Source organism: Enterobacter sp. UPMP2061, assembly GCF_053709615.1.
The window spans coordinates 1-57,671 of sequence record NZ_JBSKJP010000006.1; the positions used below are offsets into that span (position 1 = coordinate 1).

Here is a 57,671-nt window from a genome sequence, read left to right on the forward strand (position 1 = left end):
GTTTTAGCCCACCATCGACCTCGGCTCCATAAACGCCTGAATCCCCTACTCGCCATCGTCACGTCCCGCCAGGCTTACGGGCGCTGGTGGCGATAATCCGCGAGCGCGGGATTACTCCAGGTTAGCCTTGTTCAGCCCATATGCCGCATCCAGCGAGCCCGGCTCCATGCGGGAGGTAATGCCCAGGCGGTTCCAGGCGTTGATCGCTACGATGGCGAAGTTCAGCTCTGAAATCTCCACGTCCGAGAAGTGCTCCGCCACGCTGCGGTACAGCGCGTCGCTCACGCCGTGAACGCCAATCTGGGTCAGCGCTTCGGTGAAGGCCAGCGCGGCTTTCTCGCGGGCGCTGAACAGCGGGGACTCGCGCCATGCCGCCAGATGGTACAGGCGCAGCTCGCGCTCGCCAGCAATTTTGGCCTCTTTCGAATGCATATCCAGGCAGAAGGTGCAGCCGTTCAGCTGTGACACGCGAATGTCGATCAGGTGCTTCAGCGCCGGATCAAGGGAGGTTTTCGCCACTTCCATGCTCAGGGCGGAAAGCGCGTTGGCGAGTGCAGGTGTGGCTTTGTGGTGGTTTACGCGGGTGCTCATTGTCTTTCCTCTTTTTTGTGCGGTTTTTATCATGCGATGAGGCAAATCTACGCCGTTAATGACATAGTAAAAAGATACAAAAAACATGAAATGAGGTAGGACATGAAGCCGGGCTATCACGACATTTATACCCGCTATCGCGACAACATTACGCGCGGCGTACTGAAGCCCGGCGACAAAGTGCCTGCCATCCGCGTGCTGGCTGAAGAGCTGAAGGTGGCGCGCAAAACCGTCGAGACGGCGTATGCCATTCTGACGGGCGAAGGGTATCTGGTGAGCCAGGGCGCGCGCGGCACGCGGGTGAATCCGGATCTTCTGCTGCCCGCGCAAAACGCTCCGGCAGAACAAGCGACCGGCACGCTGCCGGCGTCGTTGATTAGCCAGCGCGAACGGGCCGGTTTTCTGCGCCCCGGCATTCCCGCGCTCGACAGCTTCCCCTATAAAAAATGGCTGCTGCTGGCAGGCCAGGCGACGCGCGCCATGCGACAGGATGAAATGCTCAACCCGCCGGTGCTGGGCTGGTATCCGCTGCGCGAGGCGATTGCCCGCTATCTCAATATCTCGCGCGGGTTGTCCTGCACCGCAGAACAGGTGCTGATCACCAGCGGCTACAGCGGCAGCCTGCGCCTGATCCTCGACACGCTCGCCAGCCGCAGCGATAAGGTGGTATTTGAGGATCCGGGCTACTTTATGGGCCAGCAGTTGCTCAAGCGCATTGTGCCCCGCCTGCACACCGTGCCGGTCGATCGCGCAGGGATGGATACGGACTACCTGCTGCGTAACCACCACGATGCCCGCTTCGCCATCGTTACCCCGTCGCACCAGAGTCCGCTGGCGGTGACGCTCTCCCTGCCGCGCAAGCAGCAGCTGCTCGACTGGGCGTCACAAAACGAGGCATGGATTATCGAAGATGACTATGACGGCGAATTTCACTACACCCGCAAAGTGCTGCCGTCGTTGAAAAGCCTCGACCAGCATGACAGGGTGATCTTTATGGGCACCTTCAGCAAAACCATCATGCCTTCACTGCGCATGGGCTACGTGGTGATGCCCGCCAGCACCGTCGGCGCGTTTACCGACAGCGCGGACATCCTCACCAGCGGCCAGCCGGTCCTGACGCAAAAAATCCTCACCACGTTTCTCAACGAGGGGCATTTTTTCCGTCATCTGAAAAAGATGCGCGCGCTCTATCAAACCCGCCGCGACTGGATGATTGCCGCCCTGCGTGAGGTCTATGGTGATCTGTTCTTCACCGAGCAAAACGACGGTGGAATGCATATTGTCGCGTTCCTCGCAAAGGGAAGCGCTGACCGGGAGATCGCCCGCTGCTGGCAGGAACAGCAATTGCAGGTCAATGCGCTTTCGGCGTGGTATCGCGGGTCGGGCAAACGCTACGGGCTGGTGATGGGCTATAACAACTTGCGGTCATATCAGGAGGCGGTTGAGCTGCTGGAAAGGCCGAAACGGCAGACGCTTGCGCTGTTGAGCTGAAAACCGCCAGGTGGCGGCTGCGCCTTACCCGGCCTACGGTCTCCTGTAGGCCCGGTAAGCGTAGCGCCACCGGGCAACCCTATGCTCACACATCATATCGCGATAACCCGACGTCCTTGAGCTGCTCGTCGCTCATCTGGCTCAGAATACGGCGGGTACGGTTGATGCGATACCAGTTACGCAGCGTGTTCGCTACCCAGACAAACGCGATAAACGGACGTTTTGAACGATTCTCGTAGAATTCCATGATGCTCTCCTCGCTGTGCCAGTGGAGTTATCATCATGGAAAACGGCCAGTACAATACAGATTCAAAAACTGCTTTTGTTTACCATACAGATCCGCTAAAACGGTATCTGCATGGTGGTTTACCCATCAATCTGTACTGGTTTAATGCTCTGTATGGTGAAAAAAAAGGATACAGCATGACGCGCTATCAACATCTGGCCAACCTCCTGGCGGAACGTATCGAACAAGGGCTGTATCGCAGCGGTGAACGTCTGCCGTCGGTACGCACGCTGAGCCAGGAGCACGGCGTGAGCATCAGCACCATACAGCAGGCCTACCAGATCCTCGAAAACCGCCAGCTGATTACGCCTCAGCCGCGCTCCGGCTATTTTGTCTCGAAACGCAAAGCCCAGCCGCCCGTCCCGGCGATGACGCGCCCGGTGCAGCGCCCCGTGGACGTCACCCAGTGGGACGAAGTGATGATGCTGCTGGACGCCCGCGCCGACAAAGAGATGATCTCCTTTGGCGGCGGCTCACCGGACATTAACCAACCGAGCCTGAAGCCGCTGTGGCGTGAGATGAGCCGCCTTGCGCAGCATAATCCGGGCGAAATGCTGAGCTATGACGTGCTCGACGGGCGCCTGGAGCTACGCGAGCAAATCGCCCGTCTGATGCTGGATGGCGGCTCCACCGTGGCGGCAAACGAGATTGTCATCACCAACGGCTGCCACGGCGCGCTGTCGATCGCTCTGCTCTCGGTGTGCAAGCCGGGTGACATCGTGGCGGTCGAGTCACCATCGTTTCACGGCACCATGCAGATGCTGCGCGGCTTTGACATCAAGGCCATTGAAATTCCCACCGATCCCGAGACCGGGATCAGCATCGAGGCGTTAGAGCTGGCGCTGGAGCAATGGCCGATCAAGGCGGTGATCCTGGTGCCGAACTGCAATAACCCGCTCGGGTTTATCATGCCGGAGTCTCGCAAGAAGCAGGTCTTAGCCCTGGCACAGCGGCACGATATCGTGATTGTTGAGGATGACATTTACGGCGAGCTGGCGGCGGAGTACCCGCGTCCGCGCACCATTCATTCTATGGACATAGATGGCCGCGTGCTCTTATGCAGCTCGTTTACCAAAACCGTGGCGCCGGGCCTGCGCGTCGGCTGGATCGTGCCGGGGCGCTATTACGACCGGGTGATGCACATGAAGTACGCCGCGGGCGGGTTTAACGTGCCGGGCACGCAGATGGCGGTGGCGGCGTTTATTCGCGACGGCCATTACCATCGCCACGTGCGCCGTATGCGTCAGATTTATCAGCAGAATATGGAAACCTATACCTGCTGGGTGCGGCAGTATTTTCCGGCAGAGATATGCGTCACCCGCCCGCAAGGAAGCTTCCTGCTGTGGGTTGAGCTGCCGGAGACGGTCGATATGGTGTGCGTCAGCAAGCAGCTGTGCCGTCTGAAGATCCAGGCTGCGGCCGGGTCGCTGTTTTCTGCCTCCGGGAAGTACCGCAACTGCCTGCGGATCAACGTGGCGTTGCCGCCGACGGAGAAGAACCGCGAAGCGCTGAGGAAGATGGGCGAGGCAATTGTGATTGCGATGGAGGAGTAGTGCGGCCTGTTGCCCTCACCCCAACCCTCTCCCAAAGGGAGAGGGTGGAAACCGCCACCGGGCAATGGTCAACGACTCAGAACTTCCACGAAACGCTGCCCACAATACTGCGTTCTGCACCGAAGTAGCAGTAAGAGAGCGAGTTACACGCCGCGACGTAGCTTCTGTCCGTCAGGTTATTGACGTTCAACTGCGCGCTCACGCCCGTGAGCCCCACTTTCGACAGGTCATACCCCACGGTCATATCCACCAGCGTGTACGACGGAAGCGTATGGGTGTTCTGGCGATCGCTGGCGATCCCGTTGACATAGCGCACGCCGGAGCCGACGGTCAGGCCATCCAGAGGGCCGGTTTTGACGTCGTAACTCAGCCAGGCGCTGGCCATGTTACGCGGGGCATAAACGGCGCGCTTGCCCTCCTCTTCCGGGCTGCTCTTCTTGTAGCGAATATCCGTGTAGGTGTACGCGGCCTGCATACGCAGGCTGTCGGTCAGCTGACCAATCGCCTCCAGCTCAACACCCTCGGATTCGATTTCACCGATGGAACGGTACGGATCGGTCGGCTCCTCTTTAGTGGCAATGTTCTTCTGGTTAATGCGGAACACCGAGGCGCTGAACTGGCTGTTCATCCCCTCCGGCTCATACTTCACACCCGCTTCCCACTGCTTGCCCTTCATCGGATCCAAAATGTTGCCCTGCTCGTCGGCAAAGCTGGTCGGCGTAAAGGCGGTAGAGTAGCTGACGTACGGCGCGACGCCGTTATCAAACAGATACAGCAGCGCCGCGCGGCTGCTGAAGTTATTTTTATCCAGATCGCTGCGGGTGTGGTTGAAGTTGTCGACGTTCGACACGCTCACCTGGTCGTAACGCCCGCCCAGCGTGAGGCGCCAGCGGTCAATGGACATCTGATCCTGTAGGTAGTAGCCGGTCTGGCGCAGCTTGTGTTTTTCCCTGCTGTACTGGGTGATGTAGTCCGGCTTCGCGCCGTAAACAGGATGGAAAGCGTCAATCGGCGGGAAGCCGCCGTAGTAGCCAGTGACGTTGTTGGTGCGGTCCTGGTAGTCCATGCCGATCAGCACGCGGTGGTTTACCGCCCCGGTATCGAAGCTGCCGTCGACCTGGTTATCCAGGGTGATGGCGTTCATCTTCTCGTCGGAGCCGGAATAGCCGCGGTTCAGCTCGGTGTCATTCAGCCAGCCTGCGGCATACACCTGGTTCAGCTCGACTTTGGTGTGCAGGTAGCGCAGCTTCTGGCGCACGGACCAGCCGCTGTCAAACAGGTGCTCGATGTTATAGCCGACCATGTTTTCCCGACGATCGTACTTGTCGTAATCGTCCTCGCCCTCGAAGAAGGTGTTGGAGATTTTCTTACCGCTGTGCGGTACAACGGTGCCCTCATATGGCAGGCCGGAGTGGCTGCCGCCTTCTGGATCGCGGTGCAGGTAGGCCATCAGATCCAGACGGGTGTTGTCGGTGATACGCCAGGTCAGGCTCGGCATCAGGGCGTAACGCTCTTCCTTCAGCGGATCGAACTGGGAATCGGCATAGCGGGTCATCCCGCTGAGGCGCACCGCCACGCGGTCGTTATCATCAACCGGGCCAGTGACGTCGAACATCGCCCCACGCTGGTTATTGTTACCGGCGAAGAGCTTGATCTCCCCGCCAGGATCGAACGATGGCTTACGGGAGGTGAGCGCCACAATCCCGCCCGGCGATGAGCGGCCATAGAGCACGGAGGCCGGACCGCGCACGACTTCGATACTGTCCAGGAACCACGGGTCAACCACCAGCGAGCTGTGGGAGTTGGTGTCGCCCATCATCTTCAGGCCGTCGAGGTAGACGTTGTCCAGGCTGCCGTCCGAGAAACCGCGCAGCACCATGTAGTCAAAGCGGTTTGACGCCCCGATCTGGTTGCTGTAGACCCCCGGCGTGTAGCTCACGGCCTGACGCACGCTGGTTGCGCCCTGCTCTTCGAACTGCTCGCGAGTGACGATAGAGACCGACTGCGGGGTTTCAATATCCGGTGTTTCAAGCTTGGTGGCCGCAGACTGCATCTGCGAGGTCACCACCACGGTGTCAGTTTTTTGGGCATCCTGCGCCAGTAAAGGAAAAGCAACGCTACCGGTAACCCATCCCACCAGCAGTGCCAGACGCGATTTAACAAACATAACCCTCTCCAGAGATATTTCTTATTGTTAATAAGAATTATTACCTTTTTGAGAGTGCAAACGGCTATGCGTGCCGCCAGGTTACGTATGCGCGATGCTAAACCACACGAAATGCATTCGCGCGACAGGAGAAATTACGTTAGCGGAGTTTGCGCACGTCCCCCGGTGAAATCCCGTAATGACGACGAAACGCGGTGGCAAAGTTGGTGGCATGCTGATACCCGCACATCCACGCCGCCTGCTGCACGCTGTGGCCTTCCAGCAGATAGCGGCGCGCCAGCGCAAGGCGACAGTCGCGAAGGTAATCGAAGAGCGTGCAGCCGTAGCGCTGACGGAACTTGCTGCGCAGGCTGCTTGGGCTCATTGCGGCAAGGGCTGCCAGCTGCGCGAGAGTATGATCCCGTTCAGGAGACTGTTCCAGCAGGCTCCGCACGCGTTCAAGACGCGCATGCTCAGGCCGGCGCGGGCAAGGCTGCTGGCGCTGGTTGAGGCCATGGCCGAGCAGCTGATACATCAGCCCCTCCAGCAACAGCTTGCGTGAGAGCACGCTTCCCCCCTGCCGCTGCGCATGCAGAATACCTGACATCACAAACTCGGGAACCTGCCAGACAAACGCGGGTGCATTCAGGCTTTGCCATTCCAGAAGCAATGACTCAAGCAGGGCTTCACGTCCGGCATCGTGCGGGTAGACGCCAAACGAGAGCGTTTTCAGCGTGCTGTCGGCATCGTGACGCGCGCTCATCACCTGATCTTCACTCAGACGTGAGCTGAACGCCATGCCCGGGCGGACGGGATAATTGATACCATTGAGCGTGAGCGTCACGCACCCTTCCAGCACCACCAGCATATAGAGCGGGCTGCTGTGGCGAGAGGTGGTTTCATAGGGCTGTAGTACACGTACGTCGGAGTGGGTCAGCGAAATGCCGGACGAGAGCATCATCTCTTCAACATTCCCCTGCAACACGGGGCTACAGCTGACCTGCGCCTCTTTTAACTGGGGGAAACGGTAGTCGATGCCGTAGCGCTCGCCGAATACCTGAAAATCTTCAACAAAAAATATGCGTTTCGCTGATCTATTTTCACTCTGGAGCATCATTTGGGGCCTGCATCGGGGAAAGGACAGGCAAAACAGTACCATCCATTTGTAATGGCAGCAATCACCGGGCGCAGACACTATTACGCTCCGGACGAAGCCGGAGCGAAGGCATATATTTCCTTGCGAGAAATATATTTATGCTTCCTGCCACTCAGCAAAAACCTCTTTATGGTTTTTGGTCAGGACAACTTTATTATCTTCGACCTTATCAACCCAGCCGAGAGGAATAAAGTGGTGCTTGCCGCCCGATTCCGGATCGCTCTTCGCAAGCTTGATACGCTCACCATCAAGATGGTCCACAACCCCGACGTGCGTTCCGCAGCTGGCGACAACCTGAGTGTGATCCTTAATTGCGCTTTTATCTACCATAATTATTCTCCTGTTTCGGTTATTTGCCTGTTGCACGAAATTAACTGTAGCGCATAAATTCAGGCTTAAACGTCTTATTAGCATTTTGAAACATCATTGACAGAACCGAATATTAAGTCTACTTAACGCCGAAATGAAAAAATAAGAATGAGATGAATTATTACCGACTGATTATTCCCCGTTCATAATTAAATTATCGCAACCAACGAGGAGGTATTTATGACGATTCGCAATAATCGGGCAGAAATTTCACTGGCTCTTGGTGAAGCGGTTTTAGACATCGTGCAAAAAGGCCATGAAGTATCGCGAGAAAATCTTGCCCGGGCGATGAAAATCAAAGCGGAGAAAGAGCGCGACGATGAGCGGCTTCTTAACTACTGGAAGGCCTGTAATATGCTGGTCTGAACCTGGCGGCGTTTAGCCTGACTAAACGCCGCCTGCTGTTACTCGTCGAAGAACCAGTAGCCCTGGTTAATCAAACCGGTCAGCTCTTCCACAAACGCCGGATTATTCAGCGCATCGCCCAGCTCAGCCTGGCCGAGCTCGGTGAAGCGGCACAGCGCATCCGCACCGTTCACATCCGCCGTTTCCAGCTGTTCGCTGTTGATAAAGACGCTGCCGTTGATGTTCAGCACGCGCAGCCCGCTCAGGCGGGAGAGCGTTTCGCCCCCTTGCAGCGCGTCGAGCACCTCTTCTACGGAATACGGCGGCTCGGCGGCGGCAATATCCAGCTCGTGACGCGGCGTGGAGACGAAGCTGCCAAACCATTTCGTAAAATCATCTGGCTTGCTAATCATGTCGATCATCATCTGGCGAATGCGATCGAGCTCGTACTGCTCCACGCGGCCAGGGTGTTCGCGGCAGGTCAGATCCGGATCGCTGTAATGTTCGCCGCCCAGATCGTTCTCCAGCGCGTAGTCGGCAAAGCTGCTGATCAGATCGCGACCGTTCGGCCCGCGGAAACCGACAGAGTAGTTGAGCGCGGTTTCATGGGTGAAGCCGTCATGCGGGAATCCAGGCGGAATGTAGAGGATATCGCCCGGGGCCAGATCTTCGTCGATGATCGGCTCAAACGGATCGACATGCAGCAGGGCCGGATGCGGACAGAACTGACGCATCGGCAGCTTGTCCCCCACGCGCCAGCGGCGGCTGCCCATCCCCTGGATAATAAACACATCGTACTGATCGATATGCGGCCCAACGCCGCCACCCGGGACGGAGAAGGAGATCATCAGGTCATCAAGACGCCAGTCCGGCAGGACGCGGAACGGACGCACCAGCTCTGCTGCGGGCATATGCCAGTGGTTCACCGCCTGCGCCAGCAGGGACCAGCCGGTTTCACCGAGGTTATCGAAATGCTCAAACGGGCCATTGCTCGCCTGCCACTTGCCGTTAGCATGGCTTACCAGGCGGCTATCAACTTCCGGCTCCATCGCCAGACCCGCCAGTTCATCAGGGGTAATGGGGTCGACAAAATTCGGGAAGGCATTTTTCAGCACAACGGGTTGTTTTTGCCAGTATTTTTCAAGAAATTCCGGCCAGTTCAGGTTCAGTTGATACGCCATGGGTAGCACCAGTGAGAGGGGAGACAGGCGCGATTATAGAAGAGACAGCGAGGGGGGAACTTGTCATGGGTCAATCGAGCGCGCGTAGGTCGGGTAAGGCGAAGCCGTCACCCGACGCACACGCGGGCTTAAACTTAATCCAGGTTCAGCTCGTCATAATGGGTAATCAGTTTACCCACGATGCCGTAGTCCAGCGCTTCCGCCGGTGACATCCAGAAGTTACGGTCGGTGTCTTTCTTCACTTTCTCCAGCGGCTGGCCGGTGGCGTCAGCAATCAGCTTGTTCACGCGCTCCAGCATGCGGATGATCTCGCGCGCTTCGATTTCGATATCCGTTGCCTGACCGCGCACGCCGCCCAGCGGCTGGTGGATCATAAAGCGGGTATTCGGCAGAGCGTAGCGGTGCTCTTTTTTCGCCGCCAGGAAGATGGTGATCCCGGCGCTCGCCACCCAGCCGGTGCCGATCACATGCACTTCCGGACGGATAAACTTAATGAAGTCGTGGATGGTGTCGCCCGCTTCTACGTGGCCGCCCTGACTGTTGATGTACAGCTTGATCGGATCGTTGCTGACGCTTTGCAGCAGGATCATCTGAGTGATGACCTTCTGGGCCAGCTCCTGGTTAATCTCTCCGGAGATGACAATCGAACGGGATTCCAGCAGTTTTTGCTGTAGAGCGCCCGCGCCGTTTGTTCCTTCCGCTTTTTCCTTGTCGCTTTCTTTCAGTGTGTAGTGCATTGTTGTTTCCTCAGCTTGTCGCGCTCAAAACCAGAGTGTAGCCTGTTTTACCGGTGAAAGTCCTCACAGACAAATAACGAGGGATCTTATGAATATTGCACATGTCGCACTCTGGACCCGCAGCCTGGACGCGCAGGTTCAGTTCTGGGAAACGGTGTTTGGCGGCCGCAGTAATGACCGCTACGTCAGCAAAAATCGTCCGGGGTTTAAATCTCACTTTATTACCCTGGATGACGGGCCGACCATCGAGCTGATGACGCTGCCGGGCCTGCCCAGTGCACCTTCGCACCCGGAATTTGTCGGCTGGGCGCATATCGCCATCAACGTCGGCAGCAAAGCGCAGGTGGACAGTATGGCAGCGCAGGCGCAGGCAAGCGGCTCCCTGCTCAGCGCCCCGCGTATGACCGGGGACGGTTTCTATGAAGCGGTGATTGCGGACCCGGACGGCAACCGTATTGAGCTTGTCGGTGCATAAAAACAGCGTTTCGTTCCTTCATCGCCTCCGCTCCAGCTCGCTATACTTCATATGGTTATCATATTGCTAAATGATAATGATATTTAATGTGTTAAGATGAAAGTCAGCATAAACAGTCTCTTACGTAGCCATAGTGACTGTTTATATCCTCGACATTTAAATCAACACCGGGGCGGTGAATGGAACACATTGTTTATGTGGTTGATGACGATGACACAGTCAGGCAGTCCGTTGTCAGGCTGCTGGAATCTGCGGATATACATGCCCTTGGCTTTTCCTCAGCAGAGGCCTTTCTCAGCCATCCCTTTGAGGATCTGCCCTCCTGCGTGATCCTCGATATGCAAATGCCCACGATAACCGGGTTTGATGTCGCAGATGCGCTGAAAGACAGCGGGCGGGAAATACCGATCATCTTTCTCACCGGCCACGGCACCATCCCTATGTCCGTCCGGGCGATCAAAGGCGGGGCCTACGAATTTCTCACTAAGCCCGTTGAATCCAGCGCGCTCATCGGCTCCATCGAATCCGCGCTCAGGCTGGCACAGCACAACGCCGCCCGCGTCAAAGAGCACTACGCCCTGAAACAGCGCCATCTGTCCCTCACGCCGCGCGAGCATGAGGTGCTTGAGCTGGCCGTCAGCGGCAAGCTCAACAAGCAGATCGCCGCCGAGCTGGGCGTCAGTGAGATTACGGTGAAAGTGCACCGCCGCCGGGTGATGGAGAAAATGCAGGTCCGCTCCGTGGCTGAACTGGTCAGGGCCGTCGAGCGCCTGACCAAACATCAGCCAGCGGAATAACCGTTACATCTCCTGTCCGGCAAGCGGCAACGCGAAGGTAAACACCGTGCCGTACGGCTCTCTGCGGCGCGCGCTCAGTTTCCCCCGGTGCCGTTCAATAATGCTGGCGCTGATGGTCAGCCCCATCCCCATTCCCTGCGCTTTGGTCGAATAGAACGAGTCAAAGATCCGCTCGGTGAGCTCCGGCTCAATGCCGCTGCCGGTATCGGCGATCTCAAAGATCACCTTCCCCTCAGCGCAGTTCGCGGTGGCGATCGTGATGCTGCACGGGCGATCCGTCACTTCCGCCATCGCTTCCATCGCATTCATCACCAGGTTAAGCAACACCTGCTGGATCTGCACGCTGTCGCCGATGATAAAGCTGTCGTCAGCGTTCAGAAGATAATCAACGCTTATGTGTCGCAGCTCAAGTTCGCTGCGGGAAAGCATAATGATGTGGTGGATCAGGAAGTGCAGATCGATTCGCGTAAACGTGGGGTCCTGTTTGCGCGTCAGAGACTGAATGCTGCGGATGATCTCCCCTGCCCGCTCGCCCTCGGCGGCGATCTCCTCCAGCCCCTCGCGCACTTTTTCCAGCCGCGCCGGATCGCGGTTGAGCCAGCGCAGGCTCGCGCCGGCGTTCGAGACAATCGACATCAGCGGCTGGTTGATCTCGTGCGCGATCGAGGAGGTCAGTTGCCCGACGGTAGTGGCTCGTGAGACCCGCGCCAGATCCGCCTGCGCCACCCGCATCGCATCCTCCGCCGCCCGCTGGCTGGTGATGTCGGTAATGATGCCGTAATACTCATTCACCTCGCTGCCCACCCCCACCGGATCGCCAATCCCGAGGATGTAACGAACGGAGCCGTCGGTGCGGATGATGCGAAACTCCGCGCGCATCGACAGCCCGTCACGCACGCTCTGATTAACGAGGGTGCTGATCCGGCCATAATCATCCTCATGCACGAAGGTCAAAAACTCCGCCATTGAGATCATCTTTTGCTGCTCCGGCAGGCCAAGGATACGGGCGTACTCTTCGGACATAAACATCAGATCCTGCACCAGCTCCCAGCGCCAGCTGCCGGTATGGCTGATCTGCTCGCCCAGCATCAGCGAGGTCTGGCTGGCGCGCAGCTCTTTCTCCACCCGTCGGCGCTGGATGTTTTCCGCCAGCAGCTCGGCGTAGAGCCGCGCCGTCTCCAGCGAAACCGCCGCCTGCGCGCCCAGCAGGCTGACCACGCGCGAATGTTCGGCGGTAAACACCTCCGGCATCAGGCGGTTTTCCAGATACAGAATCCCCACCAGCCGCGCCTGTTTGAACATCGGCACGCACATCACGGCGGCGCCGGACGTCACCAGATACGGATCCTGGCTGAACGGGTGGAACTCCTCCGGTTTGCCGGTGCGGATCTCCTGCCCGGTGCGGATCACCGCGGCCAGCACCGACAGCGGCATGTCCGTCGCCATCGGTGACGCTTTCAGGATGCGCACCCGCACGCCGTCGGTACTGGTCCAGGCGCTGGCTTCAATTTCCGGGATGTGATTATCGCTGACGCGCAGCAGCAGGCCACGCTGCGCCCCGGCCCGTTCAAGCAGCAGCGTCATCAGGTTTTCGATTAAACGTTCAAGGTTGATCTCTTCGGATAAGGCGCGTGAGGCTTTGATGACGCTCTGTAAATCGCGGATCACCTCGTTCTGGGCAAACGCCGCCGTGTCATACGCGCGGCTCTGCCCGGAGGCCAGCAGATGGGGGAAATCCTGCTCCAGCTGGCGCACCTTGGCCTGCGCCCCGACGCGCCCCCAGGCGGCAATCGCGCCGCGGAAATGGGCGTCGGAGGCGGTCGGGTAGCCGCAGGCCAGCGAGAAACGCCCGGCCAGCTCGTGCGCCAGGGCATTGATCGGGTTAAACCCGCCCTCCCGCGAGAGTCGCACCGCTTTTTCATACTGCTCCAGCGCGATGCTGTTCATGCCGTCCAGACGGACGATTTCGGCATAAATCAGCGCCTCTTTATCGGCAAATGTGCCCGGATTGATCCGCGCCCAGAGGGCAATTTTGTCGTAATGGTGATGAATACTGCGGCGATAATCCGCCGAAAAGGTTTCCGGCGTGAGCTGGCGGGAGAGCGCCAGCGCGCTGTAAAAATGGTAATCCAGCAGATGAATATGACCCGGCGCGGACCACGCATACCAGCCCGTCATTTCTAAATCCGCCTGTGCGTCGGCGTATTCGCCGCAGGAAAAGTGCGCCATCCCGCGATAGAGCCAGTACCAGAAGAGCATAGTCGAGGTCTGCTCGGGCGCCTGCTCCGGCGGCGCGGGCAGCAGATCGTCAGGCAGCGCCTGGGCGGCGCTCCATGGGCCCGTCACCGGCGTGCGTAAAAACTCCACGTAGCAGCGCTGAATGTGCAGAACGGTTTCAATGTCCTGGTAATCCGTTTTGCGCACAAAGGCCAGACCGCGATCGATGCTGGTCAGCACGCCATCCAGATGATCGCCCCGGAAGAGGAAGTTAATGATCTGATGACAGGCCGCGAAGCAGGCCATCGTCATGTCGCCGTGGGTCACCGCTGAGGTAAAGCAGGCCTTGGCGCACTCGATAGTGTACGACAGCGGCTGGGTCCAGACGCTGAGCTGGTCGAGCGGCAGCAGAGTTTTGGCTTCATAGGCATCATAGCCGTGGCGGTTCACCAGCTCACGAGCCAGCGTGCCGTACTCAAACCCGAGACGGTATTCGGCGTAGCGGTGGCCAATCAGCACGCCAAACCAGGCCATCGCCGTGGTGGAAGCACCGGTTATGCCGTGATCGAGCGTGAGGTGCATCATCCGGCACAGGAGTAAAAAGTGCAGGCGCGGGCAGGTAAAGCTGGCGAAAATACTGGCGCTGTAAAGCAGGTTCATCACCGCTTCGGTCTCTGCGTTCTCCATCAGCTTAAGCTGAGAAAACGGGTTCTGCGGCGCGTCGGCGGTGCGTTGACAGAACTGCTGCCAGGCCTCGTCACATTCGGTATTTTCCGGGTAGCGGCTGATCTGGATCCCGAACACGCCCAGCCAGCATAACGACGCCTCCAGCGCCAGGCGGATCTCCGACTGGCGCATATAAACTTCCGCCAGCAGGTTGGCGGCCAGCGCTTTCTCCGTCAGCCCGCCCGGTGAACCGAGGATCGCATCGCACAGCGCACGCGTGCGCTCCAGGTGTCCGAGCGCAAACTCACAGCCCGCCTCTTCAATATCCAGCATAAAGTCCGAGACCGGGCCCGCATTCCCCAGCGCTCTGGCGGTCTGGATATAGCCGAGCGCCGAAAGGTAATCTCCCGAACGCTTCGCGCGTTGAGCGGCCAGCAGGCTCAGCTCGCGGAACATCTGGCGCTGCGGCACGGGCTGGATGCTGTCCAGCGCGGCTGTGACGTGGTGAACGGCGCGGAACAGCAGCTCGTTCCCCGCCGCCTGACGCGCGGCGTCGGCCAGCAGGCTGGCGGTGGTCAGGTGAATATGGCTTTTCTCATGCTGATCCAGCAGCGCAAAGGCCGCCTCCTGCACCCGGTCGTGGGTGAAGGCATACTTTTTTTCCGTCAGCACGATGAGCTGGGCCATTACCGCCGGGTGCAGCGCATAGCGCATTTCCGCCATCGACAGGCCAACCACGCGGCAGATCATCTCCATCTCGCCCGTGCCGCCGAGGCAGGCGATGCTGCCCAGCAGGCGGCGCGTCTCGTCGGGCAGCTCTTCGAGCTGCTCCAGCACCAGAGTGACGACGTTTTCGGTGTAATGCCTGGCGCGGATCGCCTGCAGATCGTAGTGCCACTTGTCCTGATATTTGTTGTGCACCACCAGGCCGTCATCAACGATGCGGCGGAAAAACTCGTGCACAAAGAGCGGGTTGCCGCCCGTCTTCTCGTGGATCAGCGTGGCGAGGTCGGTCGTCGCCGCGCTGCGGGTGCGAAATACCGTCGCCAGCCAGCGCGCCACCGCTTTCACGGAAAGCGCCTGCGGGACAATCTCGCTCGCGTTTTGCGCCGCCTCCGGCAGGCCTGCCAGCAGCGCCTGCAGGGCGGCGTCGGACACGGAACTGATATCCCGGTGGGCCGCGACCACCAGCAGCGGAACAGCGCCACAGTTCATCAGCAGATATTTGAGCGTGTGCAGGCTGGCGGCGTCGCTCCACTGGAGATCGTCGAGCACCAGCACCAGCGGGCAGCCCTGCGAGGCAAAGGTTTTTACCAGCGCCAGCACCATATGGCTGAAGCGCGCCCGGGCATCAATGGAAAACGTATCGGCCGAGAAACGCGGCTGGCTCTCCAGCAGCAGGCCCAGCTCGGGCACCAGGCTGACGGCCAGCGCCTCGTGCCCCTCCAGGGCGCGAGACAGGCGGATTTTCCACTTCGCCACGTCCTCTGCGGGCAGCCCCAGCAGGTGCAGCGTCAGGGTGCGGAACGCGGAGCTTAATACGCCGTAGGGCAGCGACGGTGAAAACTGATCGACTTTGCCCACCGCCAGCAGCACCGTACGCTGCTGCAGCGTTTTGAGCGCCGTCGCGATGATCGACGATTTGCCGATCCCCGACGGCCCGCCGATCGTCACCAGCTCCGGCACCAGGCTCTGCCTCACCCGCTCAAACGCGGCAATGACGTCGTTCGCCTGCGGATGCGTCGCGAACAGGGAGTCCGCCAGATGGATCGCCGGGGTGCGGTCCTGCTGGCCGGGCGTAAAGGCAACGATCTCGCCCTCGCAGGTCAGCGTCGCCTGGCAGCGGCGGAGGTCGGCAATCAGCCCGTCGACCGTCTGGTAGCGATTATCAGGATTCTTTTCCAGCAGCTTCAGGATGATGGTCGACAGCATTCCCGGCACGTCCGGGCGGATCGCGTCCGGAGCCAGCGGCGCGGAGGCAATATGGTAGTGCGCCCAGTGGGTCTGCTCGTCCTCCCCCAGCTCAAACGGCAGGCGTCCGGTCAGGAGTTCATAAAGCACCATCCCGAGGCTATAGAGATCGCTGCGGCCGTCGACGGGGCGCCGGGTGCGGGTGGTGTGCTCCGGCGACATATAGGCGGGCGTGCCCCCTGAAACGGGAAGCCGGGTCTGGGTGATGGCATCTGAGAGGCTGCTGGAAAGGCCAAAGCTGCCCAGACGGCAGGTGGCATCGTGATGAACAAAAATACTGCCGGGCTTGATGTCGCCGTGGATCAGGTTTTGCAGATGCATCTGGCGCAGCGGAACGCAGATCTGGATCGCCATCTCGATAAAGCGCGCGATGCCCGAGATCGCCCGGCCCGCACGCCGCGCCAGCAGCTCAAACGCAAACGGGGCATACACCAGCGCGAAGCGCCCCCGGTACTGGGTGGAGGCGACGGCGCGGATGGCCCAGCTGTCCTGCAGCGCGTCGCGCAGCGCAAACTCGTTTTTGAGCAGCCGGGTGGCCCGCTCTTCCTCTTCGTCGCTCACCGCGGTGGCAATAATGAACGAGCCGCCGGAGTGAGGATGCCGCGCGTGCATCCAGGCGATACCGCCCTCCTGCGCCAGCACGGTAAAAATCACATCCTCTTTAAGGACAAAAACCCGCCCCTGGTGAAGATTCCCCTGGGCGGGCCAGAATGCAGGCTGCTCGTGTTCGTTCATCCGCGATCCTTATTGTCGGCGGGTCAGCTCCCGCTGAATATGATCCAGCAGAATATCGATGTTAATCGGCTTACGCAAAAATGCAGCGGCGCCCAGACTGAGTGCATACCGCTGCATATTTTCATCAGCATGACCGGAGATAAACAGTACTGGCGGTGGCGGCGTGGCCAGCAACCGCAGCTTCTCAAACAGCTCGATGCCGTTCATGCCGCGCAGCTTGATGTCGGTGATCACCAGCGACGCGCCGGACAGGGCGAGAGGGTGGCTCAAAAACACCTCTGCCGAATCGAAGGTATCGGTAGCATACCCTTCCGATTGCAGCAGGTTACTGAGCCCGCTGCGAACAGAGCGTTCGTCATCAATGATGGCAATGCGCCACGGCAGCGTCATGCTGTCTTTCCTCAAACAAATCGTTACGCGTCGCGGCTTTCCTTCGCGGGCGCTGGGGGCGCGGTACCGCTGATCTTCGGTACGCATTCATGACGAAACCAGGCCAGGGTCAACGGTTCGCGGCTCACCAGACGCCGTCCGATGGGGATCAGCTGTTCACCCACCAGCATGCCGAACAGGCCAAGCAGCGCGACGACCGGCGGCGCCGGGGAATGCACGTCGAGCAGGGCGTAAAGTACCCCAGCCGCGACCCCGCACACCAGCGAAATAATCCAGGCCTTCATGATGACGCTCCGGTCAGGTGCTGAACGTGGGGAACCGTCACCTGCACGCCCGCGGGATTATCGCGGGATAAAAGATGACGCATCGCCTGTTCCCCCGCCAGCATCCCCAGCAGGCCAATCAGCGCCAGCGCGGGCGGCGCGGGGGAACGCACCTTCAGCACGGCATACATCAGGCCAATCAACACGCCTGCCGCGAGGGATATCAACCCTGTACTCATTGTGAACTCCAGAGAAAAAGGCAGCGGCGAGCCGGATGAGGGACCAGCCCGCCAGCGGGACTTAGCGTGCCGGAACCGGCGCTAAGGTGCGGTGCTCGCTCTTCTGACGAGACGGCGCTTTGTGCACCATGGTGTAGGCGTAATCCACACCCATTCCGTAGGCACCGGAGTGCTCGCGCACGATATCCATCACCGCGGTGTAGGTCTCTTTGCGCGCCCAGTCACGCTGCCACTCCAGCATCACCTGCTGCCAGGTCACCGGGATCACGCCCGCCTGGATCATGCGCTGCATCGCGAAGTCGTGGGCTTCTTTGGAGGTGCCGCCGGAGGCGTCTGCCACCATATAAATTTCGTAGTCGCCTTCCAGCATCGCGCACAGGGCAAAGCTGTTATTGCACACTTCGGTCCACAGGCCAGCGACAACCACCTTCTTCTTGCCGTTGGCCTTCAGCGCGTCGCGCACCTTCTGGTCGTCCCAGGAGTTCATGGAGGTACGCTCCAGGATGTCCTGGCCCGGGAACACGTCCAGCAGCTCCGGATAGGTATTGCCGGAGAAGCTTTCGGTCTCAACGGTGGTGATGATGGTTGGGATGTTGAACACCTTAGCCGCTTTCGCCAGCGCCACGGTGTTGTTTTTCAGCACCTGGCGGTCAATAGACTGCACGCCGAACGCCATCTGTGGCTGGTGATCGATGAAGATGATCTGACAGTTGGCAGGGGTTAAGACTTCGAGCTTAGAAGTGGTCATAAGATTATCCAGTGAGGTTAAAGGTTAAAATCGCCGCGAACAGCACGCCGATAAAATCGCGTTCATCCTATGACCCACAGCGCTGTGGTGTAATTATCTCTTCGTATAGTTAACCTTAGGTATAGTTATACTTTGGTATACCTATCCTATTGTATAACTGGATCTTTGCCGAAACCGGTTCCCATAATCCTGACCATTCCCCTCTGAGTCTGGAGCTATTATGGTTACCCTCGGTAAAGCCGATCTCATTCTGGTTAACGGCCAGTTTCACACCGTCGATCGCGAGAATCCTGTCGCGGAAGCCGTTGCCGTGCGCGACGGAAAATTTCTGGAAGTGGGTACCGTCGCCGAGGTGATGCAACACCACTGCGACGGCACTAAGGTGGTCGACTTAAAAGGCCACACCGCCATCCCCGGCCTGAACGACTCGCACCTGCACCTGATCCGCGGCGGCCTGAACTACAACCTCGAGCTGCGCTGGGAAGGCGTGCCGTCCCTGGCCGACGCCCTGCGGATGCTAAAAGGGCAGGCCCTGCGCACGCCGTCGCCCCAGTGGGTGCGCGTGGTGGGCGGCTGGAGCGAGTTCCAGTTCGCCGAGCGCCGCATGCCGACCCTCGACGAAATTAACGACGCCGCGCCTGACACCCCGGTGTTTATCCTCCACCTGTACGACCGCGCCCTGCTCAACCGCGCCGCGCTGAAGGTGGTCGGCTACACCAAAGACACGCCAAACCCGCCGGGCGGGGAGATCCAGCGCGACGCCAACGGCAACCCGACCGGAATGCTTATTGCCCGTCCGAACGCCATGATTTTGTACGCCACGCTGGCGAAAGGGCCGAAGCTGCCGCTGGAGCAGCAGGTCAACTCCACGCGCCAGTTCATGCGCGAGCTGAACCGTCTGGGGCTGACCAGCGCCATCGACGCGGGCGGCGGCTTCCAGAACTACCCGGAAGATTACGAGGTGATTGCCGAGCTGCACGAGAAAAAGCAGATGACCATCCGCATCGCCTACAACCTGTTTACCCAGCGTCCGGGCCACGAGCTGGAAGACTTTGAAAAATGGACCGATATGCTTACGCCGGGCCAGGGCAGCGATTTCTTCCGCCACAACGGCGCGGGCGAGATGCTGGTCTTCTCCGCCGCCGATTTTGAAGACTTCCTCGAGCCGCGCCCGGATCTCGCGCCGGGCATGGAGGACGAGCTGGAGCGCGTAGTGCGCCATCTGGTGGAGCACCGCTGGCCGTTCCGCCTGCACGCCACTTACAACGAATCCATCAGCCGCATGCTGGACGTGTTCGAGAAGGTGAACCGTGACATTCCGTTCAACGGGCTGCACTGGTTCTTCGACCACGCCGAAACCGTGTCGCAGGCCAACATTGACCGCATCAAAGCACTCGGCGGCGGTATTGCCGTGCAGCACCGCATGGCCTTCCAGGGGGAATACTTTGCCGAGCGCTACGGCATCGAAGCCACCCGCCACACGCCGCCGGTGGCAAAAATGCTCGAGACCGGCGTGCCGGTGGGCCTGGGAACGGACGCCACCCGCGTGGCGAGCTATAACCCATGGACCGCGCTCTACTGGCTGGTCTCCGGCCGCACCGTTGGCGGGATGCAGATGTACGATCACAGCGCCCGTCTGGATCGCGATACCGCCCTGATGCTCTGGACCCAGGGCAGCGCGTGGTTCTCCAGCGAGCAGAACCAGAAGGGGCAGATCAAAGCGGGCCAGCTCGCGGATCTGGCGGTGCTCAGCAAAGATTACTTCCGCGTGCCGGAGGAGGAGATCAAGGGCATCGAGTCCGTCCTCACCGTGGTGAACGGCGATATCGTCTATGCCGCAGGCGCTTTTGGCCCACTCGCGCCGCCCGCCATTCCGGTCCTGCCCGAGTGGTCCCCGGTGGTGAAGGTGCCGGGCCACTACCGCAGCGCGCCGCCGCAGGCCGCACGCGTGGGTATGAGTATGGCTCACCACTGTAGCGGCCCGTGCGGGGTTCACAACCACCAGCATGACTTTGCCCGCACGTCAGAGATGCCGGTATCCGACGATAACGCTTTCTGGGGTGCGCTGGGTTGCAGCTGCTTTGCATTCTGATGAAACAAAATGACGCTTCGCCCCGGATCGATCCGGGGCTGTTCTTTCTGCGCCTGACCGGCAGTCTGCTGCTGCTTTACGTGCACGGTCTGCCGAAGGTGCTGCACTTCAGCGAAGAGCTGACGCGCATCGAAGATCCGTTTGGTTTTGGGCCGTATGCCAGTCTGATCCCGGCGATCGTCGCCGAGGTGATCTGCCCGCTGTTTATCATTGCGGGGATTTACACCCGCCTGGCGTGCCTGCCGATTATCGCCGTGCTGCTGGTGGCGATGCTGGCGGTCCACCCGAACTGGTCGATTGCCGAGGGGCAGTTTGGCTGGCTGCTGCTGATTATCTTCACCACCCTCGCCCTTACCGGGCCGGGCCAGTGGCGAGTGCAGCGTAAAACAACGGAGAGGTTCGCATGACCCAGGTAAACGACGTTCGCGACGCACACGTCGAGACGACGCCCGCCCCCGCGGTTTCACCCTGGCAGCCGCTGAGCCAGCCGGTGTTCCGCATGCTGTGGATCGCCACGGTGGTCTCTAACGTCGGCTCATGGATGAGCGACGTCGGTATCAACTGGAGCATGCTGACGCTCAGCGCCGATCCTTTAGATATCGCGCTGGTGCAGGCGGCGAGCAGCCTGCCGATGTTCCTTTTCGCCCTGCCGTCCGGGGTGATGGCGGACATCGTTGATCGACGTAAATACCTGCTCTTCTCCCAGCTGTGGGTGTTCATTGCCGCCGCCGGGCTGACGCTGCTCTCTTTTACCGGACACGTCACCCCCACCGTTCTGCTGGCGGCGACATTTCTGCTGAGCGTGGGTGCGGCCATGAGTTCGCCGCCGTTTCAGGCGATTGTCCCTGACCTGGTGAGCAAGCCCGAGCTGGGTTCCGCCGTGGCGCTTAACTCGCTCGGGGTCAATATCAGCCGGGCAATTGGCCCTGCGCTGGGCGGTTTTCTGCTGTCGCTTGCCGGGCCGTGGATGGTGTTTGCCCTGAACGCGCTGTCCGTGATGGGCGTGGCGTGGGTGCTGTGGCGCTGGCGTCCGGCACCGTCCGTGCAGCGTTTGCCACCGGAGCACTTCTTCTCTGCGGTGCGCTCCGGGATTCGCTACGTGCACGCCGCGCCGGTGCTGCGCAACGTGCTGGTGCGCACCGTGGCCTTTTTTGTTTTCGGCAGCGCGGGCTGGGCATTGCTGCCGCTGGTGGCGCGCCGCGAGCTGGGCTTAGGCCCGGCGGGCTACGGCGTGATGCTGGCGTGTATCGGCCTTGGCGCCATTGCCGGGGCCATCCTGCTGCCGCGTCTGCGCCAGCGGCTGAACGCCGATCGGCTGATGGTGGCCGCCAGCCTGACGTTTGCGATCACCATGCTGGCGCTGGCATTTGTACGTCACTTTTGGCTGCTAAACTTGTTTGAGTTCTTTACCGGCTTCGCGTGGATTGCGGTGCTCTCCACCCTCAACCTTGGCGCGCAGCGCAGCGCCGCACGCTGGGTAAAAGCCCGGGCGCTGGCGGTGTATCTGACGGTCTTTTTCGGTTCGATGACCGCAGGCAGCGCCGTCTGGGGCCAGATCGCCTCGCAGTTCGGCACTCCGGCTTCGCTGGTTGTCGCCACGCTGGGGATGGTGCTGGCGAGCATGACGGTGTTCCGCTGGAAGCTGGAGAAAGATCCGGATTTAAATCTCGACCTGAGCGGGCAGCCGCTGGACGGGGTGGAGATTGAACTCCCGAACGAGCGTGGCCCGGTGCTGGTGTCGCATGAGTACATCATCGACCCACAGAACGCGAAAGCGTTTTTGCAGGCCGTGCACGAACTACGCCGGGTGCGCCGCCGCGCCGGGGCGATGAGCTGGGCGGTGTACGAAGATATTGAACGTCCGGGTCTGTTTATCGAGACCTTCCTGATGGGTTCCTGGATTGAGCATCTGCGCCAGCAGGAGCGCCACACCATGAATGACCTCCTGTTGCAGAGCCGCGTTCTGGCTTTTCATCAGGGCACAACATCACCGGCAATTCGTTATCTGGTCGCGCCGGTCTGAACATAACAATCACCTGTAGAGGAACACACTATGGCAACGTTTAAGGCAAAAGATGGTACGCAGATTTATTACAAAGACTGCGGCGCGGGAAAACCGGTTCTTTTCAGCCACGGCTGGCCGCTGGACGGGGATATGTGGGACAGCCAGCTGAACTTCCTGGCCGAGCGCGGCTACCGCACCATCGCCTTTGACCGTCGCGGGTTTGGGCGTTCGGATCAGCCGTGGAACGGCTATGACTACGATACCTTTGCGTCCGACATTAACGACCTGATCACCACGCTGGATCTGCGCGACGTGACGCTGGTGGGCTTCTCCATGGGCGGCGGCGACGTGACGCGTTACATCAACAACTACGGCAGCGAACGCGTGGCCGGTCTTGCCCTGCTGGGCGCGGTAACGCCCATTTTCGGCAAATCCGAAAGCTACCCGGAAGGGGTCGATCAGAGCGTGTTCAGCGGGATTCGCGACGGACTGCGTAAAGATCGCGCTCAGTTCATCAGCGATTTCTCCACCCCATTCTACGGCACCAACGCCGGGCAGACCGTTTCTGCCGGTGCCCTGACGCAGACGCTGAACATCGCCCTGCTGGCGTCCCTGAAGGGCACCATCGACTGCGTAACCGCCTTCGCCGAAACCGACTTCCGCCCGGATATGGCGAAAATCGACGTGCCGACGCTGGTGATCCACGGCAGCAACGACCAGATCGTGCCGTTTGAAACGACCGGCAAGCTGGCGGCAGAGATGATCAAAAACGCCACGCTGAAAGTGTACGACAACGCGCCGCACGGCTTCGCGCTGACCCACCAGGACCAGCTCAACGAAGATCTGCTGGCGTTTGTGAAGTCGCTGTAAGTCATTACGCGAAGCCTGATGGCGCTTCGCTTATCAGGCCTACAAGGGCTGGTCCTGTAGGCCGGGTAAGGCGCAGCCGCCACCCGGCGCTTTCGCAGACGCATTCCGCTCCGCCAGCAGCCGACACACCTCCGCATGCTTCTCTTCGGTAAAGGTAAAGCGCGACATAAAGCCCATTCGAATCAGCGAGCCTATCGCCGGTAACAAGCAAATCCCGAAGAACAGCCCCGCCAGCACGCTGTCGCTCTGTGACTGTGCCTGCGGCACATAGTCGATCATCGTCAGAAACACGCCGATGAGCCCGCCGCCCACCGCCACCGACATCTTGCCGGTAAAGGTCTGCCCGGAGAAGGTGATCGCCGCGCAGCGCTTGTGGGTGTGATACTCCGCGTACTCGATGGTGTCGGCAATCATCGACGAGGTGAGAATGTTGGTCATCATCACGAACAGCGTGCTCAGGCCGAGCAGGATAAACAGCAGCGCCGTGTGCTGATAGCCCGTGAACCACATCACCACGCGCACCGCCACGTCCAGCCCGCAGAGGATCATAAACAGCTTCCGCTTCTGCATCCGGCGGGTCAGCAGCGGGGCGACCAGGCACAGCACCGCCGCCACTATTCCCATCACGCCAATTGCCATTTGCAGGCTGCCGTCACCCATATTGTTGATAAAGAAGTAGATATAGAGACCGCCCGCCACGTTATGGAACACGCAGAAAAAGAACGACAGCAGGACGATAAACAGCGGCTTGTTCTGGCGCAGGTTGTGGAAGGTGTCGCGCATCGTCACCTTTTCCGGGCTCGGCGGCACGCGCTCTTTGATCTGCATAAAGCCGTTGAGCATCAGCGGCAGGCCCACCAGCATCATCACCAGCGCCGCCATAAAGTAGCCTTTATCGTTGCTGTACTGGGCAAAGAACGCCGCCAGCTTCGGGAAGAAGATGTTGGCGCAGGCAATCCCGGCGTTTACCCCGAGCATTGCTGCCGTTACCGCGCGGGTGCGCTGCCCGGAGTCGTTGGTCATCACCGACGACATCGACCAGAACGGGATATCGGAGATGGCGTACAGCGTCCCCCACAGGATATACGTCACCCCGGCGTAGAGGATTTTGGTGGTCATATCCGCTTCGATTTTATAGAACGCCAGCAGGGTGACGCCGGTGATCAGCAGCGGCGCAATCAGTAAAAAGTGGCGAAACTTGCCGAACCGGCTGTTAATGGTGTCCATAATGCTGGCAAACAGCGGATCGTGAACCGCATCCCACGCACGGGCAATCAGGAAGATGGTGCTTGCCGCCAGCGCCGAGATCCCCAGCACGTCGGTGTAAAAATAGTTAATAAACGAACCCACTAAACCAAAGCTAAAACACTGACCTAAACCATAGCCAAAGTAAGACCACAACTCGCGAGACGGTATTTTCATTGTCATTGCCATAGTGCGTACCTGGTTGCCCGGCGACAGCGCGCCGGGTCATTATTATTAGCCCTGCGGATTCGGGGCGATTTTGCGCAGCTTCTTCATCAGCGCGATTTCAGCGCGTGAGAACGGGATACCGTTCTCCTCAAACACGTCGTGGAACCACAGGCGGCAGTAGTCCGTGGACTCCTTCATCACCACCGGCCATGGCAGCCAGGTCTGGGTTTTACCGCGCACCAGCCCCCACTGATACGGCGCGACCTTCGCCATGTACATCAGCGGGAGCTGCTCTTCGATGGTGCCGCCCACGTGACGCGCCAGCCATTCGGTGCAGAAGATTGGGCGGCCCAGCGCCTGAAGCTGCTGGATAATCGCCGTCATGCGCCCGGTATTGGTATAGGCGTGGTAGCTCACCACATCTGACAGCGCCAGTGCGGTCTGGTCCAGCGGGTGCTGGTAAAACGTCTCGCCCTCTTCTTCCGCCGGCAGACGCCACGCGCAGATGGTGAGCGGCTGGGTCGGGTCTTCCTCACGCACCCAGCGGAACGCCTGCTTCATCAACTCGTGCGCGCAGGTTTCCAGCTTCTCGTCGTACAACACCTCCTCCGTGCCGGTCGCGAAAATGCCGCGGTTGCCCGGCTCGTTATACAGATCCCAGAGCAATACGCGCTTATCCTCGCGGAACTGGCGCACAACGTCGCGGATATAGCGCTCAATCTGTGGCCAACAGTCGCGATCGCACACCTTGTCGCGTCCCGGGCTCGCCGCCGCCTGGCTGTTGTGCTTGCCCGGTACGGGCGGCTTTTGCGGGCCGAGGTACGGCTCGTCGCCGGAGAAGCCGCAGTCGTCCATCAGGGTCAGCATGGTGCTGAACCCGTGGCCGTCGGCAATCGTCAAAAAGCGGTCGATGCGCGTCATCAGCCCGTCGCGGTCGTGCTCCCAGACGATGAACGGCAGGTTGATGCGCAGGGTGTTATAGCCCGCGTCCGCCGCCCAGCCCAGCTCGCGGTCGATGGTGTCGGCATCGAACGTTTCCTCCTGCCAGATATCGGTCCAGTTCACCGCCGTCGACGGCAGATAGTTAAACCCGCACAGCCAGCCTTTTTGCTGATACCACGCCTGTGCCTGCTCCCTGCTCCACTGCTCTTTCATTACGCATCCTCTTACTGATAATATTTAGCTAATAAATATTAGTTGCAGGATAAATGCGCAAATCGCGGCGCTCAGAAAAGCGACGCCTCTCACAAAGTTCACGCTTCGATGGATGAGAAACGTGATCGACGGCGCTAAAGCGTGCGGTTAGGGTATGATGCGAAATCGCGAAAGGGAGAGGACGGATGAAGCGAAAAACAAAAGTGACGATGAACGATATTGCGCGGGCGGCGGGGGTGTCGCAGGCGACGGTATCGCTGGTGCTCAACCAGTCCCGCAACATCAAGCTCAGCGACGACACCCGCCAGCGGGTGATTGGCGTCGCCACCGAGCTCGGCTACGACCGCCTCCCCGCCGTTCACGCCCCGCGCAACCAGGAGGAGATCGCCCTGCTGGTCAGCTCCATGCAGAGCTTCGACCCGTTTATCGACGCCATCAGCCAGGCGCGGGAAGCGGCGTGGCGCAACGAGACCCTGCTCACCGTCTACGACTACGGCGACGACGTGGAGCTGGCCCTGAACATCATCCGCCAGCTGGACAAGCGCAACTGCATCGGGATTATCCTTGCCTCTCCGGTCACGAACGTCGTCGATATGACGGCATTCCAGGACTGCACCCGCATCCCGCTGGTGCTGCTCAACCAGCGCGACCCCGGCTCGCCGCTGCTGCCGTCGTTTATTCCGGACGACTACGCCAACGCTTTCCAGGTTACCAGACACCTCATCGCCTGCGGCGCCACGCGCATCGCCCACATCACCGGCGAGAGCTGGATGGAGGCCTCGCGCCAGCGTCTGGCGGGCTACCAGGCAGCATTACAGCAGGCCGGACTCGCGTGCGACGACGGCCTGGTGCGCCAGACCAACTGGCAGTTCAGCGAGTCCTTTACCGCGACAGCTTCGCTGCTGGAACTGGCCGAGCGCCCGGACGCCATCTTCTGCGCCAGCGACTGGCTGGCGATTGGCTGCTATCAGGCGCTGGCGGTGAACGGCGTGCGCATCCCGCAGGACATGCTGCTGGCGGGCTACGACGACCAGAAGATTTCCGAGCAGCTCACCCCGCCGCTGACCAGCATCCAGTTGCCTTACAGCGAGCTGGGACGGCTGGCGGTGGAGTACCTGTGCAATCAGGAAGATGCCGCCACGCACGTGACGCTGGCGGGCAGGCTGAAGGTGCGCGCCTCAAGCCTCGTCTGAGGTAAACACCATGCCCGCGTAGGGCTTCTCGCGACACGCCGCCAGCCGCGCGGCGAGGCTGCCGACGTGCAGCTCCAGCTTGTGCCCGTCCGGGTCGAGAAAATAGAACGATGCCCCCTCGCTTTTGTTCTGCTTCCAGACGGTGACGCCCGCCTGCTTGAGCCTTTGCGAGAACGGTTCAAAATCTTCTTCCGCCACGGTAAACGCGTAGTGGGTGTAGTCGCTCTCCTGCGGCGGCACGTACTGGCGCGCCTCGTCGTACGACAGGCAGACCCACAGATCGCCGCAGGTGAGATAGGCCCCGGTATTCCAGCGGGCGTGCAGCGTCAGCCCCAGCAGCTCGTGCCAGAAGTTGATGCTTTTTTGCAGGTCGCTGACCGCGAGGGTCAGGTGGTTGAGTGATTGCAGCATGACGTGCCCTTTTGTTTTTCGCGCCGGACATGGTACGGTAAAGAGATGAACATAAACCACGCCGTCCTCACCGTAAACCGCTGGTGGCTGCCTTCTTAAAGGCGGCACGGAGTTGTTTTCCTCATTTTCAGATAGCCGCCGAAAGGCGGCTTTCTCACATCTTAGACCCCTTTCGGCATTACAACGTTAAGGAGTCTTTATGAACGCACCAACTATTCTCACCGGCGATCGCCCAACCGGCCCGCTGCACCTCGGTCATTTCGTCGGATCGCTGCGCCAGCGCGTGGCGCTTCAGCAGACGCACAACCAGTTTGTGCTGATTGCTGACCTTCAGGGGCTAACCGACAACGGCAGCAACCCGCAAAAAATTCGCGACAACATCCCCGAAGTGCTGGCCGACTACCTCGCCGCGGGCATTGACCCGAACCAGACCACGATCTGCCTGCAATCCGCCCTGCCCGCCCTTGCAGAGCTGACGATGCTGTATATGAACATCGTCACCGTCGCCCGCGTGGAGCGTAACCCGACGGTGAAAAACGAGATTGTGCAGAAAGGCTTCGCCCGCTCGCTGCCGGTCGGGTTTATGGCCTACCCCATCAGCCAGGCGGCGGACATCACCGCGTTCAAGGCCGAGTGCGTGCCCGTCGGCGACGACCAGCTGCCGATGATTGAGCAGACCAACGAGATTGTGCACAAGATGAACAGCCTGCTGCCCGCCCCGGTGCTGCGCCACTGCAAGGCGATGCTGAGCGACACCAGCCGCCTGCCCGGCATCGACGGCGGTGCCAAGATGTCGAAATCGCTGGGCAACACGCTGCACCTTTCGGCCAGCGAAGAGACCATTCACCGTGCGGTCAGCGCCATGTACACCGACCCGAACCATCTGAAGGTGAGCGACCCGGGGCAGATTGAGGGGAATGTGGTGTTTACGTACCTCGACGCGTTTCATCCGGACAAGGAGAAAGTGGCGGCGATGAAGGCGCATTATCAGACGGGCGGGCTGGGCGACAGGGTGTGTAAGAACGAGCTGGAGGCGTGTTTGCAGGAACTGATTGCGCCAATGCGGGAGCGGAGGGCGATGTACATGCAGGATAAAGGGGAGCTGATGGCGATGCTGAAGCGCGGGACCGAATGGGCGCAGGGGGTGACGCAGGAGACGTTGAGGGAGGTGAAGGTTGGGTTGGGGGTGCCGGTGTTTTGATTAGGTGAGTTGATTGAGGTTGGGCGGTGGAGTGTGATTGACACGTAGCCGCTTTGCCTCTCGATTTAAAATATCGTTTGTTATAAAAATACTTAATTTTCCTTTTAGATAATTTAAATTGCTTTAATTACTTTAATATTACATTGATAAATCTTTTATGACACGCTTAAAGGATTAACATGGCAGATGTAGATAATATATCCTTGAGATTATTCAACATAATCGATTCTCCAGATACAGTCACAGCATTTATAAATGGAGGCTTATCCGTTCCGCTAGATTATGGATATCTGATCTATGGTATCTTTGACACGGAAACAAGGTATGAACGCGAAACGGAAAGAATTAGAATAGCTGCCGCAATCATAAAAGACATTTTGAATTACGATAATATCATCAATGCAGCTAAGCAAATATTTAAACTATTCAACAGATATTTAACCGAGGCTGAGCAAGATAAGGTCTATAGACCAGCAGCTTCTTCAATACTGGGTAGAGTATCAACAAATATTATAGCAGCCACCATTGCGAAACGTGTTATTGAAAGAACGTCTTTTACATTTGTGGTTTTCAAAGGCAAATTAAATCCAATAACAGGACTGAGTACACTCCTTTTGTTTGGAGGAATGGCAGAACGCTCAATCAGAACATCTGCCAGGCTTAAAGCAGAAGCACCGGAGATATACGAACTTCTCAGACCCCGAGACTACGACCTACTCTACTTTCTCTTTGCTGATGCCGTCCAACCTTTCGTAGATGCTATCCATGCATGTTACTCAGAAGGAAAACCTGTCTTTAATCAGATCATAAACAAACTTAATGAAAAACTTAATGCCAAACGTACGGTAGGCTCGTATGAGTAAATTCATTATTCCTATTATAAACCTACTTCTTTGTTCATATTTAGTCTTATTATATATCCTTAGCTGGGTAGAATTTGACAACTGGCATGATAAAACAATCGCCTTTTGCATCATTACCCTAAGCGCCTACATTATTTCATTAGTAATGAATAAATTACTACCAGGCAAGATACATATTTTTGGTGGGATCCTGGATGTGTTATCAGGCCCCTTACTGATCATCGGTGCATTTGCTTGTATAGCTGTCCTTGAACCATGGCCGCTGAAAATTATTGGCTTGTTTATATGGGTCGTGGCGATGTTGCACCTACCTTCTTTTGTAAAAATAGATGAGGAATAATCATGTCAAATCCAGCGTATCTTTGGTTAACCGATGCTAATGGCTCACCCGTCGTAGGAGGTTCCATGGTGTCCGGCCGGTTTGGTGCTATTGAATTAAAGGCAGTCGCTCATCACCTCACCATTCCTGTGAGTGAAAATACAGGCCGACTAACAGGTACCCGCGTACATACACCGATTGCCGTTCAGAAAGAGTTTGATAAAACGACACCGGTTCTCATCAGGGCACTGTGTGAAAACCAAACACTGAAATCGGCTACGATAAAAATGTACCAAATTGATGATGCAGGAATCGAGAGAGAATATTTCAACATTATCCTGGAGAATGTAAAAATCACGGGTATCACGCCAAATCTGTTCCCGGGTTCTGGAACAGGAACGCATACAGAGACGATCGAGCTAAGATATGAGGCAATCACCTGGAAACACTGTGACGGGAATATCGTTTACAGAGATGCCTGGAATCATATGGCGATAGCCTGAACCGACTTTAACATTTCTCGGGCCGAGGTAACGTTGTGCTTGTCGGTCCGACCAAGCGGAGCGCCGCCGGGAAGCGCTGGCGATTATTTCTACCGCCTTAAAGGAGAGCATCATTATGGAACCCACACTCTCTCAAGTCATTGAGGTTGTTCGAAACTCCTCAGGTGAGCATCGTAAACCTATCGATAGCAATACGTTGATTGAGGCCGATTTGCATATTTGCGGTATCGACGGCGAAGACCTACTGGAAGACTGCGAAGAAGCGTTTGGCGTTAAACTTGCCACGGAAGAAGATGGCTACAGGAAAACGTTCTCTCTCGCAGAGAATGAATATCTGTTTACGGGTGAAGGCATAGACTTTTTTGGCATCTGTCGGTTTATCCGCTGGATACGTGGCATACCCGAACCTGTTATATGTGATTTAACCGTCGGCAAACTTCACGCTGCGCTGGTTAACGCGGTGAAAGAGCAGGTTAAGCACGATTGATTTTTACTTTCAACGGGCATGGGATGACATGCCCGTTTTATTGCTTCAAGGGTTACATTAGATGGGAAGCAGGTTACTCAGACATCGCCTGCCCTGTTCCACGCTTAACAACCGGTATATCGCCGGTATCATTCAACGCTCCCGGAAACGTCTTCAACCACTGCGCCACTTTCTTTTTATTTATATTCACCATGCTCATACCTTCCAGGCATCCCCATAATTCTCTTGTATGCTGCGGCGTAATCACAATGCAATCTTTCATGGCGCGGATTTTCACGGGCATGCCGTTGATAAAGCCTGCACGGGTTAACCAGTCCCCGCCGAGGAGAAGGTATTTCATGTCTATGCGTGCATACAGTTCGCAGCAGGCGGCACTGTCCTGCGGCGTTTCCGCTCGGGGATGGACGGGGGCCGCGTTGGGCGGGTTACCGTGCAGACGGCGGGCGCTGTTTTTGCGTACCAGCTCGCGGTTTTCAATCATGCCGGTAAAAGCATCTGATTCTGTTTTGCAAACAGTAAACTCTGGCTTAAAATTCGTCGCAGCCATTTTCAACTCCTCGATAGTTGGTTGTGGTTAGCGGTATGGGGGTGTTGCAGCACCTTCATATCGCGAATTCTCTCTTTAAATATTCTTTGATACTTCCTTTGCCGTTCGGCGTAATTTCTGGTGCCTATTATACAGGGCTGAATATAAATACAGCGGTTTGGCGTGGGGTAAATTTGGAATTTGCGAGGGGGATGCAGGAAATAGGGTTTTAATTCGAGAAATGACAACGCTTCGGCTGGAAAGCTGTTCAACTCACCTCTTCCAGATATCTGTTCGTTCGCAAACCTGGCGCAAATGCCGCATCGGTTGCCTCCACACCTTTCTCACCTATCTCTCAAAAATTCATCAAACCTATAGATTAACGATTTACATCACCCTGATTTTGTTATGTGATCCTGTTACAGGCTTTAGTAACGCCCTGCCCAGCCAACCGTAACAGGACTTGATCGATGGAATTTTATCAGGCCGATCCAACGCTTGAGAACTACTGGCGTGGTGTGATCCTCTTTGGAAGGAACGTCGCATCTTACAAATTTGCGCTGGCGTCGGCATTGTATGAAGTGGATAAGACGGGCAGCGATTTGATAACGCTCGACCAGCTTGCCGTGCCGTTCAGCCGCTATCTTTGCGAGCACCTGAAGCACGCGCCAAAACAGATCACCTCGCGCAGCAGCCAATTTCTGGAAACCTGCCTGAAGTTCAACAGAGGTGAAATCACCCATGCCCAACTCATTGAAGCGACGGTGCGCCTTGGCTTTAACAACGTGATTGATGCCTTTCATTACGTGAACCAGGGCGAGATCGATAAACGTTTTTTCCTTGATGAGCGCAAAACCAACAACGGGATCCGCCTGACGGATAACTTCTATTTACTGGGCGAACGCCTACAGTATAAAAACCTCGCCTTTGAAACTAATGCCCGCTGGAACCTGGTAGAGCAGGCCTGGTCGATGGGGATTTCACGTAATCTTGTGGGCGTGGAGTTCGACGAAGATAATCAGCTGCTGTTCACGAGGGTGAACGCGCGTCGCGTAGACATCACCAGCTGTCGCGACAGCCTGAATGGTTACCAGAAAGGACGATGCTTTTACTGCTTCAAACCCATCAGTCTGGTAACGGGAGACGCAGAACTGGCGGACGTCGATCACTTTATTCCCTGGGCTGCCCGCCATGAAGTGAGCAATATTAACGGCGTATGGAACTTAGTGCTGGCCTGTCGGTGCTGTAACCGTGGCGTCGAAGGAAAGTCGGCACGCATTCCCGACCTCAGGCTCCTGCAGCGGTTACACACCCGCAATGAGTATTTTATTCAGAGCAAACTGCCGTTACATGAGACGATTGTTCAACAGACAGGGCAGCGTCCTCAAGCACGGAAAAGCTTCCTTCAGCGTAACTGGCAGGCCGCGCTGGATAAACTTATCCATACCTGGAAACCCAACGCGGAAGGCGTGGCAACGTTTTAATGACACTTCACTACTATCAAAACCACGCGAAGGATTTCTTCGATGGCACAGTCAATGTCGATATGACCTCGCTCTACGAGGCCTTCACCCAACATCTGCCTCACGGTGCCCGGGTTCTGGATGCGGGCTGCGGTTCTGGTCGGGACGCAAAAGCCTTTCATGAGATGGGTTATCTGGTGGATGCGTTTGATGCCTCTTCCGCCATGGTGGAACTGGCAAAGCAACATACCGGGCTACCCGTGCAGCTGATGACATTTTCAGAGAACGACGGTAAAGCGCAGTACGATGGGATCTGGTGCTGTGCCTCTTTGTTGCATGTCCCCTCTTTTGAGTTGCCCGCAGTGATGCAGAAGCTTGCGGATGCGCTTAAACCTGGCGGTGTCTGGTATGTGTCCTTTAAGTATGGCAACGGTGAGCGCGTGCAGGGTGAAAGACGGTTTACGGACCTGGATGAAAAGGGGTTGCGGGAGTTGCTGAAGGCAGTTCCGGGGATGGAAATAGCTTCGCTGTGGGCGACTCAGGATAACCGCCCGGACAGGGATGAGACATGGCTGAATGGGATATTACAAAAAACCGTCGCTTGATCATCAGGCGGTGCTAATCGAAAAGGGAGTAGGTTAACTCAGTAATTCATCACTTTAGTCAGCTCAACTTCACCCGTGGCGGCATTAAAGTACAGATAGAAAATATCCCCTTTTACCTGTTCGGGTTTTGACCAGATCTCTTTCTCCCCCAGGCGACGCTTTTCCTTCGTGTATCCCAGCGTTTCGAGATACGTACGCAACGGTGCTACACCAGTGGCCCCTTTAAAGAAGATGTTATTTGAAGGGGCATAACCATCACCGGGATGCGCCTCGAAATAGTAGTCGTCCGTGATACGCGGGGCGTTTTCAATATCCTTGTCAGTCAGCGTGTAGTAGTGGAAAAATTGAACTGTCCAGAGCATCATAGCTCTGGACATACGATGGGGATAAATTATCGTAGCTTTTGATAAAAATTCTTGCGAACAGTGCGACTAATGTAACTGTTAAGCCCCTGACCAGACCTTGCAAGCATTTTCATGTGGTCAACCATAACTTGACCTGGGCGAATTGAGTTGTATAAGTACAAAGAGCTATCACGAAATTGTACCGTGATTGAATCATCCCCTATCTCAAAACTCATTACCCCTGAATCACCCCCACGATTTTGATACCTTTCCATTTCATGTCCTTGTCAAAAAAAAGCTTATCGCTCTTCAACAATAACCGCTCAGCTTAAATGGTTATGTGACAGGTATCTCTAAAAGTAGTATGGCGTTAGAAATTTAGTTGTACTCCTTTAGGACCCAAATAATGGGTTAGAGCAAAAAAATTTTTTAATTTCAACCTGAAGGTCTTTTATTGCTACAAACAAGAATTCGATTAACTCACAGTACACCAACAACGCTGGGTACTTAAGTCTGAAATCTGGCTACAACTTGATACCAGATAAAACTTGGTTAAAATCCTTCACGTAGCCTAAATGACAAGCAATGTCACAGCAAAGGAAAAGTCACGATGACTCTTGTAGATAATGTCGAAGCAGGAAAGCTGACGATCGGTGAATTGATTGATACCCTGTCGAAAGATAAAAATTATGCAGCTTCCAGATGGGATCAGCGATACCGTGAATTTACGACCTTGCTACAACAAACCTCAACTTTTGCTGAGCCTGAAACGGATGATTTAGTTAAGAGGCTCTGGTATGAACGTGATAACGGTATTGCCAGTATTCGTCAGGGCGTTCCATCTTTAGCGGAATATCAGCAAAACCTCCCATTACTTAGAGAACTTACCGAACGTGTTCGTCAGCAACCTGATGAGACAACCTACCAATACGTAGACAGTGCGCTGCAGCAGGCCAAAAAGACCGGGCAGCTTAAGCGCATGTATTGGAGTTTAAGAAATCGTGTCTTTGCCGCGTTCTCGCCAGAAAACTACACCAGTACTGTGGATGAGAATGCTTTCAATAAAGCAGCAGAATTCCTAAATCAGCACTTCCACCTCGGTTTGGTACTGACCGGAAATTGGTTACAGAAAAACTATGAATTGAAAAAAGCCATACACGCCCAATCTCCTAACACAGATCCTTATTACGTGAATATGGCCATCTGGCATCTCTATGAATTGCTCCGTGAACGCGATCATGAACAAAAGCAGGAGAAAGTAGCTAGCACTACATCCACAACCAGCAGTGAGCCCATCGAGAACAAGAGCATTCCACATTCACCAACTAACTTGATCTTCTTTGGCCCCCCTGGCACTGGCAAGACCTTCAAGTTGCAGCAAAAAATGAAAGAGTACACTTCTCATGCTGTAGCAACCGATCGTGATGCCTGGCTGGATTCTCGCCTTGAATCGTTGAATTGGATGCAGGTTATAACGCTGGTGCTGCTCGATCTTGGTAAACGAGCTAAAGTTCGCCAAATGACGGAACACGAGTGGTTCCAACGCAAAGCGCTGCTGAATGGCTGTAGTAGCAACTTTTCGCAAACTGCCTGGGCGACGTTGCAATCCTTCACCATTCCGGGATCAACTACCGTTGCTTACAAAGGTCGTCGTGAACCTGCGGTCTTCGACAAAACTGCCGATAGTGAATGGTTCCTGGTTGAATCCCAGTTAGAGCAAGTGGATGAGCTGCTTTCTCTTTACGCCGAGTTAAAGCAAGGACCTAAATCTGCCGAAGCCATCCAGCGTTTTGCAGTGGTTACCTTCCACCAATCTTACGGCTATGAAGAATTTATTGAGGGTATCCGCGCTCGCTCCGATGAAAGTGGCAATATCTCTTACCCTATTGAGCCGGGTATCTTTATGCGGCTGTGCCAGCGTGCCAATGCCGATCCAGCCCATCGCTACGCCATTTTCATCGACGAAATCAATCGCGGCAATATCTCCAAGATTTTTGGCGAATTGATCTCACTCATTGAAGTAGACAAGCGTGCCGGTATGTCCAATGCAATGAGCCTGCAGCTGTCTTATAGCGGTGATCACTTCAGCGTACCCGCCAATGTCGACATCATCGGAGCAATGAATACAGCGGACCGTTCTTTAGCTCTTATGGACACTGCTTTGCGCCGTCGCTTTGACTTTGTCGAAATGATGCCTGACCTCTCTTTACTGAGTGGAACCAAGGTGAAAGGCATAGAACTCGAGCCGTTGTTAGAGAAACTCAATAGCCGCATCGAAGCACTTTACAATCGTGAACATACGCTGGGGCATGCGTTCTTTATGCCAGTAAAAAATGCACTCGATGCTGGTGATGAAGAAGCTGCGTTTAAACAATTGAAGATCGCATTCCAGAAAAAGATCATTCCGCTTTTACAGGAATACTTTTTCGACGACTGGAACAAGATCAGGTTGGTGCTGGCAGACAACCAGAAACAAGACGACAGCCTGCAATTCGTGATTGAGAAAACAGACGATCTCGATACGCTTTTTGGTAACAACCATGATCTACGACACCATGATCAGCAATCGACAGCTTACGAGCTCGAAGCATTCGATCAAGAGATCTGGAACAGGCCACCGGCTTACCGTGCTATTTACCAACCCCAACAGACCGCTCTTGATGAGCAGGCTGTAAACCATGGGTGAAGTGATCTCTGTTTTTGAATATGACCTGCTGGGGAGTGGAAAAGCGGCTTCAGTTGGCGCAAAGTTGGTGCCTCAACAGATCTTTAATTATTTAGAAGCACTTAGCCTGGCAAGTATTCAAGGGAGCCAGTTTCTCAAACTCACTTCTCGCTCAGGCTTCAAATTACTTCAGGTGCAAAACTACGCGGGGATGCTTTCAACACCTCATGGTTTCCAGCTTGAGATACTGCCCAAGGTTGGTAAAAACCTCACAGCAGCTAATGCTCGTGAAACATTGCTGACGATGCTAAGCCATCTGCCTGGGTTTCGACATATTCAAACCCAACAGGCAACTCTGCAGGCTCAGCGCATGCCTTTGCTTGAGATTTTTATCAGTCAGTTTTTGCTTAGCGTCAGCCAATTGCTTAGACAAGGTTTACGCTCCGACTATGTGAGCGAGCACGGTAATCTGGCCTTTATGAAGGGCAAGCTGATGCTTTCTGCACAGCTGCGACATAACGCGGTAAATCGCCATAAGTTTTGTGTAGATTATGATGAGTATATGCCTGATTGTGCTGCCAATCGGCTCTTACACTCCGCACTGGATAAGTTACTTAGTCTGCAGCTGTCATCAGAGAATCAACGCTGGCTTTACGAACTGCGCTTTGCGTTTGACGGGATTCCACTTAGCCGGGATATTGAAAGTGATATAAACAGCTTACGCATTGAGCGTGGTATGACTCATTACAGCGAGCCAATGGCTTGGGCGCAGTTGATCCTGAGAGGAATGAGCCCAAGTGCATTGCAAGGAAACACCAAAGCGATATCACTTTTGTTTCCTATGGAAGCGGTATTTGAATCCTTTGTGGCACAGACCCTACCCTACGAATTACCTTCCCACCTAAAAGTTTTTCCTCAAGCAGCAACTTATTCTTTGGTAAAGCATGGACTTAAAGATTGCTTTAAGCTTCGCCCAGACTTGGTGATTCAATCTCGGCAACCGATTCAAACCAAAATGGTGATGGATACAAAATGGAAGCAGGTGAATAGCAGCTACCAAAAAAAATCACTTTATGGACTAGCGCAATCCGACTTCTATCAAATGTTTGCTTACGGCCAAAAATACCTTGGCGGAACAGGCGAAATGTACCTGATTTACCCTGCGCATGATGACTTTAGCCAACCGATACCGCAGCACTTTGCTTTTTCAGAGACTTTAAAATTATGGGTTGTGCCATACCGGATAATGGCAAAACGCGGTGAGAGGATGATGTGGGCAAGTGATGTGTTAACAACATAGTGACTAAGCCATTAGGAATGGGCCAGTCCAAAACATCGACGCTGTCTCAGACAAAGTGTTTGTGTTGATAGGAATGGAGACAGTAGTCCCTCATTAGCCCTGACTCTAAGGCCCTACCGCTAGCAAGAAGCTCTTATCAAAAGTACAATCAAAACCCTAAAACAGCCCTTTTCGAATTAGAATTGCTTTTAACAGGATTTATAGTGAATAAACAACAGCTTGCTGCAAAAATCTGGGAATCTGCCAACCAGATGCGGTCTAAAATTGAAGCCAACGAATATAAAGACTACATACTCGGCTTTATCTTCTACAAGTACCTAAGCGACCAGTTGGTGCAGTTTGTCAGCAGACAAGGGATGACACCCGAAGACATCAAAGCCCTGAATGAAGAAGACGCCGACACCGTTGAATACGTGCAAAGCAACTTGGGCTACTTTATTGCCTACGATAATCTGTTTTCTACATGGATTGATCCAACGTCCGAATTTAACGAATCTAACGTACGTGATGCGCTTTCGGCCTTTAGCCGCTTGATTTCGCCAACTTACAAAAAACTGTTTGACGGTATCTTTACCACCTTAGAAACAGGTTTAAGCAAACTGGGTGAAAGTGCGGGTAAACGTACCAAAGCTATCAGCGACTTACTACACCTGATTAAAAGCATCCCCATGAATGGCAATCTAGGGTATGACGTACTGGGCTATATTTACGAGTACCTGATTGAAAAATTTGCCGCCAATGCCGGGAAAAAAGCTGGTGAGTTTTACACGCCACATGAAGTTTCTGTACTCATGTCGAACATCATCGCACATGAGTTGAAGCACAAAGATACCATTAAAATTTACGACCCTACTTCTGGCTCAGGTTCATTGCTAATCACTATCGGTGAGGCATTCGAGAAATACGCGAAAAATAAAGACTGCATCACCTATTACGCACAAGAGTTAAAAGCCAACACGTACAACCTGACCCGTATGAACCTCATCATGCGTGGTATTAAAGCCAGCAACATTAAAACCCGTAATGGTGACACCCTGGAAGACGATTGGCCATATTTCGATGACAGCGATCCTCAAGGCTCATACTACGCCTTGCATGTCGATGCCGTGGTGTCCAACCCGCCATACTCACAAAACTGGGACCCCAGCTTTAAAGACAGCGATCCGCGCTATTCACGTTTTGGCCTGGCACCTAAAACCAAAGCGGATTTTGCTTTTTTACTGCACGACCTCTATCACCTAAAACCCGATGGCATTATGGCTATCGTGCTGCCTCATGGTGTCTTGTTCCGTGGCGGTGAAGAAGGTGAAATTCGCAAGCAACTCATTGAGCAGAATCACATTGATACCGTTATCGGTTTACCGGCCAATATCTTTTTTGGCACCGGCATTCCCACAGTGATTTTGGTACTCAAGCAAAAACGTCAAAACACCGATGTATTGGTGGTCGATGCCTCCAAACACTTTATGAAAGAAGGCAAAAACAACAAACTGCAAGCCAGTGATATCAAGCGCATTACTGATGCGGTGATTAACCGAGAAAGTATTGACAAGTTTTCGCAACTGGTGAGCAAACAAACCCTGCGCGACAACGGTTACAACCTCAACATACCGCGCTACGTGGATTCCTCTGCGGCGGCAGAAAGCTGGGATTTACACGCCACGATGCTCGGCGGTATTCCCAATAGCGAAATTGCCGAGTTAGACAACTTTTGGCAAGCCTTCCCACAATTGCGCAGTAATTTATTTACGCCAAAATCTGCCGCTTACAGTGAGCTAGCCATTGATAAACAGGACGTCAACGCCAGCGTTAGCGGGCACCCGCAAGTGCTAGAGTTTATCAGCGCCTACAACCAGGCTTTTAATGGCTTTGATGACCAGCTAAACGCCCAATTAATACAAAACTGGCAAAGCGTAAAGCGTAACCAACAAGAAGCGGTACTAAGTGCCGAGTTATTTGCTCGTTTAGCGCCCATAGCCTTAATCGACAAATACCAGGCTTATCAATGTCTGAACAACCAATGGCAACTCATCAGCGCTGATTTAGAAATGATGCAAACCGAAGGCTTTGCCGCCACTAAACAAGTTGATCCTAACATTGTTATAAAGAAAAAAAACGGCCAGGACACTGAAGTACAAGACGGCTGGAAAGGCCACATATTGCCCTTTGATCTAGTGCAACAAACTTACTTAAATGATGACTTACAGGCTTTGGCAGCTAAAGAAACCCGCCTGACAGAAATCGCCAGCACGCTGGAAGAAATTTTAGAATCCCTGACCGAAGAAGAAAAAGAACAAGATACTGTAAAAGACAACAAAGACGGCTTTGCCAATGCCGAATTAAGCAAGGCCGCCAAAGTCTTCCTGAAAGAACAAAAAGACAGCAAAGTTAAATTTGTAGAAGAAAGCTATGAAGCCAAAATCATTCACGCAAACAAATTAATCGATGAAGAAAAAAGTCTGAAAAAAGCGGTCAAAGATGCCGCTACTGCTCTGCACCTAAAAACCAAAACGACCATCGAAGCCTTAACCGATGAACAAGTAAACAACCTGCTGCACCTAAAATGGATTACGCCATTAGGTATGGAGCTGGCTGACATGCCAAACGCAATTATTAGCAAACTAACCAACCGAGTGCAAAACCTTGCTGATAAATATGCCATCACTTACTCACAAGTGGCCAGTGATATAAAAAACACCGAGCTAGAACTAGCGGAAATGATGGGTGAACTCACAGGTAATGAGTTTGATATGCAGGGCTTGGAAGAACTCACTAACTTATTGAAGGGTGAATAAGATGAGTATAGTAAAGAAGGTGCCTGAGATTCGTTTTAAAAGGTTTGGCAGGGAGTGGGAAAACCTAACGTTGGGTGATCTTGGTTCTGTCGCCATGAATAAAAGAATTTTTAAGCATCAAACGACTATAACCGGTGATGTTCCATTCTTTAAAATAGGCACTTTTGGAAAGCAACCTGATGCTTTTATTAGTAAAGCTCTATTTGATGAATATAAAGAAAAATACCCATATCCAGTTGAGGGAGATCTTCTACTGTCAGCTTCTGGAAGTATTGGTCGCGTTGTTGAATACAAAGGGGAAGATCACTACTTCCAGGACTCAAATATTGTTTGGCTAAAACATGATGGAAAGATAGACAATTCTTTCTTAAAGGTTTTTTATTCTACAGTAAAATGGAGTGGGCTAGAAGGCAGCACTATCCAACGACTGTACAACAAAAACATCCTTGACACCGAGATTAGTACACCTGAAAGACAAGAACAAATTGCCATCGGCAACTACTTCCAAAAGCTAGACGCGCTGATCAACCAACACCAACAAAAGCATGACAAGCTCAACAGCATTAAAAAAGCCATGCTAGAAAAGATGTTCCCCAAACCTGGCGAAACCATTCCAGAAATCCGCTTTAAAGGGTATAGCAATGAATGGTTTGAAGTAAAATTAGGAGAAGTTGCCAGAATTAAAGGTCGTTTAGGTTGGAAATCTCTCAAGCAAAATGAATATCTCAGTGATGGTCCAGCAATGATTGCTGGTAAACATATAGAAAATGGTCATATAAACTGGAGTACGGTCGATCATATTCCTGAATGGCGCTACATAGAGTCGCCGGAGATTATGTTGAAAAACGATGATGTAATCTTTTCAAAGGATGGTTCTTTGGGTAACCCAGCTGTTGTAAGTAATTTACAATGCAAGGCTACTATAAACTCTACAATGATGCTTGTAAGGCCTAGTAATAATCTAGACTCTAACTTTTTTTATCAAATTTTGAATACGAAACTATTTAAAGAGTTAATAAAAGAAAAGGTCTCTGGGAGCAGCATCCCACATCTGTTCCAAGCAGATATGAAGCTGTTTAAGTTTTATAATACTAGTTTAGAAGAGCAATATCAGATAGGTGTCTACTTCAAAAAGCTTGATACTCTAATCAACCAACACCAAAAACAAATCACCAAGCTCAACAACATCAAGCAGGCTTGCTTAAACAAAATGTTTGTCTAACAGGGAGCGCCATCATGACCACCTTTACAACCGAAGCGCAATTTGAGCAGGCCTTTATAGAGGTACTCGCCAACAAAGGTTGGGAACCAGAGATACTCAAAAATAAAACCGAAGCCGAATTACTGCAAAATTGGGCGTCCATTTTGTTTGAAAATAATCGCCAGCGAGATCGCTTAAACGATGTTCCGCTTACTGCGACTGAAATGCAGCAAATTATTGAGCAAATCAAAGAACTTAAAACCCCACTCAAGCTCAACGGTTTAATTAATGGTAAAACCGTTGCGATTAAGCGCGATAACCCATCCGATACCTTGCATATGGGCAAAGAAGTCAGCTTAAAAATATACGACCGCCAGGAAATCGCCGCAGGACAAAGCCGTTACCAAATTGTGCAACAGCCAAAATTTGAACGCGGGAGCCCTTTACGTAACGACAGGCGCGGTGATGTGCTGCTACTGATTAACGGAATGCCAGTTATCCATGTAGAGCTAAAGCGCAGCGGTATTCCGGTTAGCCAGGCCGTAAACCAAATTGAAAAGTACAGTAAAGAGGGCTTATTTAACGGTCTATTTTCGCTCATCCAGGTGTTTGTGGCCATGGAGCCAAACGAGACCAAATACTTTGCCAACCCCGGACTAGACGGAAAGTTTAACCCCGACTATCAGTTTAGCTGGGCCGATTTTAATAACGAACCCATAAACCACTGGAAAGACATCGCGTCTACCTTGCTTTCTATTCCTATGGCACACCAGTTAATTGGTTTTTATACCGTCGCCGACGATACCGACGGCGTGCTTAAGGTAATGCGCAGTTATCAGTATTACGCCGCCAATGCGATATCTGACAAAGTGGCCAAAACCAACTGGCAACAGCTGGGTAGCGCTAATAACCCTGATCGTCTCGGGGGGTATGTGTGGCATACTACCGGTTCGGGAAAAACCATGACCAGTTTTAAATCGGCGCAGTTAATTGCACAATCGAAAGATGCCGATAAAGTGATTTTTTTAATGGACAGGATTGAGCTGGGTACCCAATCTCTGACGGAATATCGCAATTTTGCAAGCGATGGTGAAACCGTTCAAGCTACAGAGAATACTCATGTACTCATTACCAAATTAAAAAGCAGTGCAACTTCCGATACGTTAATTGTTAGCTCCATTCAAAAAATGAGTAATATTTTTGAAGAAGCTGATGATGAGGGAACAGCAACAAATTCAGCTGACGTAGAAAAAATCCGTGCTAAGCGCTTGGTATTTATTATTGATGAAGCACATCGCTCAACGATGAGTGGAGGAAAAGAAAATAAACTAGGCATGCTGGTAAGCATTAAAAAAACATTCCCTAAGGCACTCTTTTTTGGTTTTACCGGCACGCCGATTCATGATGAAAATAAAATCAATAGCAATACTACCGCTGATGTATTTGGTAACGAGTTGCATCGCTATAGCATAGCAGATGGTATACGTGATGGTAACGTTTTGGGCTTTGATCCTTACAAAATACCTACTTTTAGAGATAGTGATCTAAGGAAAGAAGTTGCATTAGAACAAGCCAGGGCTGAATCGGTTGCTGATGCGATGGCTGATCCAGAAAAAAAGAAAAAGTTTAATCACTTTATGAAAGATGTGCCTATGGCAGGCTACAAAGATGGCACTGGCAAATATCACAAAGGCATTGAAGACTATATACCTAAAAGCCAATATTTAACTAATGCCCACCAGGAGAAAGTGGTCAGTGATATCTTAGATAAATGGGATATACTCAGCCAAAATAATAAATTCCATGCGATTTTAGCCACGAATAGTATCGCTGAAGCGATTGACTATTACCGACATTTAAAAGCGGCTAAACCCGAAATTAAAATATCAGCTTTATTTGATCCTAATATTGATAACGACGGCAGTGGTGACCGTGGCCCAACCTTTAAAGGTGATGGCCTGAATGAAATTATGGATGACTACAATAAGCGCTATGGTCACGATTTTGATTTTGCCCGCCATGCCGCTTTTAAAAAGGATTTAGCGGCACGTCTTGCCCATAAAAAACCCTACGAACGTATTCATACCGATCCTTCGAAGCAATTAGATTTATTGATTGTAGTGGATCAAATGCTTACTGGTTTTGATTCTAAATGGCTTAATACTTTGTATTTAGACAAGATAATTAAATACCAAAATATAATTCAAGCGTTCTCACGCACCAATCGCTTGTTTGGTCCGGACAAACCCCACGGTATCATCCGTTATTACCGCTACCCGCATACAATGGAGCAGCACATTAATGCTGCGGTAAAACTCTATTCCGGCGATAAGCCTATCGGCTTGTTTGTTGACAAGTTAGAAAGCAATCTAAAAGCCATGAATGAATTAGTAGCTGACATTACCGAGCTGTTTGTTATAGCTGGAGTTGAGAATTTTGAAAAACTGCCAGACGATATAGAAATCTGTGCCCAATTTGCCAAGTTGTTTAATACCTTTAGCCAGCACCTGGAAGCGGCTAAAGTACAAGGCTTCAATTGGGAACAGTCAGTCTATTCCTTTACTGAAAATAATACAGAACATGAAGTAACGCTAGCTATAGACGAACAAACTTACCTGAGTCTGGTCCTGCGCTATAAAGAATTAACAGCCAAAGGTGAGCACGATGGTGCAGGTAGTGGCGATGTACCTTTTGATATCAGTGGTTATTTAACTGAAATAGATACCGGCAAAATCGATGCCGACTATATGAATAGCCGATTCGATAAATATTTAAAAGAGCTGAACAAACACCAAGACCCTGCAAGCATTGAATCCACATTAAATGAACTGCACAAGTCGTTTGCAACGCTCACCCAAATTGAACAAAAATACGCCAAACTCTTCTTGCACGACTTGCAGCGTGGCGATGCTCAGCTTGTTGAAGGCCATACTTTCAGAGACTACATCAACATCTACAAAGATAACGCTGAATATGCGCAAATAAACGGTGTTGTTAACGCTCTTGGTTTAGATAAAGAACTGCTCATAGCATTAATGGTTAATAGTGTTAATGCGAAAAATCTAAACGATTTTGGTCGCTTCGACGCATTAAAAGAATCGGTAGATAAGGCAAAAGCAAAAATATATTTTGAAAAACAAGATGGCGTAAGCATGCCTTTATTTAAGTTGAATATACGCATTGAGCAGTTTTTAAAACAGTTTATTTTATCACAAAATGATGAATTATTAAGTAGCGGAGATTTTGTTGATAATGTGAAGTCATGACATATCACCTCACTCAGCATAAGTACTGCCCTGTTTATGCTGAGTGTTGATTTTTCATAAGTATTTCTTCAATACGTTTGTATAGATTGAATCAGGTTGAGCGGAAAAGCGAGGACAGCCTTGCGGCTACCGGATTTCAGACACAAAAAAAGCCGCCCTTAGCGACTTCAATTTGCATCTTTTGGTGCGAAGGCCGGACTCAAATATAGACATAAGTCATTGTTAAATAAATATTTTTCAATATAAAAACAGATTTATGCCCCCATTTGTGCCCCCACTTTTTTTCTTCCCATCGGTAAAAAAGACGAGTTTTTAGCCATTTGTAATCAAAGCACAATTTTAATATCCCCGGTTAGGTTCCGTGCAACGGATCCAAACCAAAAGTCCTCAACACCCAAAATTACTTTTTCTTTAGAAAAGCGTGCACACTGTTCACTGCGACATAATTAACTTTAATATCAATAAAATAGAAGTTAACAATATGGTGTAGAGTGAACAGTAAACTCTACATTCATTGAAAAGAAAAAACCCGGCGTATGCCGGGTCAGTTATACGTTAATTGGTTGCTGGGCCATCGCACTTAGGTAGCCAGTCAGCATTGCTTTCCTCTCTGAGTGCCAGATTGGTCTGCATTCCCTGATTGGTCCGCCGCTTCTCGTACTGCAGCCCATACTCTTTCAGCATTAACGGCAGCCCCTTGCCAAACATGGTCAGACTGAGCGTATTTTTATAGCCGTTGGCTTCCATGTAGACCAGATAGGCATGGTAAAGGTATGTACGAGGCTGACGTGGGACAATGTTAGCGTTCCCCATAAACATTCCCGTGGTGTCAGGTAAGACTTCAAGGTATCCGCAAAAATCAAACGCTGAATCAGCATCACGCTTGATGGTGAGCGCTTCATCGGAGTTCTGCTGCGACTGAAGTAATGTCCTAGCACTCATTGGGTCGCTGAAACGTTGCATAAGCTGGCGAACAATCACCGCCAGCTCGCTGGCAATTTTCTCTTTGAGCTGGGTATCGCGTTCCTCCGGGGCTATCTGGTCGGGGAAATGCAGGATCACCCTTCGGCGTGAAACTCCACCACTACGATCAGTGAAACGCATCGGGTTATTGTTCACAGCCAGAATAACTGCAGGAATGTGGGTTGAATAGGCGTTCTGGTATTTGGGATCAACGGATACCGCATCGCCGCCAGTGATGGCTTTTAGGCCGGCCCCGTCACCGCTCCACTTTTCCTGGTCGGGAAGTCGAATCAGTGAAAAACCAATTAATGCGGCTCGTTCTCGTGGTGACTCAAGCATTTCAATGGTTGCAGAGGTAGCATTATCCTCACCTGCCAGCATTGATGCTATTTCAGCCAGAATACTCTTTCCGCTTCCGCCAGGGCCAGTGACCTCCAGAAACAGCTGCCAGTCATAACGGTTAGCCAGCACCATAAACAGTGCCGCTAGGATAATGTCCCGCTTTTCTGGTTTGAAACCTGCAGCGCGATCCAGCCAGCGCCAGAATGCCGGGGCATGAGTTTCCAGTGCCTCGCCGTCTACAGGCTGCGTGTAATCCACCTCGCACAGCGTACGTAACCAGTGCTTCTTATCGTGCAGGCTGAACAATCCTGTCCGGGTATCGAGCACACCGTTGCGAAACCCGATCAGCTGCCGCGCTGGATTCTGCTGTTGCGGAACAATCAGTTTGAGGGTTTCCACGATAGAGGCAATTTTCCCGGATGAAAAAGGTGCGCCAAGGCGCTGAAACAGCGCAGCCACATCACGGGCAAAATCGGCGTAAGAGATAACTTTCCAGGCCCCCGCCTCATAGCGTGAAAGGAGCTGCCCATTCGGGTCTACTGCCAGTGCATTTTTATAGTGATCCACTACCCTCTGCGCTTTTTCACTGACGCTCAGCGCGCTAAATTCAGCTTCGCTCATTGTGTCGAACGGGCTGGCAACGGCTGGTTTTATGGCCTCATAAATTGCCTGCCGGGTGGCTTCTTCGCCATTCTGCGTGAATGCATCATTCCAGTCACCAAACACAGGTGGGAGCGCCATTGTGCAATTGCAGGCCTTGGCAGCAGCTACGCCCCTTGTTTGCCCCGCACCGTTGAGATCGCGGTCAGCAGCAATAATTATCTGGTGCGTTGGGTACTGACTGCAGGCAACGCTCGCCAGGGAAAGGAAATTGACGGATGAAAAGGCCACCATGACAGCATCGCCAGTCAGATGGTTGAGAGTAAGTGCAGTGGCATATCCTTCCGCTATCCAGAGCCGTTTAGCTGATTTGGCAGTACCTTCAACAAGGTAAAAGGCATTCTTAACCTGACCGCCTTTAAGGAAGCATTTGCCGCCATCAGCCTTGATTAACTGCAAATTTACCAGATCCCCATCTGCATACAGTGGAACGATAAGATCTCCCATACGGAATGTCACACCACCGACTTTATGCACGGCGGTTAATTCCCGGCAAGGCAGTGCAGAAAACCCTTTGCCCGTCAGATAGGCATTGCCAGTGGTCTGACGAGATTTCTCAAACAAACGGGCAGCCAGCGCTGCTGCAGTTTGTTTCCCGGTCTTATTATCAAGAGAACAGGATTCAAGCCTTTCCTGAGATACGGGTGGCAGATTTCCGGTAATGCCGTTTATTCTGTCTGCCGCTTCACTAACGCCTACATCCAGTACTTTACTCACAAGCGCCAAACCATCACCTGCCCCGCACTTGTTACAGAACCACGTTCCCCGTCCTTCCTGGTCATCAAATCGAAAGCGGTCTTTCCCGGCGCATACCGGACAAGGCTGATGACGATTTTTCAATACGTTTACGCCCAGTGCGGGTAAGATACTTGACCAGTGACCTCGAGCTGCTTTCTCAGCCTGGCTAACTTTCATTCCTGACATTGTGCGGCCCTCCTTAATGCAGCGCTGGTTTATTGAGGTGACGGGAGCAAAGTTCATCCATTACCGTCACTCCGAGCAGTGAGAGAACCGGACAGGCCTTAAGCGGCCCCGACTCCATTAGATCCGAAAGCAACGCGCAGGCAATTTCCAGTCCCCTTTGCTGCCCATGCTGGCGCAGATAGAACCCTTCCAGCTCGCGGGCGATGGCATCTTCAAGTTCAGCGAGTGTCAGGCCGGAATAACGTTCCCGCTGACTGCTGAGAGTCAGCCAGGCACAAGCTACGGCACGTCGATACAGAGCGGCGCGAAGTGCCAGATGAGATTCACAGGATTGCATCAGGCCACCTCCGCATTCATCAGGTCGTCATGGCAGCGCTGCACCACACCATCCAACTGCTCTGTCATCAGATAGATGAGGGAAACCAGTTGTTCACATTGGGCCCCCGCTGGCTGTTCATAACAGTCCTGCAGGGCTGCCATGCCAGTGACATATTCACCCACATTGCGTAAATGTTTCAGCCTTACAATATCGTCGTAGGAGATCTCAAACTGGTTCATAGTGTCACCTCTTTGGCAGGCAGGCGTGCAGAAAGGGAGAGCACATAATCACGAACCAACGAAAGGCGTGCGGAACGCTCATCGCAGGCCACAGTGCGGAGCATACAAATGCGAGGTTGAGTGTCTGCACGGCGGATTGCGGCAAACACAAAGACATATTTCGGGTGTGACGAGGTGAGGATTGTAGCCATGATGGCAGCCTCCATTGAGTGGCGGTTATTGCTACCACCGGAAACGCCAATTTCACTGGTGGCAGCCCGAACGGGGTTGGCGTAACCGGCCTCAATGGATACCGGCCAGCCCGAAGGCTGCCCCGCCCGGACTGCCATTATCACGATAGAACCACGGTGTACACATAAACACCACAGCCCGGAAAATGGGTGTGCCTGAGCTACGACGAAAAAAAAGACGCCTGGCGCGTCTGGTGTCGCCATTGAGTTTCGCGGAACGCCAATTCCGGCTGCCGATTTTGCGACAGCGGAAAGACTATACATAGAAATGGCGACAGTAAGCAAGCCTGAGAAAAGGTATTTAATGTGTTCAGGTATCATCATGCATCACATCCCCGCCCACGGGCGCTGATACGGTCCGCCATCCATGCGCTGACCTCAGACTGTGCCCAGGCGACATTTTTTCCGCCAAGCGGGATCTGCTTCGGAAACGCATCGCGGCTGATCAGATCGTAAATGGTCGAGCGAGACAACCCGCATAAGTGCATCACCTCAGGCAGGCGTAAAAAACGCTCATGCTGGTTCGGAATAGGAAATAATGGCGCAGCCGGAGCTGGCGCAGAAACAGAAATATTATGCATTTGTCTACCCTCTTAATTTCAACAAAAGCCCGGATAAATTCATACGGATTCAGGTAGTTCCTTATTATGTGTATATAGCTTGCTTGCGCACGCATTATTTATTTAGCGTCACGTATTGATTTTATGGAACTTAAAATCCGATCAAACCTTATAAAATGACATAATAAACACTATGCCTGCGGGCTATAAATACAGGAGCATTAATAGGAACTACCATTCATCTAATGGTTTACTAACCCCATGAGTCATTGCACGTAATGCTGCTGCCTCCGGAGTTCATACAGCAATGCTGCATAAATACTATACGGGGCCTTGCATTGCAGGTCCCTACATACGGACATATTCACGAAACGCATCCAATGTATAAAATTTTGGCCTGCATAAAAAACTTGATGTTAAATAACTCCACCTTAAATCTTAAAATATATCAAAAATGAATCCATACAGAACCGGACAGCTCTAGTTTTATAAAAATCAGTATGAAATGCAACACCATGGCAAGAGGCAAAAATGTTATTTTCCAGCCAAAAGATGCAGTCTGTTTATGTGCCTGTTGAATACTACTGAATAAGGGTGAATAGTGGTGGGGAGCAAAAAATGAATACCCATGAGGAATAAAATAGCCATCCATTATGAAAAAATACTATAAATAATTTTATTCCATGTGAACAGTTATGAACAGTCGATGAATACTGCTTTGCCACCCCTTCACTTTTTAACTTACTGTATTATCTATTATTTTATCTAAGTGAATAGTAGTGAATAGTTAAAGTAAGTCTGAAACAAACTCAGCTAAGCGAGACCTTTCTTGGCTAGCCAAAAAGAAGTCTTTGTCTAGTCGCTCGCACAATGGCGTTCAATAGCAGCTTTGTATGCATGACAGCACAATTGACAACACGACAAACCACCAGGTGCTGACATGACTACCGGAACCATTAATCAGGAAGCTCTTAACGATTACCGCGCGGCGATAAAAAGCTGGCTGACACTACGTAATGTGCAAAGTACCAGCCAGCTTCGTTTGGCGGCTCTTCTGGATACCGAAGAAAAACCGGCAGCATATGCCAGCCAGCTTGAAAATCTTCGTGAGCGCCTTGCACTCCTCGAATGGCAAATTAACTGTGCCGCCCGGGATGGTCTTTATGCTCACCAAATTGTGCTGGAAAGCTGTGTTACAAGCGCAACTGAAAACTTCATGAGCGAGCATGGTGATGCACTCACTGACGCTCTGGCTCCTTTTCTTTGCGCACCATACGGGCTTGAGGCGGCAATGAAAATATTACGCACCGCTGTAGTCCGACAAACCGAAATCCGTACTCCTGTAATTTCAGCAGCATATAAGAGCGTTATCGACGAAACCGGATTAACGGTGGATGCATCAATGCGAGCTGATGCTTCAGCCACTTTCACTCCGGCAAAACATAAAGTTTTCCTGGCCCGCCTCAACAGGCTTAATGAAAAAGGAGGGTATTGATATGGCCCTGAAGTGTCCTGAATGTGGCACGGTCGCACACGCCAGAACCAGCGCCTATGAAGCTCCATCGGTTAAACGCTCATGGTATCAGTGCCAGAATCTTGAATGCTCCTGCACATTTACTGCCCTGGAAAGTGTGGACACGATAATTATGAAGCCCCATAAACCAGCGGCGCCTGAGCCTGAATCACAGAGCGATTCTCTTGTACGTCAGCCGCATACACTGGGCCGCTACGGTTCAGCCTGTACCCTTAAAGACCGTCATGCACAATAAAATGAGGAGGAACAACGATATGACAGAACAACAATTGACGGAAAACCAGATTCAGGCCGCAACCGGACATGTAGTAACACTTCTCGCGAGGGCAAAAAAACCGCTTCAGGATGCGGATTGGCTCATGAGATTGCCTGCAAATGAAATAGCCCGCGAGACGGAAAAACTGACAAAAAGCCTTTCCTCGGAATGGCAGTCCCGAATTATCGACCTTTACAAAAAAATGCAGACCTGGGTGGAGGCCAGACAGGCCGAAGAAGCAGCCATTGAGAACCTTCGGGCTCTGCGCCAGCATCAGACCGAAACTGAGCAGGTCAGCAAAGACAATCGGGCGCAGTTCAGGGAATTGCTTAACCAGAGCGGCGGCATCGTAACGCCGGAGATGAAAGCTCTCCGGGCTGAGTATCTGGAACAACAGGAAACAGCCACAGAACTGGCCGGGCTGATTACTGAAAAAGAAGAGCAGCTGCCGGTACTGGCTGCAGCGACCGCGCGTAAGGCAAACGTCTATATAAACTGCCATCATGGCATCACTGAGGAGCGTATCGATGAGCTTTTACGAGATTTTTTTATTTTCCACGGTGCCGAATTGAGCAGCCTGCTCAGGATGAAGTACAGACAGTTTGAGCGGAATAGCTCAGCGCATATACCGGGCATTATTGAAGGGACAAATGATGCAGATACGTTGTATCGTGAATTTATCCTGAATCTAATGCTGAAGTGGACGAATGAAATATTGCCGTTGAGATTCCGGGACGACGTGATGAGTCTGATCGGTTCAGCACCGGTATCAGGATCACATGACGACAGAAAAAAAAGAAAGCTGTTCTGACCTGAACAGAAAAGCTCACTTAAGCCCGGCCAGTGCCGGGTTTTTTGATGTCTGTAGCATGAGTGCATGCCTATACTGCATGAAATCGCATGACTATATGCACTTGCATTTTTACTTCTCAGGCCAGATTAGGCGCGGTTAAGAGCCTATCATGCAACTGCATGAAAACCACTCCATAAAGCGGGCAGGCGTGGCGGGGCTACGAGTGCGCGCTGTGGGATTAAATGGTGTTGATCATTCAAATCCCGAGGAGCCGACAGGGTCAAGATAGGGGTAAATCTCACCGCTTTGGGGCGCTGTCGAAACGCAAGTTACTAGGGTGAAGAGCAGCTGGCCAGAGCAGAATTACGCGGCAGAAAGCATTTCAGGCCTGTTGCTGCTTAGTGAGTTAATAATGGTGACAAAATCACCACTAAACAGAGCGGGATTTATCTCCGTCGCCACGCTGACCGTGCAGCAGCCCGTCAAACAACCTATATAAATCCAGTTATTTCCCTCAATTAAGCCATGCATCCAAAGGGGGCATGGTTTTACATGCGTTTTCCCGTCCCTGCACTACAGCGCCAGTCTTGGGGCAGCCTGAGAACACCATTACACCTGTATTAAAAGTGCCCCCTGCGTGCTAGCGTGCTGGCGTAAGTATTGCGCAAAACTATATTGATAAAGTCATCTTACAGTGCAAAAATATCCCTCAACCAACTATCACTTAATAATAGCGTCAATTTCATCAATCATTTTTGAATATGACTCTATTTTCTCATCAGGAATGCAATCATATCTGAGGTTAAACTTTATGAACGATATTAAATAAGCACGATAGCCGCAAAGCTTATTACGAACCTGGGTTTTATAAAATTTTTGTTTAAACGCTCTAGTTATCGGGAAAGCAAAATTATCAGGCTTTATTTTCTCCCTAAAAATCCCCTCCATGATTTTAGTGTAATCTACTGGCTTTTTATTAAATTCATGGATGATTTTTTTTAACTTTATTATCTTCTTGTTTGAAATAAAAACACCACTTATATCGTTAACATTCTTCCTATTTGTCAATGAAGAGGATTGGATAACATATCCATTTAGAGATATCCTATGCTTCGCCTTAACAATTTTTTTCTCATTTACCTTTAATTTATGTGATGAAAGAATCACTTTAATTTCATGCTCAAAAGAATCCGAATGAATGTACTTGTCAGCGCGAGAGGATGAAAATAGCATATCATCGGCATATCTAGTATATGTTATATTATACAGCGCACATGTTCTTTGGATAATTATGTCAATTTTACGAAGAAAAATATTTGATACGAACGGAGACGCAGGAAAGCCAACAGGTAAAATTCTTTTTCCTTTATCATCATCATTCCCAAAGGAACTGCCGACATGAAACAATATCAAATTGAGGAATGATGAAATTAATTTTTGCTTATTTTTGGGGTCAATACACTCGTCTTTAAAATATGATGAAAAGCAATCCCTCAGCAACTTTTCGTCAATTGAATGGAAGAAGTTTTTTATATCGAAACGAAGGAAGTGATAGTTATTCGAGTGAGGCTCAAGAAAATTCAAATAGCAGGCGCCCTTCCTAAAACCTACTGCACTATCATTTAAATCAATTCTTCGTAACAACACTTCAATTAAATTTCGCTGAGCAAGCAATGCAGGGGATTTATTTTTTAAAGCATATATGTATCTTTTTTTTATCTTTTTTTCGAGCACGCTAGAATATGGAATCGATGGAATGACATCATCCTCCAAAAGATCCTTTGGTGCAATTTGAGTTTTGAACAAATTTTTATCGATAATATGCATTATAGTAGCAACCTAATAATGTATAAAATGTGCTTCGTCCCGATACCAAGAACAACTTTTCACGGGCAGTGAAACTAAAAGCTCATCCAAGATAATCATAACATCGTAGGAGGAACTGGTCTTTATTAGGGCTAGTCAAGTCTGACGAATCAGATCTTGAACCATTTTCATGGCCCCTTACCCTCTATCGAGACGAAGCTTATCTATCATACTATAAAACTCTGGGAAAATTAAAGAAAATTTACTATCAAACGATGTAGATGTTTTTGCTGCTTCCAATTCAAGATGGGCTATAGCGAAATCAAGAAATGAAGTGACCCATCCACCAGTTTTCCCCGTATAAAAACACTTCTTCTGAATTTCTCTTTCGACAATATTTAATAAACGCTGCCCAAGTTTAAAGTCTTTGTTTTTTAGATGTTTATAGACTAAACCAGTTGTTGCCTTTCCATTAAAAATCAACCGTAAATAAGTAGCAAGAGTTCTGTAATTGAAATATGTTAGCCCCTCTAAGTTTTTAAGTATGTTATCGACATCTATACCATTGGAATGATGAAGCCAAAGTAAAAACAATGGAAGCGAATTCTCATTTATTAAGCACTCTTCAAAAGTGCTACTTAACACTATAATATTCTTATTTGATAAATAACTATCTATATTATCAACAAGTTTATTCACATATGCTTTACTGATATTATCAAAGTCTAACGTTTTATTATTAAAAGATAGAACCTTTCCTTCTGAAGATTTAATATCATTCAAGATTGAAACTTGAACCCTGTATTCAGAACTATATCCCTTCATATAGTATTCTATTTCAGAGTCTAATTTCTCAGGTTTTAAACTGAATAACCCCCCATTTCCCTGAAGCATTACTTTACACTGCCGCTTAGTAACCTCGTATTGTAACGTTTTGTCTCTATCAAATAGGTAAAAATACGGAATTGATAATTTTGACCTGTTCGGATTTAAATTTTCAAGATATACATTTGATCCTGCCTGATAAAGTTCCACATTATTCATGTGAGGATATTTTTTAGAAAGTGAAAAGTTTGAGAACGCTTCCAGTTCAGTATCGCCTTCAACAAATAAGATAATATCACTAAAAAATAATCTTGCTTCATTATCATTAAAGATATTTAAAAAACGCCTATCTTCATATGTAGACTTCATTACACCAACGCGAGTATGATTTTCTTCAATCCTAAAATGAAGTATCTGATGATTATCTTTAAAATATTTGATAATATGCTTGGCTATATTTGCTGAATGGGTTGCGATAAAAATTTTTGGCAACGGAGTTGCATATTTACCCTTTTCAAAGGATTCTTTTGTTTTTTTGAAAGATTCATAAGATTGATAAAGCTCATAGATTAGTTTTTCATTCGCCTTAGGATGAAGCCCAATTTCAGGCTCATCAATATAAACTATTGGTGAAATGTATTCTCTCCGAGTTAAAGAAACTAAAAGCTTTAAGAAAAGTGATAAATATTCTAAAGAATTTGTTCCATCCGATTGAGTAGTAAGGTCTTTACCGCCAACATTAAACGTTTGACCATTTAACCCAATTTTTACATAGTTTAATACCCTCTCTCTATAGCTATAGGATGATACCTTTGTTATATCCTGAATTTTAGAGGTGAAATCCTTATATGCATTACTATTAGGAGAGATTTTTTCATTCAAGAAATCAATAATTTCTTCTTTTTTAACCCCATCTACTTTGAACGACTTCAATCTGCTAATTAGATCCCATAACTTATCCCAATCATACAAATTTATATGCCTAGTTTCTATTTCAAAAAATGGAAATAAATAGCCAATCAAATCTATTTCAGAATTATTTTTGGTTGACCAAGAAAATGCATTATTACTATGGATTGTCAATTTAAGCGTAAAAGTTGTGTCATTGATTCTGTTAGTGAAAAAATCTTTCTCAACCCCCATTGGTGAACCTTTAAAAAAGGTGTTGTATATATGTTTAAAAAAATCTGTTTTTCCTTTTCTTTTTGAAGTTACTATATTTTTAATTCTTGTTAAATCATATTGTATTGAAATACTTCCATGACTACTATAATTTGAATGTAACTCAGGAGGTATGCATTTAATATTATCGATTTTTTTGTAAAAAAAGGACAATAGTTTTAATAAATTGCTTTTACCTACATTATTTTTCCCAATTACACAATTTAAATCTTTAATATTATTTATTATTAACGTATCATAAGATAATAAATTTTCAATCCTGATTGATTTAATGCTCATCTACTCTCCTTCGCATGCACTGAGAAAATAATTAATTTTTAGCGAAATCATAAGGTGTTATATAGTTATGTGTATTCTCTTCCAGATAGTCCGCCCACCATTGTACCATCAGGCGACGCTCGTCTAAATGCTCGGAAGTATGAATATATGCAGCACGCACGTTATTACGTTCCGAATGACTTAATTGTCGCTCTATTGCATCCTCACTCCATAATCCTGATTCACCTAGCGCACCACGCGCCATCGTCCTGAATCCATGCCCGCAGACCTCGGTTTTCGTGTCGTATCCCATCGCACGTAATGCGCTGTTTACTGTGTTTTCGCTCATAACTTTAGTTGCGTCATGATCACCCGGAAAAAGCAGCTCTTTATCACCACTAATCTGCTTTAACTGATCCAACAAAATCACCGCCTGCCGACTAAGCGGAACAATATGCTCCTCTTTCATCTTCATGCCACGGTACGAGTAACGCACGCCTTTAATTTCTTCTCGTTTTGCTGGTACGCGCCAGAGAGATTTATCAAAGTCGAACTCATTCCAACGCGCGAAGCGTAACTCACTGGAGCGCACGAAAGTTAGTAAGGAAAGCTCGACTGCGATCCGTGTCATTACACGGCCACGATATGCAGCAAGACGAGCAAGAAACTCAGGGAACCGGCTGGAGGGTAAAGCGGGATAATGTCGCGCCTTAGTTGTCGATAACGCCCCGGCCATGTCACTGGCTGGATTAGAGTCGATGTAATCGTTCTGTACTGCATAACGCATAATAGCCGTGACGCGCTGTTGCAAGCGCTGAGCTACGTCATGCTTACCACTGGCATCAACTTTTTTAATCGGGGCTAACAGGTGACTGGTTTTGAGCTGGCGAATGTCGGACGAACCGATATGAGGGAAGATATAAAGCTCAAGATAGCGAAGAACGCGCGATCGATGGTCTTCACTCCATCGCTTGTTACTTTCATGCCATTCGCGGGCAATGATTTCGAAAGTATATGCCCCCGAATTCTCTGCCTGAGCTTCTTTCTGTTCAGCTTTAGGGTCAATGCCCTGCACTAGCATTTTTTTAGCTTCATCACGCTTTGCTCGTGCCTGAGCAAGCGTTACCGTAGGCCAAACACCAAAAGCGAGGCGATCCTCTTTTTTGTCAGAGGGGCGTCGGTATTTCATGCGCCAATATTTAGAGCCCTTGGCCGAAACCTCGAGATACAAACCGCCGCCATCGGCCATTTTGTAGGTTTTGTCTTTTGGCTTTGCGGTCTCGACCTGTCTGGCGTTGAGCTTCATTTGGGGGCACATTTCTAATCGAAGTTAAGATGCCCCCAATTATGCCCCCAATGACATCCGGATTTCAACGGACAACCTCGTACAACTCAGGACGTAAAATCGCTGCAAGCGCTGATTTTTAAGGGATAATTGGACTTTGTCGGATGTTCTTGGAAGTACTAATGGTGCCGAAGGCCGGACTCGAACCGGCACGTATTTCTACGGTTGATTTTGAATCAACTGCGTCTACCGATTTCGCCACTTCGGCACTGAAGGGGATGCGGAAACGTTGTGGATTATACCTGTCGCGCGCCGCCATGCAAGCGACGACGCGCGAAACCCGCGCTAAGTGCCCAAAAAACCAGCGCCCTTCGTCACTCCAGCTCAGACACCGCCAGCCGAATTACCCCTGCCGCCTTCTGCTCCGGCAGCGCCAGCACCTTCGCCCACATTTCCTGCACC

50 protein-coding genes, 1 tRNA gene and 1 pseudogene (1 of these 52 running past the window's edge) are annotated in these 57,671 nt (G+C 52.0%); 25 read left to right on the top strand and 27 right to left on the bottom strand.

All coding sequences use genetic code 11. From position 1 onward, the window contains the following. Positions 1 to 111: 111 nt before the first annotated feature. The gene (locus ACWKXX_RS13490) at positions 112 to 591 is read right to left on the bottom strand and encodes a carboxymuconolactone decarboxylase family protein (protein WP_047062292.1); all 480 of its coding nucleotides are present in this window, start codon (positions 589 to 591) and stop codon (positions 112 to 114) included. Between the two features lie 102 nt (positions 592 to 693). Here ACWKXX_RS13490 and pdxR point away from each other — a divergent pair, with 102 nt between their 5' ends. Next, positions 694 to 2,082 (top strand): MocR-like pyridoxine biosynthesis transcription factor PdxR, encoded by a 1,389-nt coding sequence (gene pdxR / locus ACWKXX_RS13495; protein WP_261666454.1) that lies wholly within the window; start codon positions 694 to 696, stop codon positions 2,080 to 2,082. Positions 2,083 to 2,167: 85 nt separating this feature from the next. On the opposite strand, the gene ACWKXX_RS13500 is transcribed toward pdxR, so the two are convergent. Further along, positions 2,168 to 2,329 (bottom strand): DUF1127 domain-containing protein, encoded by a 162-nt coding sequence (locus ACWKXX_RS13500; RefSeq protein WP_063157536.1) that lies wholly within the window; start codon positions 2,327 to 2,329, stop codon positions 2,168 to 2,170. A 176-nt stretch (positions 2,330 to 2,505) separates the two neighbouring features. On the opposite strand from ACWKXX_RS13500, the gene ACWKXX_RS13505 reads away from it, so the two are divergent. After that, on the top strand, positions 2,506 to 3,921 hold the full coding sequence (locus ACWKXX_RS13505; RefSeq protein ID WP_261666455.1) for an aminotransferase-like domain-containing protein: 1,416 nt from the start codon (positions 2,506 to 2,508) through the stop codon (positions 3,919 to 3,921). 76 nt (positions 3,922 to 3,997) lie between these two features. Here ACWKXX_RS13505 and foxA read toward each other — a convergent pair whose 3' ends face one another. The 3 genes from foxA to ACWKXX_RS13520 all read right to left on the bottom strand — a co-directional run bounded on the left by foxA (position 3,998) and on the right by ACWKXX_RS13520 (position 7,553). Then, positions 3,998 to 6,106 carry a ferrioxamine B receptor FoxA gene (gene foxA, locus ACWKXX_RS13510; RefSeq protein WP_103557149.1) on the bottom strand — a complete coding sequence of 703 codons (2,109 nt, stop codon included), beginning with the start codon at positions 6,104 to 6,106 and terminating at the stop codon, positions 3,998 to 4,000. Positions 6,107 to 6,227: 121 nt separating this feature from the next. Then, positions 6,228 to 7,184 carry a helix-turn-helix domain-containing protein gene (locus ACWKXX_RS13515; protein WP_040117184.1) on the bottom strand — a complete coding sequence of 319 codons (957 nt, stop codon included), beginning with the start codon at positions 7,182 to 7,184 and terminating at the stop codon, positions 6,228 to 6,230. 135 nt (positions 7,185 to 7,319) lie between these two features. Beyond that, positions 7,320 to 7,553 carry a DUF2171 domain-containing protein gene (locus tag ACWKXX_RS13520; protein WP_003863067.1) on the bottom strand — a complete coding sequence of 78 codons (234 nt, stop codon included), beginning with the start codon at positions 7,551 to 7,553 and terminating at the stop codon, positions 7,320 to 7,322. Positions 7,554 to 7,772: 219 nt separating this feature from the next. On the opposite strand from ACWKXX_RS13520, the gene ACWKXX_RS13525 reads away from it, so the two are divergent. Next, positions 7,773 to 7,958 carry a hypothetical protein gene (locus ACWKXX_RS13525; protein WP_015572568.1) on the top strand — a complete coding sequence of 62 codons (186 nt, stop codon included), beginning with the start codon at positions 7,773 to 7,775 and terminating at the stop codon, positions 7,956 to 7,958. Positions 7,959 to 7,996: 38 nt separating this feature from the next. On the opposite strand, the gene ACWKXX_RS13530 is transcribed toward ACWKXX_RS13525, so the two are convergent. Together ACWKXX_RS13530 and ACWKXX_RS13535 are read right to left on the bottom strand one after the other, a co-directional pair. Then, positions 7,997 to 9,118, bottom strand: a complete 1,122-nt coding sequence (locus ACWKXX_RS13530; RefSeq protein ID WP_023303029.1) for a ribosomal protein uL16 3-hydroxylase — start codon at positions 9,116 to 9,118, stop codon at positions 7,997 to 7,999. A 134-nt stretch (positions 9,119 to 9,252) separates the two neighbouring features. After that, positions 9,253 to 9,858 (bottom strand): annotated as a pseudogene (locus tag ACWKXX_RS13535) (ATP-dependent Clp protease proteolytic subunit); the annotation flags it as partial. A gap of 85 nt (positions 9,859 to 9,943) precedes the next feature. Between ACWKXX_RS13535 and ACWKXX_RS13540 the strand changes: the two are divergent. Further along, positions 9,944 to 10,330, top strand: coding sequence for a VOC family protein (locus tag ACWKXX_RS13540; protein ID WP_017383871.1), 387 nt, complete (start codon positions 9,944 to 9,946; stop codon positions 10,328 to 10,330). Between the two features lie 179 nt (positions 10,331 to 10,509). Next, complete coding sequence (locus tag ACWKXX_RS13545; RefSeq protein WP_017383872.1) at positions 10,510 to 11,127, top strand: response regulator transcription factor; 618 nt, start codon at positions 10,510 to 10,512, stop codon at positions 11,125 to 11,127. Between the two features lie 3 nt (positions 11,128 to 11,130). Here ACWKXX_RS13545 and ACWKXX_RS13550 read toward each other — a convergent pair whose 3' ends face one another. The 5 genes from ACWKXX_RS13550 to ACWKXX_RS13570 form a co-directional block, all read right to left on the bottom strand. Beyond that, on the bottom strand, positions 11,131 to 16,716 hold the full coding sequence (locus ACWKXX_RS13550) for a trifunctional serine/threonine-protein kinase/ATP-binding protein/sensor histidine kinase (protein ID WP_261666456.1): 5,586 nt from the start codon (positions 16,714 to 16,716) through the stop codon (positions 11,131 to 11,133). A gap of 9 nt (positions 16,717 to 16,725) precedes the next feature. Next, positions 16,726 to 17,106, bottom strand: coding sequence for a response regulator transcription factor (locus ACWKXX_RS13555; protein ID WP_047056636.1), 381 nt, complete (start codon positions 17,104 to 17,106; stop codon positions 16,726 to 16,728). Positions 17,107 to 17,129: 23 nt separating this feature from the next. Continuing rightward, the gene (locus ACWKXX_RS13560) at positions 17,130 to 17,390 is read right to left on the bottom strand and encodes a XapX domain-containing protein (protein WP_003863056.1); all 261 of its coding nucleotides are present in this window, start codon (positions 17,388 to 17,390) and stop codon (positions 17,130 to 17,132) included. Continuing rightward, on the bottom strand, positions 17,387 to 17,608 hold the full coding sequence (locus ACWKXX_RS13565) for a DUF1427 family protein (RefSeq protein ID WP_022646923.1): 222 nt from the start codon (positions 17,606 to 17,608) through the stop codon (positions 17,387 to 17,389). The genes ACWKXX_RS13560 and ACWKXX_RS13565 overlap by 4 nt, the downstream gene beginning before the upstream one ends. A gap of 61 nt (positions 17,609 to 17,669) precedes the next feature. After that, on the bottom strand, positions 17,670 to 18,356 hold the full coding sequence (locus ACWKXX_RS13570; RefSeq protein ID WP_003863053.1) for a hydrolase: 687 nt from the start codon (positions 18,354 to 18,356) through the stop codon (positions 17,670 to 17,672). Between the two features lie 220 nt (positions 18,357 to 18,576). On the opposite strand from ACWKXX_RS13570, the gene ACWKXX_RS13575 reads away from it, so the two are divergent. The 4 genes from ACWKXX_RS13575 to ACWKXX_RS13590 are packed head-to-tail and all read left to right on the top strand — an operon-like array spanning position 18,577 to position 23,323. Continuing rightward, positions 18,577 to 20,448, top strand: coding sequence for an amidohydrolase (locus ACWKXX_RS13575; protein ID WP_023295861.1), 1,872 nt, complete (start codon positions 18,577 to 18,579; stop codon positions 20,446 to 20,448). Beyond that, positions 20,448 to 20,855: a DoxX family protein gene (locus ACWKXX_RS13580; RefSeq protein WP_023295860.1), complete on the top strand. Its 408-nt coding sequence runs from the start codon at positions 20,448 to 20,450 to the stop codon at positions 20,853 to 20,855. The genes ACWKXX_RS13575 and ACWKXX_RS13580 overlap by 1 nt, the downstream gene beginning before the upstream one ends. After that, on the top strand, positions 20,852 to 22,471 hold the full coding sequence (locus tag ACWKXX_RS13585) for an MFS transporter (protein WP_023303025.1): 1,620 nt from the start codon (positions 20,852 to 20,854) through the stop codon (positions 22,469 to 22,471). The genes ACWKXX_RS13580 and ACWKXX_RS13585 overlap by 4 nt, the downstream gene beginning before the upstream one ends. 30 nt (positions 22,472 to 22,501) lie before the next feature. After that, a complete protein-coding gene (locus ACWKXX_RS13590; protein ID WP_063624049.1) occupies positions 22,502 to 23,323 on the top strand; it encodes an alpha/beta fold hydrolase in 822 nt (273 codons plus the stop codon). A 39-nt stretch (positions 23,324 to 23,362) separates the two neighbouring features. Here the strand turns inward: ACWKXX_RS13590 and ACWKXX_RS13595 are convergent, their stop codons facing one another. Both ACWKXX_RS13595 and ACWKXX_RS13600 read right to left on the bottom strand, forming a co-directional pair. Next, positions 23,363 to 24,757 carry an MFS transporter gene (locus ACWKXX_RS13595; protein ID WP_048220400.1) on the bottom strand — a complete coding sequence of 465 codons (1,395 nt, stop codon included), beginning with the start codon at positions 24,755 to 24,757 and terminating at the stop codon, positions 23,363 to 23,365. 45 nt (positions 24,758 to 24,802) lie between these two features. Further along, positions 24,803 to 25,891 (bottom strand): cellulase family glycosylhydrolase, encoded by a 1,089-nt coding sequence (locus tag ACWKXX_RS13600; RefSeq protein ID WP_261666457.1) that lies wholly within the window; start codon positions 25,889 to 25,891, stop codon positions 24,803 to 24,805. A 185-nt stretch (positions 25,892 to 26,076) separates the two neighbouring features. Here ACWKXX_RS13600 and ACWKXX_RS13605 point away from each other — a divergent pair, with 185 nt between their 5' ends. Beyond that, complete coding sequence (locus ACWKXX_RS13605) at positions 26,077 to 27,084, top strand: LacI family DNA-binding transcriptional regulator (protein WP_045141655.1); 1,008 nt, start codon at positions 26,077 to 26,079, stop codon at positions 27,082 to 27,084. Here the strand turns inward: ACWKXX_RS13605 and fosA are convergent. Next, positions 27,070 to 27,495, bottom strand: a complete 426-nt coding sequence (gene fosA / locus ACWKXX_RS13610; RefSeq protein WP_261666458.1) for a FosA/FosA2 family fosfomycin resistance glutathione transferase — start codon at positions 27,493 to 27,495, stop codon at positions 27,070 to 27,072. The two genes, ACWKXX_RS13605 and fosA, sit on opposite strands and share 15 nt — an antisense overlap. Before the next feature lie 199 nt (positions 27,496 to 27,694). On the opposite strand from fosA, the gene trpS reads away from it, so the two are divergent. From trpS to ACWKXX_RS13635, 5 genes are all read left to right on the top strand, one after another. Then, the gene (trpS, locus tag ACWKXX_RS13615) at positions 27,695 to 28,696 is read left to right on the top strand and encodes a tryptophan--tRNA ligase (protein WP_261666459.1); all 1,002 of its coding nucleotides are present in this window, start codon (positions 27,695 to 27,697) and stop codon (positions 28,694 to 28,696) included. A 179-nt stretch (positions 28,697 to 28,875) separates the two neighbouring features. Beyond that, positions 28,876 to 29,559 (top strand): hypothetical protein, encoded by a 684-nt coding sequence (locus tag ACWKXX_RS13620; RefSeq protein WP_261666460.1) that lies wholly within the window; start codon positions 28,876 to 28,878, stop codon positions 29,557 to 29,559. Next, a complete protein-coding gene (locus ACWKXX_RS13625) occupies positions 29,552 to 29,899 on the top strand; it encodes a hypothetical protein (protein WP_047364002.1) in 348 nt (115 codons plus the stop codon). Before ACWKXX_RS13620 ends, ACWKXX_RS13625 begins: the two co-directional genes overlap by 8 nt. A 2-nt stretch (positions 29,900 to 29,901) precedes the next feature. Further along, positions 29,902 to 30,381: an Hcp family type VI secretion system effector gene (locus ACWKXX_RS13630; protein WP_045348372.1), complete on the top strand. Its 480-nt coding sequence runs from the start codon at positions 29,902 to 29,904 to the stop codon at positions 30,379 to 30,381. A gap of 115 nt (positions 30,382 to 30,496) precedes the next feature. Further along, complete coding sequence (locus ACWKXX_RS13635; protein WP_261666461.1) at positions 30,497 to 30,868, top strand: hypothetical protein; 372 nt, start codon at positions 30,497 to 30,499, stop codon at positions 30,866 to 30,868. A 73-nt stretch (positions 30,869 to 30,941) separates the two neighbouring features. Here ACWKXX_RS13635 and ACWKXX_RS13640 read toward each other — a convergent pair whose 3' ends face one another. Beyond that, positions 30,942 to 31,415, bottom strand: a complete 474-nt coding sequence (locus tag ACWKXX_RS13640; RefSeq protein WP_261666462.1) for a type I toxin-antitoxin system SymE family toxin — start codon at positions 31,413 to 31,415, stop codon at positions 30,942 to 30,944. A 449-nt stretch (positions 31,416 to 31,864) separates the two neighbouring features. Between ACWKXX_RS13640 and ACWKXX_RS13645 the strand changes: the two genes are divergently transcribed. Both ACWKXX_RS13645 and ACWKXX_RS13650 read left to right on the top strand, forming a co-directional pair. Continuing rightward, the gene (locus ACWKXX_RS13645; protein WP_261666463.1) at positions 31,865 to 32,878 is read left to right on the top strand and encodes an HNH endonuclease family protein; all 1,014 of its coding nucleotides are present in this window, start codon (positions 31,865 to 31,867) and stop codon (positions 32,876 to 32,878) included. Beyond that, positions 32,878 to 33,462, top strand: a complete 585-nt coding sequence (locus ACWKXX_RS13650; protein ID WP_261666464.1) for a class I SAM-dependent methyltransferase — start codon at positions 32,878 to 32,880, stop codon at positions 33,460 to 33,462. The genes ACWKXX_RS13645 and ACWKXX_RS13650 overlap by 1 nt, the downstream gene beginning before the upstream one ends. Before the next feature lie 38 nt (positions 33,463 to 33,500). On the opposite strand, the gene ACWKXX_RS13655 is transcribed toward ACWKXX_RS13650, so the two are convergent. Next, the gene (locus ACWKXX_RS13655; protein ID WP_261666465.1) at positions 33,501 to 33,827 is read right to left on the bottom strand and encodes a hypothetical protein; all 327 of its coding nucleotides are present in this window, start codon (positions 33,825 to 33,827) and stop codon (positions 33,501 to 33,503) included. Positions 33,828 to 34,416: 589 nt separating this feature from the next. Here ACWKXX_RS13655 and ACWKXX_RS13660 point away from each other — a divergent pair. The 5 genes from ACWKXX_RS13660 (at position 34,417) to ACWKXX_RS13680 (ending at position 45,033) form a co-directional block, all read left to right on the top strand. After that, positions 34,417 to 36,492 (top strand): AAA family ATPase, encoded by a 2,076-nt coding sequence (locus ACWKXX_RS13660; protein ID WP_454540826.1) that lies wholly within the window; start codon positions 34,417 to 34,419, stop codon positions 36,490 to 36,492. Beyond that, positions 36,485 to 37,771: an McrC family protein gene (locus ACWKXX_RS13665; protein WP_261666467.1), complete on the top strand. Its 1,287-nt coding sequence runs from the start codon at positions 36,485 to 36,487 to the stop codon at positions 37,769 to 37,771. Before ACWKXX_RS13660 ends, ACWKXX_RS13665 begins: the two co-directional genes overlap by 8 nt. A 203-nt stretch (positions 37,772 to 37,974) precedes the next feature. Beyond that, the gene (locus ACWKXX_RS13670; RefSeq protein ID WP_261666468.1) at positions 37,975 to 40,566 is read left to right on the top strand and encodes a type I restriction-modification system subunit M; all 2,592 of its coding nucleotides are present in this window, start codon (positions 37,975 to 37,977) and stop codon (positions 40,564 to 40,566) included. A 1-nt stretch (position 40,567) separates the two neighbouring features. Next, positions 40,568 to 41,788 (top strand): restriction endonuclease subunit S, encoded by a 1,221-nt coding sequence (locus ACWKXX_RS13675; RefSeq protein ID WP_261666469.1) that lies wholly within the window; start codon positions 40,568 to 40,570, stop codon positions 41,786 to 41,788. 14 nt (positions 41,789 to 41,802) lie between these two features. Continuing rightward, a complete protein-coding gene (locus tag ACWKXX_RS13680) occupies positions 41,803 to 45,033 on the top strand; it encodes a type I restriction endonuclease subunit R (protein ID WP_454540827.1) in 3,231 nt (1,076 codons plus the stop codon). Positions 45,034 to 45,588: 555 nt separating this feature from the next. Here the strand turns inward: ACWKXX_RS13680 and ACWKXX_RS13685 are convergent. From ACWKXX_RS13685 to ACWKXX_RS13705, 5 genes are read right to left on the bottom strand one after another with little or no spacing between them, the layout of a single operon-like run. After that, on the bottom strand, positions 45,589 to 47,922 hold the full coding sequence (locus ACWKXX_RS13685; RefSeq protein WP_261666471.1) for a primase-helicase zinc-binding domain-containing protein: 2,334 nt from the start codon (positions 47,920 to 47,922) through the stop codon (positions 45,589 to 45,591). Positions 47,923 to 47,935: 13 nt separating this feature from the next. Next, on the bottom strand, positions 47,936 to 48,259 hold the full coding sequence (locus tag ACWKXX_RS13690; protein ID WP_059385958.1) for a DUF5375 family protein: 324 nt from the start codon (positions 48,257 to 48,259) through the stop codon (positions 47,936 to 47,938). Beyond that, positions 48,259 to 48,480, bottom strand: a complete 222-nt coding sequence (locus ACWKXX_RS13695) for a hypothetical protein (protein ID WP_059385957.1) — start codon at positions 48,478 to 48,480, stop codon at positions 48,259 to 48,261. The genes ACWKXX_RS13690 and ACWKXX_RS13695 overlap by 1 nt, the downstream gene beginning before the upstream one ends. Next, positions 48,477 to 49,034, bottom strand: coding sequence for a host cell division inhibitor Icd-like protein (locus ACWKXX_RS13700; RefSeq protein WP_059385956.1), 558 nt, complete (start codon positions 49,032 to 49,034; stop codon positions 48,477 to 48,479). The genes ACWKXX_RS13695 and ACWKXX_RS13700 overlap by 4 nt, the downstream gene beginning before the upstream one ends. Continuing rightward, positions 49,031 to 49,291: a helix-turn-helix transcriptional regulator gene (locus ACWKXX_RS13705; RefSeq protein WP_059385955.1), complete on the bottom strand. Its 261-nt coding sequence runs from the start codon at positions 49,289 to 49,291 to the stop codon at positions 49,031 to 49,033. Before ACWKXX_RS13705 ends, ACWKXX_RS13700 begins: the two co-directional genes overlap by 4 nt. 919 nt (positions 49,292 to 50,210) lie before the next feature. Between ACWKXX_RS13705 and ACWKXX_RS13710 the strand changes: the two genes are divergently transcribed. Genes ACWKXX_RS13710 through ACWKXX_RS13720 form a run of 3 tightly spaced genes read left to right on the top strand, consistent with a single transcriptional unit; the run spans position 50,211 to position 51,871 of the window. Continuing rightward, entirely contained in the window at positions 50,211 to 50,765 is a 555-nt protein-coding gene (locus tag ACWKXX_RS13710; RefSeq protein ID WP_059385954.1) for a phage polarity suppression protein, read from the top strand. A 1-nt stretch (position 50,766) separates the two neighbouring features. Further along, on the top strand, positions 50,767 to 51,039 hold the full coding sequence (locus tag ACWKXX_RS13715; protein ID WP_059385953.1) for an ogr/Delta-like zinc finger family protein: 273 nt from the start codon (positions 50,767 to 50,769) through the stop codon (positions 51,037 to 51,039). A 19-nt stretch (positions 51,040 to 51,058) separates the two neighbouring features. Further along, a complete protein-coding gene (locus ACWKXX_RS13720; RefSeq protein WP_059385952.1) occupies positions 51,059 to 51,871 on the top strand; it encodes a hypothetical protein in 813 nt (270 codons plus the stop codon). A gap of 702 nt (positions 51,872 to 52,573) precedes the next feature. Here ACWKXX_RS13720 and ACWKXX_RS13725 read toward each other — a convergent pair. The 5 genes from ACWKXX_RS13725 to ACWKXX_RS13745 all read right to left on the bottom strand — a co-directional run. Then, complete coding sequence (locus tag ACWKXX_RS13725) at positions 52,574 to 53,680, bottom strand: reverse transcriptase family protein (protein ID WP_059385951.1); 1,107 nt, start codon at positions 53,678 to 53,680, stop codon at positions 52,574 to 52,576. Positions 53,681 to 53,857: 177 nt separating this feature from the next. Next, a complete protein-coding gene (locus tag ACWKXX_RS13730; protein ID WP_094916123.1) occupies positions 53,858 to 55,945 on the bottom strand; it encodes a retron Eco8 family effector endonuclease in 2,088 nt (695 codons plus the stop codon). Between the two features lie 31 nt (positions 55,946 to 55,976). Next, positions 55,977 to 57,230, bottom strand: a complete 1,254-nt coding sequence (locus tag ACWKXX_RS13735; protein WP_059385692.1) for a tyrosine-type recombinase/integrase — start codon at positions 57,228 to 57,230, stop codon at positions 55,977 to 55,979. Positions 57,231 to 57,392: 162 nt separating this feature from the next. After that, positions 57,393 to 57,477 (bottom strand) — tRNA-Leu (locus ACWKXX_RS13740). A gap of 106 nt (positions 57,478 to 57,583) precedes the next feature. Continuing rightward, a protein-coding gene (locus ACWKXX_RS13745; RefSeq protein ID WP_261665765.1) for a topoisomerase II crosses the window boundary here: on the bottom strand, positions 57,584 to 57,671 show its final stretch. 635 nt of this gene lie beyond the right edge of the window; only the last 88 of its 723 coding nucleotides appear in the window; its start codon lies beyond the right edge, outside the window; it ends in the stop codon at positions 57,584 to 57,586.

Bases quoted from the DNA above. Each gene is read 5' to 3' on its own strand.
- ACWKXX_RS13675 (WP_261666469.1), top strand. From the start codon at position 40,568: ATGAGTATAGTAAAGAAGGTGCCTGAGATTCGTTTTAAAAGGTTTGGC.
- ACWKXX_RS13620 (WP_261666460.1), top strand. From the start codon at position 28,876: ATGGCAGATGTAGATAATATATCCTTGAGATTATTCAACATAATCGAT.
- ACWKXX_RS13645 (WP_261666463.1), top strand. From the start codon at position 31,865: ATGGAATTTTATCAGGCCGATCCAACGCTTGAGAACTACTGGCGTGGT.
- ACWKXX_RS13655 (WP_261666465.1), bottom strand. From the start codon at position 33,827: ATGATGCTCTGGACAGTTCAATTTTTCCACTACTACACGCTGACTGAC.
- ACWKXX_RS13600 (WP_261666457.1), bottom strand. From the start codon at position 25,891: ATGAAAGAGCAGTGGAGCAGGGAGCAGGCACAGGCGTGGTATCAGCAA.
- ACWKXX_RS13660 (WP_454540826.1), top strand. From the start codon at position 34,417: ATGACTCTTGTAGATAATGTCGAAGCAGGAAAGCTGACGATCGGTGAA.
- ACWKXX_RS13690 (WP_059385958.1), bottom strand. From the start codon at position 48,259: ATGCAATCCTGTGAATCTCATCTGGCACTTCGCGCCGCTCTGTATCGA.
- ACWKXX_RS13625 (WP_047364002.1), top strand. From the start codon at position 29,552: ATGAGTAAATTCATTATTCCTATTATAAACCTACTTCTTTGTTCATAT.
- ACWKXX_RS13505 (WP_261666455.1), top strand. From the start codon at position 2,506: ATGACGCGCTATCAACATCTGGCCAACCTCCTGGCGGAACGTATCGAA.
- fosA (WP_261666458.1), bottom strand. From the start codon at position 27,495: ATGCTGCAATCACTCAACCACCTGACCCTCGCGGTCAGCGACCTGCAA.
- ACWKXX_RS13665 (WP_261666467.1), top strand. From the start codon at position 36,485: ATGGGTGAAGTGATCTCTGTTTTTGAATATGACCTGCTGGGGAGTGGA.
- ACWKXX_RS13730 (WP_094916123.1), bottom strand. From the start codon at position 55,945: ATGAGCATTAAATCAATCAGGATTGAAAATTTATTATCTTATGATACG.
- ACWKXX_RS13570 (WP_003863053.1), bottom strand. From the start codon at position 18,356: ATGACCACTTCTAAGCTCGAAGTCTTAACCCCTGCCAACTGTCAGATC.
- ACWKXX_RS13695 (WP_059385957.1), bottom strand. From the start codon at position 48,480: ATGAACCAGTTTGAGATCTCCTACGACGATATTGTAAGGCTGAAACAT.
- ACWKXX_RS13650 (WP_261666464.1), top strand. From the start codon at position 32,878: ATGACACTTCACTACTATCAAAACCACGCGAAGGATTTCTTCGATGGC.
- ACWKXX_RS13735 (WP_059385692.1), bottom strand. From the start codon at position 57,230: ATGAAGCTCAACGCCAGACAGGTCGAGACCGCAAAGCCAAAAGACAAA.
- ACWKXX_RS13605 (WP_045141655.1), top strand. From the start codon at position 26,077: ATGAAGCGAAAAACAAAAGTGACGATGAACGATATTGCGCGGGCGGCG.
- ACWKXX_RS13715 (WP_059385953.1), top strand. From the start codon at position 50,767: ATGGCCCTGAAGTGTCCTGAATGTGGCACGGTCGCACACGCCAGAACC.
- ACWKXX_RS13700 (WP_059385956.1), bottom strand. From the start codon at position 49,034: ATGATGATACCTGAACACATTAAATACCTTTTCTCAGGCTTGCTTACT.
- ACWKXX_RS13580 (WP_023295860.1), top strand. From the start codon at position 20,448: ATGAAACAAAATGACGCTTCGCCCCGGATCGATCCGGGGCTGTTCTTT.
- ACWKXX_RS13595 (WP_048220400.1), bottom strand. From the start codon at position 24,757: ATGGCAATGACAATGAAAATACCGTCTCGCGAGTTGTGGTCTTACTTT.
- ACWKXX_RS13710 (WP_059385954.1), top strand. From the start codon at position 50,211: ATGACTACCGGAACCATTAATCAGGAAGCTCTTAACGATTACCGCGCG.
- ACWKXX_RS13680 (WP_454540827.1), top strand. From the start codon at position 41,803: ATGACCACCTTTACAACCGAAGCGCAATTTGAGCAGGCCTTTATAGAG.
- ACWKXX_RS13550 (WP_261666456.1), bottom strand. From the start codon at position 16,716: ATGAACGAACACGAGCAGCCTGCATTCTGGCCCGCCCAGGGGAATCTT.
- ACWKXX_RS13590 (WP_063624049.1), top strand. From the start codon at position 22,502: ATGGCAACGTTTAAGGCAAAAGATGGTACGCAGATTTATTACAAAGAC.
- ACWKXX_RS13705 (WP_059385955.1), bottom strand. From the start codon at position 49,291: ATGCATAATATTTCTGTTTCTGCGCCAGCTCCGGCTGCGCCATTATTT.
- pdxR (WP_261666454.1), top strand. From the start codon at position 694: ATGAAGCCGGGCTATCACGACATTTATACCCGCTATCGCGACAACATT.
- ACWKXX_RS13520 (WP_003863067.1), bottom strand. From the start codon at position 7,553: ATGGTAGATAAAAGCGCAATTAAGGATCACACTCAGGTTGTCGCCAGC.
- ACWKXX_RS13635 (WP_261666461.1), top strand. From the start codon at position 30,497: ATGGAACCCACACTCTCTCAAGTCATTGAGGTTGTTCGAAACTCCTCA.
- ACWKXX_RS13565 (WP_022646923.1), bottom strand. From the start codon at position 17,608: ATGAGTACAGGGTTGATATCCCTCGCGGCAGGCGTGTTGATTGGCCTG.
- ACWKXX_RS13500 (WP_063157536.1), bottom strand. From the start codon at position 2,329: ATGGAATTCTACGAGAATCGTTCAAAACGTCCGTTTATCGCGTTTGTC.
- ACWKXX_RS13685 (WP_261666471.1), bottom strand. From the start codon at position 47,922: ATGTCAGGAATGAAAGTTAGCCAGGCTGAGAAAGCAGCTCGAGGTCAC.
- ACWKXX_RS13720 (WP_059385952.1), top strand. From the start codon at position 51,059: ATGACAGAACAACAATTGACGGAAAACCAGATTCAGGCCGCAACCGGA.
- ACWKXX_RS13630 (WP_045348372.1), top strand. From the start codon at position 29,902: ATGTCAAATCCAGCGTATCTTTGGTTAACCGATGCTAATGGCTCACCC.
- ACWKXX_RS13640 (WP_261666462.1), bottom strand. From the start codon at position 31,415: ATGGCTGCGACGAATTTTAAGCCAGAGTTTACTGTTTGCAAAACAGAA.
- ACWKXX_RS13555 (WP_047056636.1), bottom strand. From the start codon at position 17,106: ATGACGCTGCCGTGGCGCATTGCCATCATTGATGACGAACGCTCTGTT.
- ACWKXX_RS13585 (WP_023303025.1), top strand. From the start codon at position 20,852: ATGACCCAGGTAAACGACGTTCGCGACGCACACGTCGAGACGACGCCC.
- ACWKXX_RS13575 (WP_023295861.1), top strand. From the start codon at position 18,577: ATGGTTACCCTCGGTAAAGCCGATCTCATTCTGGTTAACGGCCAGTTT.
- ACWKXX_RS13525 (WP_015572568.1), top strand. From the start codon at position 7,773: ATGACGATTCGCAATAATCGGGCAGAAATTTCACTGGCTCTTGGTGAA.
- ACWKXX_RS13530 (WP_023303029.1), bottom strand. From the start codon at position 9,118: ATGGCGTATCAACTGAACCTGAACTGGCCGGAATTTCTTGAAAAATAC.
- ACWKXX_RS13515 (WP_040117184.1), bottom strand. From the start codon at position 7,184: ATGATGCTCCAGAGTGAAAATAGATCAGCGAAACGCATATTTTTTGTT.
- trpS (WP_261666459.1), top strand. From the start codon at position 27,695: ATGAACGCACCAACTATTCTCACCGGCGATCGCCCAACCGGCCCGCTG.
- ACWKXX_RS13560 (WP_003863056.1), bottom strand. From the start codon at position 17,390: ATGAAGGCCTGGATTATTTCGCTGGTGTGCGGGGTCGCGGCTGGGGTA.
- ACWKXX_RS13540 (WP_017383871.1), top strand. From the start codon at position 9,944: ATGAATATTGCACATGTCGCACTCTGGACCCGCAGCCTGGACGCGCAG.
- ACWKXX_RS13545 (WP_017383872.1), top strand. From the start codon at position 10,510: ATGGAACACATTGTTTATGTGGTTGATGACGATGACACAGTCAGGCAG.
- ACWKXX_RS13725 (WP_059385951.1), bottom strand. From the start codon at position 53,680: ATGCATATTATCGATAAAAATTTGTTCAAAACTCAAATTGCACCAAAG.
- ACWKXX_RS13490 (WP_047062292.1), bottom strand. From the start codon at position 591: ATGAGCACCCGCGTAAACCACCACAAAGCCACACCTGCACTCGCCAAC.